At 62.4% G+C, this 56,212-nt stretch carries 50 protein-coding genes (1 of these 50 cut by a window edge); 19 read left to right on the top strand and 31 right to left on the bottom strand.

The window, feature by feature from the left end:
* The 3 genes from QWZ03_RS13785 to QWZ03_RS13775 all read left to right on the top strand — a co-directional run.
* Nucleotides 1-1,541, top strand: partial view of a S9 family peptidase gene (locus QWZ03_RS13785; RefSeq protein ID WP_290333246.1) — the 3' portion only. The gene continues 247 nt to the left of window position 1, outside the view; the window shows 1,541 of its 1,788 coding nt (coding positions 248-1,788); the start codon falls outside the window, past its left edge; the stop codon is at nt 1,539-1,541.
* A 350-nt stretch (nt 1,542-1,891) separates the two neighbouring features.
* A complete protein-coding gene (locus tag QWZ03_RS13780; RefSeq protein ID WP_290333245.1) occupies nt 1,892-4,687 on the top strand; it encodes a TonB-dependent receptor plug domain-containing protein in 2,796 nt (931 codons plus the stop codon).
* A gap of 317 nt (nt 4,688-5,004) precedes the next feature.
* The gene (locus tag QWZ03_RS13775) at nt 5,005-6,828 is read left to right on the top strand and encodes a phosphoenolpyruvate carboxykinase (GTP) (RefSeq protein ID WP_290333244.1); all 1,824 of its coding nucleotides are present in this window, start codon (nt 5,005-5,007) and stop codon (nt 6,826-6,828) included.
* Between the two features lie 95 nt (nt 6,829-6,923).
* On the opposite strand, the gene QWZ03_RS13770 is transcribed toward QWZ03_RS13775, so the two are convergent.
* From QWZ03_RS13770 to QWZ03_RS13720, 11 genes are all read right to left on the bottom strand, one after another.
* Entirely contained in the window at nt 6,924-7,703 is a 780-nt protein-coding gene (locus tag QWZ03_RS13770; RefSeq protein ID WP_290333243.1) for a flagellar brake protein, read from the bottom strand.
* An 88-nt stretch (nt 7,704-7,791) separates the two neighbouring features.
* Entirely contained in the window at nt 7,792-9,051 is a 1,260-nt protein-coding gene (locus QWZ03_RS13765) for a 6-phosphofructokinase (protein ID WP_284194863.1), read from the bottom strand.
* 126 nt (nt 9,052-9,177) lie between these two features.
* On the bottom strand, nt 9,178-9,768 hold the full coding sequence (locus tag QWZ03_RS13760) for an SRPBCC family protein (protein ID WP_290333242.1): 591 nt from the start codon (nt 9,766-9,768) through the stop codon (nt 9,178-9,180).
* Nucleotides 9,769-9,875: 107 nt separating this feature from the next.
* Entirely contained in the window at nt 9,876-10,496 is a 621-nt protein-coding gene (trhA, locus tag QWZ03_RS13755) for a PAQR family membrane homeostasis protein TrhA (protein ID WP_290333241.1), read from the bottom strand.
* Between the two features lie 9 nt (nt 10,497-10,505).
* Nucleotides 10,506-10,901, bottom strand: a complete 396-nt coding sequence (gene fos, locus QWZ03_RS13750) for a fosfomycin resistance glutathione transferase (protein WP_290333240.1) — start codon at nt 10,899-10,901, stop codon at nt 10,506-10,508.
* A gap of 64 nt (nt 10,902-10,965) precedes the next feature.
* A complete protein-coding gene (gene adk, locus QWZ03_RS13745) occupies nt 10,966-11,622 on the bottom strand; it encodes an adenylate kinase (RefSeq protein WP_284194859.1) in 657 nt (218 codons plus the stop codon).
* 20 nt (nt 11,623-11,642) lie between these two features.
* On the bottom strand, nt 11,643-12,416 hold the full coding sequence (kdsB, locus tag QWZ03_RS13740; protein WP_290333239.1) for a 3-deoxy-manno-octulosonate cytidylyltransferase: 774 nt from the start codon (nt 12,414-12,416) through the stop codon (nt 11,643-11,645).
* Nucleotides 12,413-12,598: a Trm112 family protein gene (locus QWZ03_RS13735; RefSeq protein ID WP_284194857.1), complete on the bottom strand. Its 186-nt coding sequence runs from the start codon at nt 12,596-12,598 to the stop codon at nt 12,413-12,415. The genes kdsB and QWZ03_RS13735 overlap by 4 nt, the downstream gene beginning before the upstream one ends.
* Entirely contained in the window at nt 12,579-13,613 is a 1,035-nt protein-coding gene (gene lpxK / locus QWZ03_RS13730) for a tetraacyldisaccharide 4'-kinase (protein ID WP_290333238.1), read from the bottom strand. Before lpxK ends, QWZ03_RS13735 begins: the two co-directional genes overlap by 20 nt.
* Before the next feature lie 119 nt (nt 13,614-13,732).
* On the bottom strand, nt 13,733-14,146 hold the full coding sequence (locus tag QWZ03_RS13725; protein WP_284194855.1) for an ExbD/TolR family protein: 414 nt from the start codon (nt 14,144-14,146) through the stop codon (nt 13,733-13,735).
* Nucleotides 14,147-14,149: 3 nt separating this feature from the next.
* A complete protein-coding gene (locus tag QWZ03_RS13720) occupies nt 14,150-14,755 on the bottom strand; it encodes a MotA/TolQ/ExbB proton channel family protein (protein ID WP_284194854.1) in 606 nt (201 codons plus the stop codon).
* A gap of 431 nt (nt 14,756-15,186) precedes the next feature.
* Here QWZ03_RS13720 and xseA point away from each other — a divergent pair, with 431 nt between their 5' ends.
* Nucleotides 15,187-16,542: an exodeoxyribonuclease VII large subunit gene (xseA, locus tag QWZ03_RS13715; protein ID WP_290333237.1), complete on the top strand. Its 1,356-nt coding sequence runs from the start codon at nt 15,187-15,189 to the stop codon at nt 16,540-16,542.
* A 91-nt stretch (nt 16,543-16,633) separates the two neighbouring features.
* On the opposite strand, the gene QWZ03_RS13710 is transcribed toward xseA, so the two are convergent.
* Both QWZ03_RS13710 and QWZ03_RS13705 read right to left on the bottom strand, forming a co-directional pair.
* On the bottom strand, nt 16,634-17,881 hold the full coding sequence (locus QWZ03_RS13710; RefSeq protein ID WP_290333236.1) for a peptidoglycan DD-metalloendopeptidase family protein: 1,248 nt from the start codon (nt 17,879-17,881) through the stop codon (nt 16,634-16,636).
* A gap of 473 nt (nt 17,882-18,354) precedes the next feature.
* Nucleotides 18,355-18,534, bottom strand: coding sequence for a hypothetical protein (locus QWZ03_RS13705; protein ID WP_290333235.1), 180 nt, complete (start codon nt 18,532-18,534; stop codon nt 18,355-18,357).
* 306 nt (nt 18,535-18,840) lie between these two features.
* Here QWZ03_RS13705 and QWZ03_RS13700 point away from each other — a divergent pair, with 306 nt between their 5' ends.
* Nucleotides 18,841-19,806 carry a YxiH-YxzG fusion protein gene (locus QWZ03_RS13700; RefSeq protein ID WP_290333234.1) on the top strand — a complete coding sequence of 322 codons (966 nt, stop codon included), beginning with the start codon at nt 18,841-18,843 and terminating at the stop codon, nt 19,804-19,806.
* Between the two features lie 369 nt (nt 19,807-20,175).
* On the opposite strand, the gene QWZ03_RS13695 is transcribed toward QWZ03_RS13700, so the two are convergent.
* The 6 genes from QWZ03_RS13695 to QWZ03_RS13670 form a co-directional block, all read right to left on the bottom strand.
* Nucleotides 20,176-20,490, bottom strand: coding sequence for an SMI1/KNR4 family protein (locus QWZ03_RS13695; RefSeq protein WP_290333233.1), 315 nt, complete (start codon nt 20,488-20,490; stop codon nt 20,176-20,178).
* A 299-nt stretch (nt 20,491-20,789) separates the two neighbouring features.
* Nucleotides 20,790-21,590 carry an NUDIX hydrolase gene (locus tag QWZ03_RS13690; RefSeq protein ID WP_290333232.1) on the bottom strand — a complete coding sequence of 267 codons (801 nt, stop codon included), beginning with the start codon at nt 21,588-21,590 and terminating at the stop codon, nt 20,790-20,792.
* Nucleotides 21,587-22,339, bottom strand: a complete 753-nt coding sequence (locus QWZ03_RS13685) for a substrate-binding periplasmic protein (RefSeq protein ID WP_290333231.1) — start codon at nt 22,337-22,339, stop codon at nt 21,587-21,589. The genes QWZ03_RS13690 and QWZ03_RS13685 overlap by 4 nt, the downstream gene beginning before the upstream one ends.
* Nucleotides 22,340-22,635: 296 nt before the next feature.
* Entirely contained in the window at nt 22,636-24,666 is a 2,031-nt protein-coding gene (gene recG / locus QWZ03_RS13680; protein WP_290333230.1) for an ATP-dependent DNA helicase RecG, read from the bottom strand.
* Nucleotides 24,663-25,358, bottom strand: coding sequence for a tRNA (N6-threonylcarbamoyladenosine(37)-N6)-methyltransferase TrmO (tsaA, locus tag QWZ03_RS13675; protein ID WP_290333229.1), 696 nt, complete (start codon nt 25,356-25,358; stop codon nt 24,663-24,665). The genes recG and tsaA overlap by 4 nt, the downstream gene beginning before the upstream one ends.
* Complete coding sequence (locus QWZ03_RS13670) at nt 25,355-26,221, bottom strand: Rossmann-like and DUF2520 domain-containing protein (protein ID WP_290333228.1); 867 nt, start codon at nt 26,219-26,221, stop codon at nt 25,355-25,357. Before QWZ03_RS13670 ends, tsaA begins: the two co-directional genes overlap by 4 nt.
* 376 nt (nt 26,222-26,597) lie before the next feature.
* Here QWZ03_RS13670 and QWZ03_RS13665 point away from each other — a divergent pair, with 376 nt between their 5' ends.
* The 3 genes from QWZ03_RS13665 (at nt 26,598) to QWZ03_RS13655 (ending at nt 28,628) form a co-directional block, all read left to right on the top strand.
* Nucleotides 26,598-27,095 (top strand): glutaredoxin family protein, encoded by a 498-nt coding sequence (locus QWZ03_RS13665; RefSeq protein WP_284194845.1) that lies wholly within the window; start codon nt 26,598-26,600, stop codon nt 27,093-27,095.
* A 66-nt stretch (nt 27,096-27,161) separates the two neighbouring features.
* The gene (gene xth / locus QWZ03_RS13660; protein WP_290333227.1) at nt 27,162-27,932 is read left to right on the top strand and encodes an exodeoxyribonuclease III; all 771 of its coding nucleotides are present in this window, start codon (nt 27,162-27,164) and stop codon (nt 27,930-27,932) included.
* Between the two features lie 6 nt (nt 27,933-27,938).
* Nucleotides 27,939-28,628 carry a phytanoyl-CoA dioxygenase family protein gene (locus QWZ03_RS13655; RefSeq protein WP_290333226.1) on the top strand — a complete coding sequence of 230 codons (690 nt, stop codon included), beginning with the start codon at nt 27,939-27,941 and terminating at the stop codon, nt 28,626-28,628.
* Nucleotides 28,629-28,725: 97 nt separating this feature from the next.
* Here QWZ03_RS13655 and QWZ03_RS13650 read toward each other — a convergent pair whose 3' ends face one another.
* Nucleotides 28,726-29,637, bottom strand: a complete 912-nt coding sequence (locus QWZ03_RS13650) for a DMT family transporter (protein WP_290333225.1) — start codon at nt 29,635-29,637, stop codon at nt 28,726-28,728.
* Between the two features lie 133 nt (nt 29,638-29,770).
* On the opposite strand from QWZ03_RS13650, the gene QWZ03_RS13645 reads away from it, so the two are divergent.
* From QWZ03_RS13645 to QWZ03_RS13635, 3 genes are all read left to right on the top strand, one after another.
* The gene (locus QWZ03_RS13645) at nt 29,771-30,682 is read left to right on the top strand and encodes a LysR substrate-binding domain-containing protein (protein ID WP_290333223.1); all 912 of its coding nucleotides are present in this window, start codon (nt 29,771-29,773) and stop codon (nt 30,680-30,682) included.
* Between the two features lie 78 nt (nt 30,683-30,760).
* Nucleotides 30,761-32,644: an alpha/beta hydrolase family protein gene (locus QWZ03_RS13640; RefSeq protein ID WP_308447568.1), complete on the top strand. Its 1,884-nt coding sequence runs from the start codon at nt 30,761-30,763 to the stop codon at nt 32,642-32,644.
* Between the two features lie 66 nt (nt 32,645-32,710).
* Complete coding sequence (locus tag QWZ03_RS13635) at nt 32,711-33,241, top strand: GNAT family N-acetyltransferase (RefSeq protein ID WP_290333222.1); 531 nt, start codon at nt 32,711-32,713, stop codon at nt 33,239-33,241.
* Here the strand turns inward: QWZ03_RS13635 and QWZ03_RS13630 are convergent.
* From QWZ03_RS13630 to QWZ03_RS13615, 4 genes are all read right to left on the bottom strand, one after another.
* Nucleotides 33,227-33,712, bottom strand: a complete 486-nt coding sequence (locus QWZ03_RS13630) for a tetratricopeptide repeat protein (RefSeq protein ID WP_290333221.1) — start codon at nt 33,710-33,712, stop codon at nt 33,227-33,229. The genes QWZ03_RS13635 and QWZ03_RS13630 overlap by 15 nt on opposite strands.
* Nucleotides 33,713-33,755: 43 nt before the next feature.
* Nucleotides 33,756-36,221 (bottom strand): ABC transporter permease, encoded by a 2,466-nt coding sequence (locus tag QWZ03_RS13625; RefSeq protein WP_290333220.1) that lies wholly within the window; start codon nt 36,219-36,221, stop codon nt 33,756-33,758.
* Nucleotides 36,218-36,793, bottom strand: a complete 576-nt coding sequence (locus QWZ03_RS13620; protein ID WP_290333219.1) for a hypothetical protein — start codon at nt 36,791-36,793, stop codon at nt 36,218-36,220. Before QWZ03_RS13620 ends, QWZ03_RS13625 begins: the two co-directional genes overlap by 4 nt.
* Before the next feature lie 62 nt (nt 36,794-36,855).
* On the bottom strand, nt 36,856-37,581 hold the full coding sequence (locus QWZ03_RS13615) for an ABC transporter ATP-binding protein (RefSeq protein WP_284194837.1): 726 nt from the start codon (nt 37,579-37,581) through the stop codon (nt 36,856-36,858).
* On the opposite strand from QWZ03_RS13615, the gene QWZ03_RS13610 reads away from it, so the two are divergent.
* The 5 genes from QWZ03_RS13610 (at nt 37,571) to QWZ03_RS13590 (ending at nt 42,426) form a co-directional block, all read left to right on the top strand.
* Nucleotides 37,571-38,179, top strand: a complete 609-nt coding sequence (locus tag QWZ03_RS13610; RefSeq protein WP_290333218.1) for an arylesterase — start codon at nt 37,571-37,573, stop codon at nt 38,177-38,179. The two genes, QWZ03_RS13615 and QWZ03_RS13610, sit on opposite strands and share 11 nt — an antisense overlap.
* A gap of 84 nt (nt 38,180-38,263) precedes the next feature.
* Nucleotides 38,264-38,827: a hypothetical protein gene (locus tag QWZ03_RS13605; RefSeq protein ID WP_290333217.1), complete on the top strand. Its 564-nt coding sequence runs from the start codon at nt 38,264-38,266 to the stop codon at nt 38,825-38,827.
* A gap of 110 nt (nt 38,828-38,937) precedes the next feature.
* Nucleotides 38,938-39,621 (top strand): GAF domain-containing protein, encoded by a 684-nt coding sequence (locus QWZ03_RS13600; protein WP_290333216.1) that lies wholly within the window; start codon nt 38,938-38,940, stop codon nt 39,619-39,621.
* A gap of 213 nt (nt 39,622-39,834) precedes the next feature.
* On the top strand, nt 39,835-40,524 hold the full coding sequence (locus tag QWZ03_RS13595) for a hypothetical protein (RefSeq protein ID WP_290333215.1): 690 nt from the start codon (nt 39,835-39,837) through the stop codon (nt 40,522-40,524).
* 246 nt (nt 40,525-40,770) lie between these two features.
* A complete protein-coding gene (locus tag QWZ03_RS13590; RefSeq protein ID WP_290333214.1) occupies nt 40,771-42,426 on the top strand; it encodes a methyl-accepting chemotaxis protein in 1,656 nt (551 codons plus the stop codon).
* 59 nt (nt 42,427-42,485) lie between these two features.
* Here QWZ03_RS13590 and QWZ03_RS13585 read toward each other — a convergent pair whose 3' ends face one another.
* From QWZ03_RS13585 to lgt, 3 genes are read right to left on the bottom strand one after another with little or no spacing between them, the layout of a single operon-like run.
* The gene (locus tag QWZ03_RS13585; RefSeq protein ID WP_290333213.1) at nt 42,486-42,914 is read right to left on the bottom strand and encodes a GNAT family N-acetyltransferase; all 429 of its coding nucleotides are present in this window, start codon (nt 42,912-42,914) and stop codon (nt 42,486-42,488) included.
* Between the two features lie 17 nt (nt 42,915-42,931).
* Nucleotides 42,932-43,450: a demethoxyubiquinone hydroxylase family protein gene (locus QWZ03_RS13580; RefSeq protein ID WP_290333212.1), complete on the bottom strand. Its 519-nt coding sequence runs from the start codon at nt 43,448-43,450 to the stop codon at nt 42,932-42,934.
* Nucleotides 43,450-44,298: a prolipoprotein diacylglyceryl transferase gene (gene lgt / locus QWZ03_RS13575; RefSeq protein WP_290333211.1), complete on the bottom strand. Its 849-nt coding sequence runs from the start codon at nt 44,296-44,298 to the stop codon at nt 43,450-43,452. Before lgt ends, QWZ03_RS13580 begins: the two co-directional genes overlap by 1 nt.
* A 475-nt stretch (nt 44,299-44,773) precedes the next feature.
* Between lgt and ilvD the strand changes: the two genes are divergently transcribed.
* From ilvD to QWZ03_RS13560, 3 genes are read left to right on the top strand one after another with little or no spacing between them, the layout of a single operon-like run.
* Nucleotides 44,774-46,630 carry a dihydroxy-acid dehydratase gene (gene ilvD / locus QWZ03_RS13570; RefSeq protein ID WP_290333210.1) on the top strand — a complete coding sequence of 619 codons (1,857 nt, stop codon included), beginning with the start codon at nt 44,774-44,776 and terminating at the stop codon, nt 46,628-46,630.
* Nucleotides 46,631-46,660: 30 nt separating this feature from the next.
* Entirely contained in the window at nt 46,661-46,990 is a 330-nt protein-coding gene (locus QWZ03_RS13565; RefSeq protein ID WP_290333209.1) for a DHCW motif cupin fold protein, read from the top strand.
* A gap of 8 nt (nt 46,991-46,998) precedes the next feature.
* The gene (locus QWZ03_RS13560; protein WP_290333208.1) at nt 46,999-47,313 is read left to right on the top strand and encodes an MGMT family protein; all 315 of its coding nucleotides are present in this window, start codon (nt 46,999-47,001) and stop codon (nt 47,311-47,313) included.
* A 28-nt stretch (nt 47,314-47,341) separates the two neighbouring features.
* On the opposite strand, the gene QWZ03_RS13555 is transcribed toward QWZ03_RS13560, so the two are convergent.
* The 4 genes from QWZ03_RS13555 to QWZ03_RS13540 all read right to left on the bottom strand — a co-directional run bounded on the left by QWZ03_RS13555 (nt 47,342) and on the right by QWZ03_RS13540 (nt 56,178).
* Nucleotides 47,342-50,920, bottom strand: a complete 3,579-nt coding sequence (locus tag QWZ03_RS13555; protein ID WP_290333207.1) for an EAL domain-containing protein — start codon at nt 50,918-50,920, stop codon at nt 47,342-47,344.
* Nucleotides 50,921-51,080: 160 nt separating this feature from the next.
* Nucleotides 51,081-52,130, bottom strand: a complete 1,050-nt coding sequence (locus QWZ03_RS13550) for a chemotaxis protein CheB (protein WP_290333206.1) — start codon at nt 52,128-52,130, stop codon at nt 51,081-51,083.
* 10 nt (nt 52,131-52,140) lie between these two features.
* Entirely contained in the window at nt 52,141-54,399 is a 2,259-nt protein-coding gene (locus tag QWZ03_RS13545; RefSeq protein WP_290333205.1) for a hybrid sensor histidine kinase/response regulator, read from the bottom strand.
* 12 nt (nt 54,400-54,411) lie between these two features.
* Entirely contained in the window at nt 54,412-56,178 is a 1,767-nt protein-coding gene (locus QWZ03_RS13540; protein WP_290333204.1) for a methyl-accepting chemotaxis protein, read from the bottom strand.
* Between the last annotated feature and the right edge of the window lie 34 nt (nt 56,179-56,212).

Raw genomic sequence — 56,212 nt, 5'->3', positions numbered from 1 at the left:
GCTTGGTAGGCGTGCTGAGCGATGGCTCGGACAATGTGCTGATGGTCAATAATGACCGTAGTAGCAAGGCGCTTGACCTCTACGTGGTCAACTCCAAGACAGAGAAGAGTACCCTGAAAACGTTCGACAATCCTGCTACTCCTGGCGTGATTGTTAGCTTCCTGCCGGATAGCAAAGGAGAAGCACGTTTGGCTTATCTGGTGGACGATAAGCGCACGTTGACCATGACCAAGATTTACCACCGGTCCTCCAGGGAGCAGGGTTGGAAGTTGATAAAGGAGTTTGAGGAGGGTCAGGAGGGGGAGTGGGATGTGTTGGGGCTGGACAGTGATGACAAAACAGCCTTTGTGGCTGTTCGTGGCGTAGATAGTAAGTTTGCCTTGCATACGCTGGACATGGAGACTCAGGTTCTAGGCGAAAAGTTGCTGGCCCATGATCTGGTCGACGTCGGTGGTGGCAATGCAGACTTGATACACGCTGCTTCGGGCAAGGTAATTGGTCTGGCGCTGGATGCGGAAAAGCCAGAGATCTACTGGTTTGACCGGGCTTGGGCCAAGCTCAGTGAGCAAGTGGATGCAACGCTAAAGGGCAGGATCAACTATCTCGCTGGTGATCTGGATGGACGGATTGCCATCTATTCGACAAGCGATGTGGATCAGGGTAGCTACTATTTGCTCGATACCAAGACACTCAAGATGGAGGAGGTGGCCCAGGCTGCTCCCTGGCTGGATGCTGACAAAACCTCGCCTATGCGGCCGGTGCAGTATAAAGCGCGGGATGGCATGACGATCCCCGCCTACTTGACTCTGCCTAAGGGTAAAGCCGAGAAGATGCTGCCCTTGGTAGTGAATATTCATGGCGGCCCATTCGGTGTGCGGGACTCCTGGGGCTGGAATCCGGAGGTGCAGTTTCTGGCCTCTCGTGGCTATGCCGTGTTGCAGCCCAACTATCGGGGCTCAGGCGGTTATGGCTGGAAGCATCTGCGTAGCGGCTGGAAGCAGTGGGGGTTGGCCATGCAGGACGACATTACCGATGGCGTGAACTGGTTGGTAAACAGTGGTGTGGTCGACAAGAACCGCATCTGTATCTACGGTGGCAGTTATGGCGGCTACGCGACCTTGATGGGATTGGTGAAGGACCCCGACCTTTACAGGTGTGGTGTCGACATCGTGGGTGTGTCTGACATTGAGATGAAGTTTGACGTGCAGTGGTCAGACTATGCGCGCAGCAATTATGTGAAGTATGGTGCCATGGCCGCTTTTGTGGGGGATCCAAAGACTGACCAAGCGCAGTTGAAGATGACTTCGCCGCTGCAGAATGCAGACAAGTTCAAGGCGCCTGTGTTCATTGCACATGGTGCGCTGGATCGACGTGTGCCACTGGTGCACGCTGAGCGTATGCGAGATGCGTTGAAGGCCCACGGCAAGGCTTATGAGTGGTTGGTGATAGATGACGAGGGGCATGGTTTTGGCAAGATGGAGAATATCAAGTTGTTCTATCCCGCCGTCGAAGCGTTCCTGAAGAAGTACATAGGCAGTTGAGTTGCACGTGTAACGAAAAAGCCCCGGTTTGTGACCGGGGCTTTCGCTTTTGCGGGCACCGCAGACTCTAGCTCCGAAGACAGTTGGTGATACGCCCAATCTTTAGTTGTCTAGGCTTGTCAGGGTGCTCGGCGCTGATATTAGCTTTTTCTGAAATTCGTTGCGTGGTAGCTACAAACTGTGAAATGTGTAACGAAAATGCTGCAAAAGCCAGTAGGGCTGAGGGTACTATGACTCATCAGGGAGATTGACGTCGCTGCTTGCTGGGCGAGGTCGCTTGGCTTTTTTGTGTGTTCGCTGCTGAGGGTTGTCGACCACTGGCAGTGGTTCCATTGGGAGAAATACAAGTTATGAAGCTGAATCAGATTACACGCGCGCTGCTACTTGTCGGTATCGCTGGCGGCGCAAGCCAGTTTGCCCTTGCTGAAGAGGCACCGGTCAAGGTCGAAAAGATCCAGGTGACGGGTTCCAATATCAAGCGTACTTCGACCGAATCGGCGTCTCCCATCCAGGTTATTGGCCGCGAAGAAATCCGTAAAACTGGAGTGACCACCACTTCAGAACTGTTGAAGCTGGTGCCGGCCATCAGCTCTGGCGGGCTGGATGACCTGGATTCCGGTACTGGCTTTGCGTCGGGCGTGGCTACATCTTCCCTACGTGGTTTGGGTTCGTCTTCCACGTTGGTGCTGGTAAACGGTCGTCGCATGGCACCTGCTGCGTATGCTGACCCGAACACCGGGCAATCCAGCCTCTACAACCTGAACAACATTCCCCTGTCGGCCATTGAGCGCGTGGAAGTGCTGAAGGATGGTGCTTCGGCTGTTTATGGTTCTGATGCCATTGCCGGCGTGATCAACTTCATCCTGCGCAAGGATTACCAAGGTGCTCAGGCTTCCTTGTCGGGCGGCGGCTCGCTCAATGGTGGTTTTGGCAATCAATCGGGCAACTTCACCGTAGGTTTCGGCGACCCTGTCAGCAACCGCTTCAATGTGATGGTGTCGGCCGAATACCGCCATCGCGAAGCTACCCCGCTGAGCAAGGCGCATGCTGTCAAGAAGGATACCTACTACCAGCTGGATGCTCGTCTTGATCCGTCGGCATCGTCGCTGGCGTACCCTGGGAACTACTATATTGAACGCACCCAAGGCAGTGGCGCGTTTACCGTGCTGGGTGTAGCGGATAACCGCTGCCCGACCTCGATGAAGGTCGGTACGACCTGCCGCTGGGACTTCTTCAAGGGCCTGGATGCTGTTTCCGAGTCTGACACCGGTGCGGTCTTCTCCCGTGCTTCCTTCTCCTTGGGTGAAAACCTGAATGCGTTTGCCGAGGTCGGCTACAACAGGGTTGAGGCTGAATATCGCTCCAACCCGCGTAGCGTAGCCCAGACCGGCAGCACCTGGTTTACCACGGATGGACAGCGCAAGTCGTTTACCTTTGTGCTGCCCGCCAATCACCCGGACAACCCTTACAACAACCCCACCTATACACAGTACACGCCTAACAATACCCGCCAGGTTGCGGTGCGCTACCGTTTTGGCGATATCCCGGCGTCTGATTCGGTGACGAACGAATCGACCCGTGTTGTGCTGGGCCTGGATGGTTCGCACTTTGGCTGGGACTGGAATGCGGGTGCGATGTACAGCAAGGCCGAGCGTAACGCGATTTCGCGTGGTCTGTTGCTGGCAAACGAGCTGCAGAGCGCAATCAATGATCTGAGCTACCGCCCATTTGGCAACAACAGCGCGGCGACAATTGCCAAGATCAGCCCTGATCAGCTCTACACTGGTGAGACCGAAGTCAGCATCGGCGACCTGAAGGGCAGCACCGAATTCGGTAACCTGCCTGGCGGTGCGATTGGCGTGGCTGTTGGTCTTGAAGCCCGTCGCGAATCCATCAAGGTGACGCCGGATGCACGCCTGGCGAATGCCGAATTCATTGGTCTGGGTTCGTCCGCTGCAGACGGTAGCCGTAATGTGCGTTCGGTGTTTGGCGAGTTCAATCTGCCACTGCTGAAGACGCTGGAAGCAGAAGCTGCCGTGCGTTATGACCGCTACAGTGACTATGGTTCGTCCACCACGCCTAAGCTTGGCCTGAAATGGACCCCAAATGGTGCCCTGGCCGTCCGTGGTTCGTATGCTGAAGGTTTCCGTGCGCCTGGCCTGACCCAGATTTCCAAGTCCAGCGTGCAATCCTTCAATACCATCATCGACCCGCTGCGTTGCGGTACCTCCAAGTTCCCGAACGTGCCTGGCAACACCATCGATCCTGCATCGCGCGATACCGGTGAGTGCACTACCGGCCGCAGCATTTCCTCGCGTATTGCTGCCAACCCTGATCTGGAACCCGAGAAGTCCAAGAGCTTTACCTTCGGCTTGGTGTTTGCCCCGTCGGCGAACTTCAACGGCACAGTTGATATCTACCAGATTCGTCGTAAGGATGAGATTGACCGTCTGAGCTCGCAGTACATCATGGATCAACTCCATGAAGGTGGTGAGTCGCGCTACGCCGACCAGATTTCGCGTAATCAGAATCCGGATACTTGGCTGCGTGATACCAACGGCAACATTATCCCGAACACCGGTCCTATCATCAGCACCGTACGTAAGTTCTTCAACCTTGGTGAATCCCGCGTCAAGGGTGTCGACCTGGATCTGAACCTGCGCAACAATCTGGGTGAGTTCGGCCGTCTGAGTAGCAACTTCAACGCCAGCTACCTGATCAGCTACAAGCAGGCCCAGTTTGCTGGTGATGAGTATGTGGAATACGCTGGTGCTTACGGCCCGGCTGGTGAACTGCCGCGCCTCAAGAGCACGCTGGCTACGACCTGGTCCAAGGGGCCGTACTCGGTGAACGGTCGTATCAACTATACCGATGGCTGGTACTACGGCGACGGTGTGAGCGGTTGTGGTGGTATCGCGGCGTATCAGGCACTGTTCCCTGATTGCAAGGTCCACTCCTGGACCACGTTTGACCTGGGCATGACCTACACTGGCGTGAAGAACCTGACCATCGGCGGTACCCTGCGTAATGTCTTTGATCGCGATGCGCCTTATGATCCTGACAACACCACGATCGGTTACAACCCTGGTTTCCACAACCCCTATGGTCGTTACCTGAGCCTGAGCGCTACCTACAAGTTCTTCTAAGCGCCCCTGCTGTTGCAATACCTTCGACCCCCGGCTTGCCGGGGGTTTTTCATTGCCGCCACAGATGCATGACCGGCTGAATGAGATTAATGTAGTGTAGTTTCAGCCGAGCAATCGCTTGGTTGGTGCCCTTCTCTGGCTTGAGGCGCTTGGATCAAGGCGGTGAGGTAATGGCTGATCTGAAAATGTAGTCAGATACCGTGTAACTACTTTTCTGGCGACTAATGGCGCTGAATTTGCGACAATTACGGGCCGATTTTTCGCTTTTGCCTGACTTTTGTTACAGGCATGCAAGATTCCATACCCGAGGTCACCCTATGCAGTTCACCCCCCCCGACTACATACAGCACGCCGCCCTGCTTGAATGGGTGTCCAAGGTTGCCGCACTGACCAAGCCCGATCGCATCCACTGGGTTGATGGTTCCGATGCCGAGAACGAAGCCTTGCTGGCGCAGATGGTGGCAGCGGGCACGCTGGTGAAGCTGAACCCGGAGAAGCGGGCGAACTCCTATGCTGCGTTCTCGGATCCTTCTGACGTGGCGCGGGTGGAAGACCGTACCTTTGTCTGTGCCGAGCAAGAGACTGATGCCGGCCCTAACAATAACTGGATGGCGCCTGCCCAGATGCGGCAGACGCTGGATGGCCTGTTCGATGGCTGCATGCGTGGCCGCACCCTGTATGTGATTCCGTTCAGCATGGGCCCGTTGGGCTCGCATATTGCCCACATCGGCATTGAGCTGACCGATTCACCCTATGTGGTGGCCTCCATGCGTGTGATGACCCGCATGGGGCGTGCGGTTTACGACGTGCTGGGCAAGGATGGTGCCTTTGTGCCGTGCGTGCATACCGTGGGTGCACCCCTGGCTGTTGGCCAGGCGGATGTGGCCTGGCCTTGCAACAAGGACACCAAGTACATCGTGCACTTCCCCGAGACCCGCGAGATCTGGTCTTATGGTTCGGGCTATGGTGGCAATGCCCTGCTGGGCAAGAAGTGCTTTGCCCTGCGTATTGCCTCTACCATGGGCCGTGACCAGGGCTGGCTGGCCGAGCACATGCTGATACTGGGCGTGGAAAGCCCTGCTGGCGAAAAATCCTATGTGGCAGCGGCCTTCCCCAGTGCCTGTGGCAAGACCAACTTTGCCATGCTGATCCCGCCCAAGGCCTACCAGGGCTGGAAGGTAACGACCGTGGGTGATGATATCGCCTGGATCAAGCCTGGCAGCGATGGCCGGCTGTATGCCATCAACCCCGAGAATGGCTACTTCGGTGTGGCGCCGGGGACCTCGGAGAAGTCCAACCCCAACGCCATGGCCATGCTCAAGCAGAATGTGATCTTCACCAATGTGGCGCTGACCGATGATGGCGACGTGTGGTGGGAGGGCATGAGCAAGGAGGCGCCAGCCCACCTGATCGACTGGCAGGGCAAGGACTGGACGCCGGAAATCGGCCGGGAAACCGGTCGCAAGGCTGCCCATCCCAATGCCCGCTTTACCGTGGCGGCCAGCCAGTGTCCTTCGCTGGACGCAGCTTGGGATGATGCGAATGGCGTGCCCATTTCGGCCTTTATCTTTGGCGGCCGTCGTTCTTCCACGGTGCCACTGGTGTCCGAAGCCGCTGGCTGGAGCGAGGGTGTCTACATGGCGGCGACCATGGGGTCCGAGACGACGGCAGCTGCCATGGGCGCCCAGGGCCAGACGCGGCGCGACCCGTTTGCCATGCTGCCCTTCTGCGGCTACCATATGGGCGATTACTTCGACCACTGGTTGAAGATGGGCGACAGGCTGGCGCACGCGCCCGGCATCTTCTGCGTCAACTGGTTCCGCGTGGGCGAGGATGGCAAGTTCCTGTGGCCGGGGTTTGGCGAGAACATGCGGGTGCTGGAGTGGATCGTCGGCCGGGTGCAAGGCAAGGCTCAGGCACGCGAGACTGTGCTGGGCTGGATGCCCTCGTATGCCGATCTGGACTGGACTGGCCTTGACGACATGACCACGGCGCAGTTTGATGCCCTGATGCAGGTGGACATCGAGGCCTGGCGGGCCGAGGTGGCAGCCCATGCCGAGTGGTTTGCCAAGCTGGCCGACAAGCTGCCCAAGCAGCTGGCCGACAAGCGCAGCCAGCTGAGTGAGGCGCTGGCAGGCTAAGGTGTACTGGTAACGACAAGTAAAGGCCGCTCCTGGAGCGGCCTTTTTTTTTGCGCCGGTCGTGCGTGCGGCGCGCTATGCAGCGGGGGCGGAGTTCAGTCCAGGCGCTGGGACTTGGCGATGCGCTCGCGCTCGACCTTGGTGATGTAGCGCTGTATCAGGGTCTGGTTGGCGCTGGAGAGATGGATGAACTGGGCGCCGGTGCGTATGGTGTGTATGCCGTTCTTGAGGGTGATATCAAAGCTGGAGCGCATTTCCACATCGGCCATGACGGTGCCGGTGTCGGGCAGCTCTATGCGTATTCCGTGGTACTGGCGGCCGGCATCCATGCGCAGGCCAGGCACGTAGCCAATGATGCCTATGCCTCCTACACTGATATCGGCCAGCGAGATCTCGAAGTCCTCGCCATGCCCCAGGGGGACATAGCAGGAGAGTGGCTGGGCCAGCGGTACGATCAGCCGGTAGAAGTCGCGCCGCTGCAGGCGCAGTGCCTCGGTGGGCTGGGTGACCGCCAGTGCCGGCTTGCCTTGCCACTCCACCAGCCTGGGGGAGCGGGCGGTGAACTGGACCTTGACGTGGCTGAGGGCCGAGGTGCAATACAGTTGCTCCACGGCCAGTATCTGATCCTTGAAGTGACCGTGGGGCAGGTCCAGGATCAGCCTGCCCTGATCGATAGCCAAGGCCATGGACAGGCCGAACTGGTCGCTGTCGTCCACATACAGGCTGACCAGTTCATGGTGCTCGCACAGCTGCAGCAGCAGGCGCTGGATTTCCCCTGGCGTAGTCAGCCGCAACTGATCGGCATCGGCCAGCTCGGCGGGCTCGATGCGCAGTGGCAACTCGTCGGTCATCAGGGGTGGCAAGGCTGTTTTCATGGTCTGATTGTAGACATCCGGCAACGGCGCATCCAGGCACATGGAACTATTACATGTGCCTGTACCTGTGCTTGGCTTAGAGTCTGTTTCAGAGTTTGAATTCCGCCAGCTTGCGTGCCACCGCCAGGTTTTTCAGGCGGACGTAGTCAGGCAGGCCGTTGCGGAAGGGGGGGTAGTCCTCGCCGGCGATCAGCGGCGACAGGTAGCGTCGGCAAGCCTCGGTGATATGGAAGCCGTCTTCGGTGATGAAGTCGCGCGGCATGAACTTCTCCACATTGGCGACTTGGGATAGCGGTGCCTCGGCGATATCCCACTGGTAGGGCGCGTCGCTCAGGCGACGGATGGCCGGCATGACCGAATTCTTGCCGGCCAGTGCCATTTCGACGGCGGCCTTGCCCAGGGCGTAGGCCTGTTCCACGTCGGTCTTGCTGGCGATGTGGCGGGCGGCGCGCTGCAGGTAATCGGCTACCGCCCAGTGATACTTGTAGCCGAGCTTGTCCTTGACCAACTGGGCGATGGTGGGGGCGACGCCACCCAGTTGAGCGTGGCCGAAAGCGTCTTTCAGGCCGGTTTCGGACAGGAACTGGCCCTGCTGGTTCTTGATACCCTCGGAGACACCGATGACGCAGTGGTCGTACTGCTCGACCGTGGCCTTGACCTTGGCGAGGAAGGCCGCCTCGTCGAACTCTACCTCGGGGAACAGCAGGATGTGGGGACCTTCGCCGGCTGCTTCGCTGGCCAGGCCGCAGGCGGCAGTGATCCAGCCTGCGTGGCGGCCCATGACTTCCAGGATGAAGACCTTGGTGGAGGTCTTGGCCATGGAGGCGACGTCGTAGCCGGCCTCGCGGATGCTGGTGGCCACATACTTGGCGACAGAGCCAAAGCCGGGGCAGCAGTCGGTGATGGGCAGGTCATTGTCCACGGTCTTGGGCACATGGATGGCCTGGATGGGGTAGCCCATCTTCTCGGACAGCTGCGCCACCTTGTAGCAGGTATCGGCCGAGTCGCCGCCGCCGTTATAGAAGAAGTAGCCGATATCGTGGGCTTTGAATACTTCGATCAGGCGTTCGTATTGCTCGCGATGGGTTTCCAGGCTCTTAAGCTTGTAGCGGCAGGAGCCGAAGGCGCCCGACGGGGTGTGCTTGAGGCGGGCGATATCCTCGGCGCTTTCCAGCGAGGTATCGATGAGGTCTTCGGTGAGTGCGCCTATGATGCCGTTACGGCCGGCGTAAACCTTGCCTATCCTGTCGCCATGCAGGCGGGCGGTCTCGATGACGCCAGCGGCGGAGGCGTTGATCACGGCGGTGACACCGCCCGACTGGGCATAGAAAGCGTTCTTCACGGTCATGCAGAAAACTCCGAAGAGAGGTTGCGGGGGCAGTGATAGCCCCGGGATGCGATGCACCGCCCGACATGTCCGCCCAGCGTGCCACGCTATCGCGTGGTCTGGTGGCCGATGCCCGGGCAGCAGCGATTAGGGTTGGGTCTTGCCGGCCTCGGCCTGCTTAGCTGCCTCGGCGGCCTGATAGCGCTGCAACTGGGCGCGCCACTCGGTCCAGTCATAGGGTTTGCCGGTCTCGAAGCGTTTTTGCAGGTTGGCCAGCACATTGGGCCAGGCCTTTTCGAAATAGGCACGGGCCTTGGGCCATTCGCCGTCGCTGCCCCAGCCCAGGTGGCTCAGGCTCAGGCGGGTGCCGTCCGCCTCGGCGGCAAAGCGCAGTATCACCACGGTGCGCTGTTGCCGGGCCTGGGGCAGATGCGGTGGGGCGTTCCAGGTAAAGGACAGTAGCTTTTGCGGCTCTACGGCCAGTACCCGCATGTCGTCGGCGCCTTTCAGGCCCGCCGCGGCATAGGGGTTCATGTATATCTCGAAGGGGCCGCCTGGCCTCGCTTCCACCCGCGCTTCCGGGGCAAAGAAGCCGCTAATGCCTTCGTTGGTCGTCCAGGCCTCCCAGACATCGGCCAGCGGGGCCTTGATCTGGGCTGTCAGTTCTATGCCGCTCTCGGCTGCTGTAGCAGCAAGGGGGGCAAGGCTTAGCAGGGCGGCAAGCAACAGGCGGCGCATAGTGGCTCCAGACCATGACGGGAACGGCCGCATTGTAGTCGGAATCAGCCTGTCCCGCCGCATGGGCTGACGGCCGTTTCGCGCTATGCCATGGCGGCGGCGAGGCGCTAGTTCACATAGAACAGGATGCTGACGTACTGGCAGAGGCTGCCGCCCAGTACAAACAGATGCCAGATGCCGTGATAGTGCGGTACCCGCTCATCGTTGAGGAAAAAGTAGATACCGGCGCTGTAGATCAGGCCGCCGCCAGCCAGCCAGGCCAGGCCGGCGGTGGGCAGGTTGGCGATCAGGGGCTTGATGCCGATGACGATCAGCCAGCCCATGACCACATAGAGGATCATGGACAGGATGCGGGTGCGGCGCCCCAGTGTCAGCTCCTGCACGATGCCGAATATGGCCAGGCCCCAGCTCAGGCCGAACAGGGTCCAGCCCCAGGGGCCGCGCAGGGTGACCAGGGTGAAGGGCGTGTAGGTGCCGGCAATCAGCAGGTAGATGGCGCAGTGGTCTATCTTCTGCAGCACGGCCTTGGCCTTGGGGCCCTTGATGCTGTGGTAGAGCGTGGAGCCCAGGTAGAGCACGATCAGCATGCTGCCATAGATGGCGGAGCTGACGATTTTCCAGGCATCGCCCTGCAGCGAGGCCAGCGTGATCAGCACGGCCGCACCGGCAATCGCCAGGGCAGAGCCAGTCAGGTGGGTGATGCTGTTGAAACGTTCACCGTGATACATCGTTTTGCCTCAGTCGAAGAACACCATGCCGGCATAGGGGTGGGTGCGACAGCTTGCCAGCCTGCTGGCCATGTCGCCATCGTGGATTTCCAGTTTGTGCCCGTCGGGGTCGAGAAAGTAGAGCGAGGCACCCTCGCTTAGGTTCACTTTCCACTCTGCTACGCCGGCCTGGCGCAGGGTCTGGACAGCTTGCGCGTAGTCAGCAACGGTGAAGGCGTAATGGGTGTAGCTGGCGCTAGGTGGTGCCTGATCCAGCGACAGGCATAGCCACAGCGATCCAATGCTCAGGTAAGCGCCTTGATCCCAGCGGGCATGTGGCTTGGCGCCCAGCAGATCGACATAGAAGCGGAAGGCGCGATCCAGATCGCTGACGGCCAGGGTAAGGTGGTTGAGTTGTGTCAGCATGGGGCTGCAAAACAAAACAGGCGGGATAGCCCGCCTGTTCGATGTGTGGTTTGTCTACCGGGCTTTACACGCCCAGCGACTTGAACACATTGTCGCGGATGGCATCAACGGCGCCGACACCGGCCACCTTGACGTACTTGGGTGCCTTGGCGTCGCCCGAACGGGCCAGTTCGCCGTAGTAGCTCACCAGCACTTCGGTCTGCTCGTGGTAGACCGCCAGGCGCTTCTTCACCACTTCTTCCTTGTCGTCGTCGCGCTGTACCAGCGCTTCGCCGGTTTCGTCATCCTGGTCGGCCGCCTTGGGCGGGGCGAACTTGACGTGGTAGACGCGGCCGGAGCCCGGGTGCACGCGGCGGCCGGTAATGCGCTCGAGGATCTCGCTATCGGGTACATCGATCTCGACAACGTAGTCGATATCCACGCCGGCGGCCTTCATGGCATCGGCCTGGGGGATGGTGCGGGGGAAACCGTCGAACAGGAAGCCATTGGCGCAATCGGGCTGGGCGATACGTTCCTTCACCAGACCGATGATGATGTCGTCGCGGACCAGGCCGCCAGCATCCATGATGGCCTTGGCTTCCAGACCCAGCGGGGTGCCGGCCTTGACGGCAGCACGCAGCATGTCGCCGGTCGAAATCTGCGGAATGCCGAATTTTTCCTTGATGAAGTTGGCTTGAGTGCCCTTACCAGCGCCGGGGGCACCTAACAGTATCAGTCGCATCGTGGGGTTCCAGGTTTTGGTTAATTCAGTTTGTTCAGCTCGGCCCAGCGCAGGCGGACGCGTTCCAGGTCGGCGGGGGTATCCACGCCCGCTTCGGGGGCATGCGAAACCTGGGTAACGCCGATGGAATGACCGTGCCAGAGCACGCGCAGTTGTTCCAGCGCTTCGAACTGCTCCAGGGCACAGGGTGCAAGCGTGCGGTAGCGGCGCAAAAAGCCGGCGCGGTAGCCATAGATGCCTATATGCCGATAGACGGGTAGGTCGGCCGGCAATACGTCGCGCGACTGGGTAAAGGCATCGCGGGCGTAGGGAATCGGTGCCCGGCTAAAGTAGAGGGCACGGCCGCTGTGGTCAAGCACCACCTTGACCACATTGGGGTTGAACATCTCGTCAGCCCCAGCAATGACGTGGCATGCGGTGGTCATCGGCAGGCTGTTGTCGCGCTGCAACATAAGTGCCACGGCGTCGATCAGGGCAGGGTCTATCAGGGGCTCGTCGCCCTGTACGTTGACCACGGCAGCATCATCGGCCAGGCCCAGGATATCGGCCACCTCGGCCAGCCGTTCGGTGCCGGAGCTGTGCTCCACCCGCGTCATCACCGCTGAATAGCCATGCTCGGCCACCACGGCGCGGATACGCTCGTCGTCGGTCGCCACGTGCACACTGTGCGCGCCGCTCTTGAGTGCCTGCTCGACCGTGCGTATCACCATGGGCTTGCCGCCGAGATCGGCCAGCGGCTTCTCGGGGAAGCGGCTGGAGGCCAGCCTCGCCGGAATCAGGGCGATAAAGCTCACTTGCCGACTTCCTCTTCGGCGGGCAGCTCACGCGCCTCGCTCTCGAGCATGACCGGAATGCCGTCCTTGACGGCAAAAGCCAGCCTGTCGCCGCGACAGATCAGCTCCTGGCGACCCTTGTCGTAGTAGAGGGGGCCTTTGCACACGGGGCAGACTAGGATTTCAAGCAGTTTGGCGTCCATCTTTACTCTTCAATGCGTTGAGCCGGCTGGTCAGCCAGTCGGCGAGGTCGGGCTCGATAGCGGCTTCGACCGGAACGACCCAAATATTACCACTGTGTGCCAGCCCTTCCTCAGACAAAAGGGCAATTAGCTTGACGGCATCCTTCTCGGTAACCAGCCGGATATCGGCCTGCACCTGGTTGAGATCAGCCACGCTGTAACGATGGTGGTCGGGAAACGGGTGGGGCTGTACCGTCAGGCCGGCGGCCCTGAGGGTGGTGAAGAAGCGCTCGGGATGGCCTATGCCGGCCAGGGCGGCTACCTGCCGGTTGGCAAAATTGCTCAGGGGCTGGCGCTGATCGGGTTGCGCCAATTGCCAGGCCGGGCCGGGCTGCAGCGCCATGTCGAAACGCTGGGGGTGCGCCGGCAGGCCGGGCGCGCCGCTACCGTTCACCAGCATGGCCTGGGCCTGGGCCAGCCGGCTGGCCGGCTCGCGCAGGGGGCCGGCGGGTAGCAGCCAGCCGTTCTGCAGGCCCCGATTGCCATCGACCACCACGATCTCGATATCACGCCCCAGGCGGTAGTGCTGCAGGCCATCGTCGCATAGCAGGACAGTGGTGGTGGGGTGGGCGGCCAGCAAGGCTTGGGCGGCCGCGATGCGGTCGCGGCCCACGAACACCGGGCAGCCGGTGCTGCGGGCCAGCAGCAAGGGCTCGTCGCCGTAGCGGCTGGCGTCGCCGTCGGCAGGCACTTCGGCTACGTCGGTTATCTGGCCGCCATAGCCACGGCTGATGATGCCGGGCTGCCAGCCCCGTGCGCGCAGCTGCCGGGCCAGGTAGTGCACAGTCGGCGTCTTGCCGGCGCCGCCGGCTGTGATGTTGCCGACCACGACCAGGAGACAGGGCAGGGTGTGGGTTTGCAGCAATCCCAGGCGATAAAGCTGACGGCGCAGGGCCGCCAGGCCGCCGAACAAGGCCGACACCGGCAGCAGCAATGCGGCAGGGAAGCGGGATTGCCAGTAGCGCGGGGTTTGCATTGCCTGCCTCCAAAAGCACATTCCCGCCGGGGCGGGAATGCAGGGGTGGGTGCCGATGGGCGGGCAGCGCGTCTAATGACGGCTGCCGCCTGTATCGTGGCCTGGGTGCTGGGTAGCGCCTACTGGGGCGTCTGGGTGGCGAAGGTGAGCTTGCCCAGGCCGGCCATGCGGGCGGCTTCCATGACGTTGACCACAGACTGGTGGCTGGCATTGCCATCGGCGTTGATGACCACCACGGTATCGTCGCTGCTGGCGTACTTGCGCAGATCGGCTGCCAGCTGCTCCACACCGGTAAAGCTGATGGCCTGCTTGTCTATGGCGTAACCACCGTTGCTGGAGACCGATATGACAATCTCGGCCGGCTTGCTGTCGGGCTTGTTGGCCTCTGCAGTCGGCAGGTTGATCTTCATCTCGGTGAACTTGGAGAAGGTGGTGGTCGCCATCAGAAAGATGAGTATCACCAGCATCACGTCCAGCAGGGGGATGAGGTTGATTTCCGGTTCCTCGCGGAGCCGGCCGCGACGGAAGTTCATGGCTTAGCTCCGCTCGCCGTGGACGACTTCGACCAGCTTGATGGCCTGCTGCTCCATCTCGACAACCAGGCTGTCGACGGTGGCGCGGAAATGGCGGTAGAAGACAAGGGCGATGACAGCGACAAAGATGCCGGCGGCGGTGTTGTAGAGGGCAATCTTGATGCCCTGTGCCATTTCACCAATATTGCCGGCGGCGCCCGACTGCGCGCTGAACATCTCGATCATGCCGATTACCGTGCCCAGCAGGCCCAGCAGCGGGGTGGCAGTGGCGATGGTGCCCAGGGTGGTCAGGAAACGGTCGAGATCGTGCGCTACGGCGCGGCCGGTTTCCTCGATGGATTCCTTCATGATCTCGCGCGAGCTCTTGACGTTCTTGAGGCCTGCGGCCAGCACGCGGCCCAGGGGCGAGTTCGATTGCAGGCGCGACAGCATGTCGGAGGTGACGCCGCTTTGTTTGAGCTCCTGAACGGTGACGGCCAGCAGGCCGTCGGGCAGGACTTGCGAGCGGCGCAGGGTGACCAGCCGCTCAATGATGATGGCGAGCGCGATAATGGACGCGAGTATGATCGAATAGATCGGCCAACCGGCAGCCTGGATGATGGCGAGCATGGGGTGATGTGTCCTACCGGAATTGGAAAAAACCGCGTAACTTTAGCCCCCCCTTGCCATCGCAGCAAGCATGCCGAGAGCATGAGACCTGCCGAGCGCCCATTCCAGCCTAGCTATAGACTATGACGATAGCGTCTGTGATTGCCTGAATAAACGGTTGTGCAGGGCTTGACTTATGGCAAACCCGCACGGCTGCAAGGCCTCTCCGGTTGTGCACAAGGGCTGTGGATAAGTTTGTGGGTAAGCTGCGGAAATCCACCTGAAATGCCCATGGCACAAGCGCAATACTAACTTGCTCAAAAAAGTGGCTACGATTTATTTCTGTTTAAAATCAATAATTTAAGTATTTGCTGTAACACTGCTGTCAAAAAGCGCATGTCGGTGTTGGGGCAGCGTCCCTAATGTGGATGAAAACGGATTCAAGAGACCAAATGAGCGACATGCTGTCAAGCCCGACCCCGGTTTGGTCGGTTAGTGAACTCAACCGCGCTGTCAAGGGTTTGCTCGAGCGCGAGCTGCCTTTGATGTGGGTTAGCGGCGAGATTTCCAACCTCACCATCGCCGCCAGCGGGCATTGTTATTTCTCGCTGAAGGACAGCGGCGCCCAGGTGCGCTGCGTGATGTTCCGTAACCGCGCCATGTTGTTGCCGTTCAAACCGCGCGAAGGCCTGAAGGTGGAGGCGCGTGCTGCGGTGACGCTGTATGAGGCAAGGGGCGACTACCAGCTCAATATCGAAGCCATGCGGCCTGCTGGCCTGGGGGCGCTGTACGAGGCCTATGAGAAGCTCAAGCTCAAGCTGGCCGCCGAAGGCTTGTTCGAGCCGGCACGCAAGCGCCCCCTGCCGGCGGCACCCAGGGCGATAGGCATCGTCACCTCTTTGCAGGCAGCCGCCTTGCGCGATGTGCTGACCACCTTGCGGCGGCGGGCGCCACAGCTGCCCGTGGTGCTCTACCCCAGCCCGGTGCAGGGCGAGGGCGCGGCCGACAAGCTGGCGGCCATGATCAGGATGGCCAACGCACGGGACGAGGTGGATGTGCTGATCGTCTGCCGTGGCGGCGGCAGCATAGAAGACCTGTGGTCATTCAATGAAGAAGTGGTGGCCAGGGCCATTGCGGAAAGTGCCTTGCCGGTGGTCAGTGGGGTAGGACACGAGACGGATTTCACCATTGCCGACTTTGTCGCCGACCTGCGGGCACCCACACCGACCGCCGCCGCCGAACTGGTGTCGCCCGACCGCAGCCTGCAGCTGGCGCAGTTGCAGGCCATGCAGACCGGGCTGCTGCGCAGCTACCAACGGATACTGGAAAACCGCATGCAGCGGCTGGACTATTTGGCACGGCGCCTGATACACCCTGGCGAGCGGGTGGTGCGGCAACGCCAGCGGCTGGCGCAAAGCAGCCGCAGCCTGGGTTTGAGCATGGCGCGGCTGATGGAAACGGCACGCTGGCGGCTGGCGCATGGGCAGCAGCGCTATCGCGGCATCAGGCCGGCCCCGGCGCAACTGGGGCAGGTGTTGGCTGGCTTGAAGCTGCGTTTGGCAAGGGCACAGCTGCGTGAGCAGGAACGCCGGCAGTCACGCCTGGGCAATCTGGCGGGGCGCCTGGAGGCATTGAACCCGCAAGCCGTACTGGCACGCGGCTATAGCTTGGTGGAAACCAGTACAGGCAGCCTGGTGCGGGATGCCCAGCAACTACGCCATGGCGAGCGCCTGCGCCTGCGCTTTGCCCAAGGCGAGGCCGCCGCCGTGGTGACCGAGGCACCAGTAGAGCAAGGTAGTTTGTTCTGACGTCAGCAGGCCGCAGCAGCGATTGATTAAAACAGGGCCCCACCCCTGGTGGAGTGAGGCCCTGCTGCGGGCAGCGCCGTTGCCGTGGCGCTTACTTGAGTGCGGTACAGGCCGGCACGACAGCTTGGTTGCTACCGGTATCGAGGAAGCCGTCGCTGATCCAGTGGCCGGTGTCCAGCCTGTTCCACAGCGAGGTGCGGCCCCAGGTGCCGTTCACCCAATCGCCATTGGCATGGCAGACAATCTGTACCCGGTCGCCATTGCGCACGGTGCGCACCACGGTGGACTGCAGATTGGGTGCCGTGCGTACGTTGATCAACAGGTTGGGATCGCTGGTCTTGACCGTTACCGTCTTGCCCGGCTGGGGCGGGACATCGCCCGAGCCGTAGTTGACCAGCGAACCGCCGGGGTTGACCCGCCGGCCATTGCGCAAGGCATAGCCTTGGTAGGCACTGGCACCTTCAAAGAACTGCCAGCCGCCGATGGTCTTGCCGTTCACCGCGACCGGTTGGCCATTCATGCTGATGGAGAAATGCACGTGTGGCCCGGTGGTGGAGCCGCCGCAAGGCAGGCCATTGCCGATCTGACCCAGGTAGGCGCCCTTGCGCACCAGGGTGCCGTCGGCCAGATTGGGCAGGTTGACCATATGGTAATAGCGCGAGGTGTAGCCGTTATCGTGCACCAGCTGCACGATGGCGCTGCTGTTGCGCACGCAGCTCTTGTAGATACGGCCATCACGTGGGGCCAGTACCTGGCCGTTGCCGCCATTGAAGTCGATGGAATCGAAAGGCCGGCTGTTACCACTGTTGCCGTGCGGGCCGCCACCCATATACCAGGCTACGCCTTCGGCCCAGGGCAGGCCCAGGCCGGTTTCGCCAGCCAGCAAGGTGGTGCCGGCCATGGGCTGGGCGGCATCCATCTGCTGCTTGAGCATGACGGTACGCTGGGCGCGGAAGGCATCACGCTCGGGCGCGCTCATCACGCTGGCCGGCACGTTGCCCAGCAGGGTGAAGAACGTGCTGCTACCCTCCATCCCCACCTGCCACTTGCCACCGCTTTGCCGGGCGATAAAGAGGCGCGAGACCGGGATATCGTCACGCCCCGAGAACAGCACCTGGGTGGCCGAACCCAGCACCCAAGCACCGCTGCGTTTGTGGATTTCCACGACGGTGTCGCCCGCAGGCGCCGCATCGGCGGCGATGGACTTGACCTTGTCGGCCAGCGCCGTGGTAGCCGCGCGGCGCAGCGCCTCATCGGGGGCGGGGCCGGCATGGGCCGGCAGGCTGAGATAAAGCCCTGCAAGCAGGGCGGCGAGTGGGGTGAAGGAACGTTTTTGCATCGTTGTGTTGCCTCTTTGGGTACGTGGGTGAGTGCGTAACCGGGCCTGCAGCCATGGTTGGCAGGCGGGGTGGACGCACCGTGTTTCCCGTCGTCGAGATAGCCTGGCTTGGGCGCAGGAATGCAGCGTTCTGCCTGCACGAATGGCCTGGCGGCTTTTTGTTGCCCGCCCACTATGGAGCTGGGGTGGTCAAAAAATCTTGTAAGACAACAACGCCTTAACAGAGATTTTTTACAATTCTCATTAAAAATAGCCGTTTAGCATATGCCAAATGCATGGCAATTTATGCCTTTGACATGCTTGTACGGTTGTGCAGGTGTGGGATTTGCCGCAAAGGCAGGCTGGGTGCGGGGGACGTCGCATCTGCTGCTTTCTAAGAAAGTGAGAACGTCCTCGCTATTAGCGAGGCGTAATCCTTCTGTAGCAGGAAGCTTGAAGGGAGTAGCCAGCAAATCCAGAGCGGGCGGGAGGCGCTAGGTGGCGAAACTGCTCAGACCCTCGCTGAACTCCAGGTATGAGAATTCCGCTTGGTTGAAGCTGTGCATCAGGCTTGGGCTGGCGAAGAGATACTCGTCGCCCAGGATCAGCAAGCGGTTGCCATCCAGGTCAAGGTCGTCGATCTGGTCTACCGAGAAGTAATGGCCGATGATCAAACGCTTATGCGTGTGATGTTCGACGTTTGCGCTTCTATGCCAGATCACGGCAGGTTCGAAACGGAGAAGGGGGACGCTAATTTGCATTAAGAAATCGGCCAACGCATGCTCGGCTAGGACGTAGCCTGGGCCCACCACTAGTGGCGCTATTGGCCCTGTTCGAATCAGCTGAAAGCGCCTATCCGACAGCTCGAACAGGTCAACTGATTCGACCTTACAGTGCATGTAGTAGGGACGAGCCATATTATTGGAAGCCTGTATGAGTTTGGCTGGGACTATCTAAAACCCTACAGTAAACTCACACACATGGAAAAGCTTCATCTGTCATCGACCTACTCATTGCAAGCAGTGGTCTCTGCCGAGGCGATGGTCGCCTTCAACATCGGTCCGGATGGTGTGGTCTATGCCGTGTACGCCTGCAGGCCCCTTGATGGGCGAACGACGGTGTCTGGCTGGGCCAGCTCCGCCAAGACTGTTCCGACTTCTACACAGGTTTACCGAGTCATAGGTGTGCTTGGGGAAGACCGGATACTAGATATTCTTATTGCCAATGAGCGGTTCAACATCCACCTCGTACAGCCGCTTGGGCAGGACATTTTGCTGGCATGCGCGCGCTCTTATTATCGAGGTCCGGACGACTATGAGCTTAACGGACGTCTATACGGGCGAGATGGTGCGTTGAAGCAGGAAATCCTGCTGGGTGACGGCATCGAAGACATGCAGACCACTAAGCATGGCGAGATATGGACGTCGTATTTCGACGAAGGCATTTTCGGCAACTATGGTTGGCACGATCCGATTGGCTCAAGCGGCTTGATCGCATGGGACGCATTGGGCCAAAAGCGTTACGAGTATGGACCGCCAGCGGGGCTAGACAGCATCTGCGACTGCTATGCCTTGAATGTCGGAAGCGATGACGATGTTTGGTGCTATTACTATACCAATTTTCCCCTGGTGCATTTGTATCAGAAGCGGATTGCGTCAGCATGGCATATCCCCGTTCGAGGAAGCCGTGCGTTCGCGATAGCGGGGGGGTATGCCTTGTTCGCGGGTAGCTACGATGCAACCGATACGCTGCATCTGTTGCAGCTCCTGCCTGAGGGCAAGGTCAAGCAAATGGGGCAGTTTGTTCCATATGACGAGGCCGGCAATGCACTCGAACTCTCCCATGTGGTCGGACGAGGAGATTCACTTTGGATGCTCGATACGCAAGGCTTGGGCTATAAGGTCAGGGTGAGTGAACTATTGCAGCTCACTCGCAGGCGTAAATGAGTTTATGCATCATGAAATAACTCACCCGGTATTTCCGTCGGTGAGGGCAGCAAGGGCCGGTTAGTGTTGCCGCTAACCCGTCAGTTGCTCATGCTGATGGTGCAGTCGACCGGCATCTGCATCACGACGGTCTCCTACGTAAGTAGCATCGTTCTCCCGTTCGGCACCACCCCTCAACACTCCCCATCCAGCCACCGCCCCAGATCGTAGGGCGCAATAAGCAAAGCGCATTGCGCCGTATGTTGTTATCGACACGTAGGCTGAGCGTGCCGATACATAACTGCTAGCCATCACCGTATTCGGTATCAAACATCATTTTGAGCCTCAACTCATACGGCGCAATGCGCTTTGCTTATTGCGCCCTACGGGCTAGAGCGCATTGCGGAGCATGCACTCAAATGACGCCCATGATGGAGCGACGGGAAATGCAGCTGCTGGCTCCAGGCCAATAAAAGGCAAACACACAACAGCGCCTGACGGAGAAAAAGCAAACATTTCTCCACCACCACTTGTGGCAAAGCCGAAATAACCCGGGGCGTAAAGCGGAACCTCGTATTCAACGTTGTACTTAGTCAGTTCTTCTTGAGGCCAGAACTCGCAAAGGTACGGATTGGCGTCGAGTTCACAGACAAGTGGCTTACCTGCAGCGTAGTAGGCGAGCAGTTCTTGAGAAGGGATTTCCATTTTTGTATTCTCTGAATCGCGCCGGGGTTCCGAGTAATCTCAAAAGCCACAAGTTGGGGTATTCAAGGGGCGCCCATGTGACTGGCTTCTGGAAGTCTTACGACCTGCCGCTCATGGCCGATAACAGAAGTGCTAGGTATTGGCCGGAGTGACCGCTTGGGCCAAGTAGCCGCCAGCCAAGTGTTTTCCTCTACTTGCTAGCGCAATCAAAATTGGCTCCAAGGATATCCTGCACAGGCATCCGCTTCATAGTGATATCGTCCACTGGCAGCAACTATTCAATGACCCGACCCCAACCCTCAACACTCCCCATCCAGCCACCGCCCCAGCCAAGCCACCGTGACTGCCGCTGCGTCCCAGGTCATGGCGCCCAACTGCTCGGCCACCTGGGGGGGCTGCATTAGCTGGAACTGGCTGACCTCGCCGTCGGTGTTGACCGGGGCGAAGTCGTCGGGCAGGGGTAGGTCGTAGCAGTAGAGCAGTTCGTCGTGCACGCCGTCGGGCTCGCGCCGCTGGCTGCGCAGTATGCCTACCGGGCGGGCGAAGCCGGCCAACCTAGCCGGTACGCCGGCTTCTTCGGCCAGTTCGCGTTGCAGTGTGTCTTCTGGCGATTCGCCGCTGGCGATGCCGCCGGCGGTGAGGTTGTCGAGCTTGCCGGGGTCGACGCTTTTGTGGGTGGCGCGGGTGCCCAGCCACAGGCCGCCGTCCTCGATATAGCCGTTGACGTGGATGGCCCGGCTGCACAGGCCCAAGGTGCGGAAGGCGCTGCGCTCCAGGCTGAAGCGCACGCGGCCCCAGTCGTCCATCCAGTCGTAGCGCTCATCGCGCCAGCCTTTGATCCAGCCTTCGTCGCGCAATTGTTCGGCCAGCTCCTGCAGGGCGCGGCTGCGCATCAGCGGGCCGCCCAGCCTGGGGTCCAGCGCCAGGCCTCGGCCTTCGGGCAGGAACAGCTCGCTCTGCAGCAGGCGGTCGGCCAGGGCGGGGCTGACCCAGCCGGCAGCCAGGCCTTCTACTGCCCATGGCAGCAGCCCGCTGGTGTCGAACCGGGGCTGGGTCTGGCGCCAGTAGGCGATGCGGTCCAGCATCTCGTCGGCACTCATGGGGTGGGCTCCATCGGGCTGCGGTGGCGTAAGGGTGAAACGACATAGCGCTTGAGTATGCGCTGCGGTTCTCCCTCGCTGTTCAGGGCGGCGGTGGCACGGCTGAGCTGCTGCAAGGTGGCGGCGGGCAGCTTGGGGTTGGCGTAGAGGAATACGTCGGTGGTCAGGAAAACAAAGGGCGGTGCCAGCAAAGGCTGCACGGCGGGTTCGGCATTCAGTGCGGGGCTCAGGCCGCCCAGCTCGCCGCACAGGCCATCCAGCCGGCCGGCCACCAGCATGCGCATGCCCTGGCGGTAGTCGCTGACTTCATACAGCCGGTGGCCTTTGCGTTGCAGCAGTGGGCAGGTACCGTTGAGGCGGCCTATCAGGTAGGGTTTGAATTCCTCCAGCTGGCGTGGCTTGAGCGGCAATTGCGCACGATAGAGGATGACGCCTTCGAGTTGTGAAATGGTGCCCAGCTTGATCAGCCCCATCTGTTCGTCGAGCTTGAGGCTGCTGATGGCCAGGTCGATCTGCCGCCGCTGCAGCATGGCATAGAGCCTGGCGGTGGGGTAGAGGGTGTTCTGGTAGGGCAGGCCGGCGCGTTCGGCCACCCGGTTGGTCAGCTGGTAGAAGGCGCCATCGGCCTGCTTGTCGGCGCCCAGATAGCCATAGGGTGTGACATCCAGCGTGCCTAGCCGCAGGCTGGCCGCCTGGGCACGAGCGGCTATCGTAAACAGCAGGCTGATGAGTAGCAGTCTGAAGAGCATGCGGTATGGCAGGGCCTGTTTATGGGCGATGCCGCCTGAGGGGCCGCCCTGGCCACTCGGCTTGGGCTCGGCGTTGGCAGGCGATGTTTGCTTTATAACGCAGTTGGGCCCTGTCCGTGCATAAGAGCTGCTAACAAAACCCTTCTGGCGTTGTTGTGCGAGCTTGCCGTACCCACGTACTGTCTGCGCACGCACGCCTAGCCAGAACCGCTACGCTGGGTTTTGTTAGCCGCTCTAAGAAACGGCTGATTTGCACGCCCGCCACATTCCGCCGCGAGGGTGGCGGCGATGCCTGGCTAGGTCTTCAGCAGCTCTTCACGCCCTGCCAGCCAGCGCGCCAGGTGGGCTTCGGCCACGGCGGGGGCGCGCTCCAGCAGCTGGCTGGCGACATCGCGGGCCTGCTCCAGCAGGTCGGTGTCGCGTTCCAGGTCGGCAAAGCGCAGCATGGGTACGCCGGATTGGCGGCTGCCCAGGAACTCGCCAGGCCCGCGTATGCGCAGGTCTTCGCGGGCGATGACAAAGCCGTCGGTGGTCTCGAAGATGACCTTGAGCCGTTGCTTGGCGACCTCGCCCAAGGGGCCGCTGTAGAGCAGCACGCAGCTGGATTCCAGCGCGCCCCGACCTACCCGTCCACGCAGCTGGTGCAACTGGGCCAGGCCCATGCGCTCGGCGTGTTCTATCACCATGAGTGTGGCATTGGGCACGTCCACGCCGACTTCGATGACCGTGGTGGCGACCAGCACCTGCAGCTCGTTGCGGGCGAAGGCCGCCATGACTTCGGCCTTCTCTGCCGCCTTGAGCCGGCCGTGCACCAGGCCGACCTGGTACTCGGGCAGGGCTTCGGCCAGGGCGATATGGGTGTCGATGGCGGTCTGCAGTTCCAGTGCTTCGGATTCCTCGATCAGGGGGCAGACCCAATAGGCCTGGCGGCCTTCGTGGGCTACCTTGCGGACGAACTCGATCATCTCTTCGCGGCGGGCATCGCTGACCAGCCGGGTCTTGATCGGGGTGCGGCCCGGTGGCAGTTCGTCGACCACGCTGACATCGAGGTCGGCATAGAAGCTCATGGCCAGGGTGCGGGGGATGGGGGTGGCCGACATCATCAGCTGATGGGGCGAGCCGCCCTTGCCGCGCAGGGCCAGCCGCTGGTGGACGCCAAAGCGGTGCTGCTCGTCGACGATGGCCAGGCCCAGTTGGGCGAAGGCGACCGACTCCTGGAACAGCGCATGGGTGCCGATGGCCAGCCGGGCCGCGCCGCTTTCGACTTGGGCAATGGCGGCGGCCTTGGCGCGCGGCTTGAGGGAGCCAGCCAGCCAGGCTACCTCTATGCCCAGCGGTGCCAGCCAGGCCGACAGCTTCTTGTAGTGCTGCTCGGCCAGGATCTCGGTGGGTGCCATCAGGGCGACCTGGTAGCCGGCTTCGATGGCGTCGAGCGCGGCCAGGGCTGCGACGATGGTCTTGCCGGCGCCGACATCGCCTTGCAGCAGGCGCTGCATGGGGTGGGGCGAGGCCAGGTCGTGGCGTATCTCGGCCAGCACTCTTTGCTGCGCGCCGGTCAGGCCAAAGGGCAGGGTGGCGATTAATTGCTGGGCGAGCGTGCCGGCGGCGCTGAGGATGGGTGCGGTCTGCTCGCGGCGGCGGCGGTAGGCCAACCGCATCGACAGTTGCTGGGCCAGCAGTTCGTCGAACTTGAGCCGCAGCCAGGCGGCGTGGGTGCGTTCTGACAATGCCCGCTGGGCGATATCCGGCGTGGGGTGGTGCAGCAGCTGCACGGCGGCGGCGAAGGGCATCAGCCCCAGGTCGTCCAGCAGCTTGGGGGGCAGGGTATCGCTCAGCTCGCACTGCTTCAGCGCCTGCGCGATCAGCTTGCGCAGGGCTGGCTGGGCCAGGCCGTTGACCGTGGGGTAGACGGGGGTCAGCGATTCGGCCAGGCCGGTCTGCTCACCCACGCTGCGTATCTTGGGGTGGACCATCTCCTCGCCAAAGAAACCGCGGCGTATCTCGCCCAGCAGCCGGACGCGCCGGCCCAGGGCCAGTTGCTGCTGCTGGTTGGGATAGAAATTGAGCAGCCGGACATACAGCTCGCCGGTGGCATCGGCCACCCTGGCCACCAGTTGGCGGCGTGGCCGGTAGGTCACTTCGGCATGCACCACCGTGCCTTCCACCAGGGCCGGTGCGCCGACCGGGGCATCGACGATGGGGTAGAGGTGGGTTTCATCCTCGTAGCGCAAGGGCAGGTGCAGTACCAGATCAAACGCCCGCTTGATGCCCAGTTTGGCCAGGCGGGCGGCGGCCGCCTTGGGCAGGGTGGAAATATCCAGGCTCATGCAGGCAGTATGCTGATGACCAGGGCGCCGGCAGCATCGCAGCACCACAGTATGTTGAGATCGTACAGGGCCATGCCGTAGCGCCGTGTGGGGTCGTCGGCATAGCCGGGGCGGGGGTCCTGCGCCAGTACTTCGGCGATCAGGCTGCGCAGGCGGGGATGCCGTGCCTGCAGGGCCAGCAGCTGGGCGTCCGCTTCGGCTGAAAAACGCACCGGCAGCGGTTGGCCGCCATCATCGGCATAGCCGTTGGAGGCATACGGCAGAGCATCGGCGTAAGCCAGGTAGGGCTTGATATCGAGTATGGGTGTGCCGTCGAGCAGGTCGGCACCGGCCAGGTGCAGGCGCACGCCGTTGTCGGTCTCTATGCGTTCCAGTCTGGCCACGGACAGGCCTATGGGGTTGGGCCTGAAGGTGGAGCGGGTGGCGAACACCCCTACGCGCTGGTTGCCGCCCAGCTTGGGGGGGCGCACGGTAGGGCGCCAGCCCTGGCCGGCTGTGGCGTGGAAGACAAACACCAGCCAGACATGGCTGAACTGCGCCAGCTCCCGCACGGCGTCGGGGGTGTCGTAAGGGGGCAGCAGGTGCAGGATGGCCTCGGCTGACGGCGTCAGGCCGGGCTGGCGGGGGATGGCGAATTTTTCCTTGTAGCAGCTTTCTATCCGGCCTATGGCCTGCATGTTCCAGTGGCTCATGGCTGTGCCTCCAGCAATGCTGCCAGGGCTTGGTGCTGGCCGGCATCGAGCTGTGCCAGCTGCAGTGCCAGCTGCCCCAGGCTGCGATAGGCCTGCGCCACGGCGGGGTCGAGCGCCTGGGTGGCGGCCAGTTGGCGGGCCACGGTGTGGTTGTCGCCCCGCGCAATGGGTCCGGTGAGGGCGGCTTGGGTGCCGAGCCGGTCCAGATTGGCCAGGGTGCCCTGTACCAGTGGGCGCAGGGCGGGCCAGGCCTGTTCGCGGGGCACGCCGGCGGCGGCCATGCAGCGCAAGGCGGCTTCCATCAGGGCGACCAGATCGTTGCAGGCCAGCACGGCACCTGCGTGGTATAGCGTCTTGTGCTGGGCGGCAATGTTAAAGCGGTGGGCGCCGAGTACATCGAACAGCGGTGCCAGCCGTGCCAGGGCGATGGCGTCGCCTTCGCAGCCGCACCAGGTGCCGGCGAAATCCTGTATGGCTTGCGCGGGCTGGGCAAACGATTTGAGCGGGTGCACGCTGGCAACCCATACGCCAGCCGAACGCAGGGGGGCCAGTACCTCGCTGCCCACGGCGCCGCTGGCATGCAGTACCACGCTGTCGGCCGCCAGTATGCCGGCCTGTAGTAGCTGCACGACCAGGTCGGGCAGGGCATCGTCGGGCGTGGCCAGCAGGGTAAAGGCCGCTGCCGGCAGGTCGGACAGGGCCATGGCCTGGCCGGCGCCGATAAACGCAATGGCTTCGTCCACCATGGCCGGGCGACGGCCTGCCACGCCCTGCAGGGTGAGGACGCCAGCATCGTGCCATAGCCGTGTCAGGCTACGTCCCAGGCGGCCGGGGCCGATCAGATTGAGGGTTGCAGGCGCCATGTGGCTCGTTCTGTGATTGGGGGCGGATAGGGCGCCAAGCCAGCACGGTGGCGGGCTGCAGGGCGCTCCCAGAGGCCTCGCTTTCGTCGCGATACGGCGTTGCTCGTGAACAATTTCTCCTTACCTATCAACCATAGGTTGCGTCGAAATTGCTCACTCACGCCTTGTCTCGCTTAGAAATCGAGGTCTCTGGAAGTCCCTTGCAGGCGGATACGGTGGGATTATCGCATGCCTGTGCCGCTTGGCTGCGCTCTGCGGCATTGCCTATTCTGTAGACAGATGTGCATTATTTGTTTACGAAAGGCGTCGCCGTAACACCTTGTGAACGCGTATAATTCCATCGTCATCATTGGCTGCGCAATCTGGAGTACCCCTCATGAAGCTTACCGCCCTCGTCACACTTGGCCTGCTGTTGGCACTGCCGGTCGCGCATGCTGCCAAGGTTTACCAGTGGAAGGACGCAAACGGCAACGTGGTGTTCTCAGACCAGCCGCCACCCGGCCAGAAGACCGAGCAGCGCGAGATCAAGAGTAATGTGATACAGACCAGCGGCGGCAACTTTGCCACCCGCGAGGCCATACGCAAGAATCCGGTCACGCTGTGGAGCAATAGCTGTGGCGATACCTGTGATTCGGCCCGTGCGCTGCTGACCAAGCGCGGCGTGCCTTACTCCATGCGCAACCCGCAAGCCAGCAATGGCGAGATGGAAGAGCTGAAGCGCATTGCCGGCGACACCGTGGTGCCGGTATTGCAGGTGGGCGGCAGCACGCTCAAGGGTTTTGAGGAAAACAGCTGGAGCAATGCGCTGGATGCGGCAGGCTATGGCAAGACGGCCGACCCTACGCTCAAGGACCAGGCAGCCAAGAAGCCTTGAGTGGCGAATACTGCTAACATCGAAACGGCGGCTCAGACCGCCGTTTTTTATTGCCGGATGAAAGCCATGCAAATCGCCACCTGGAATGTGAACTCCCTCAAAGTACGCCTGCCGCAGGTGCTGGAATGGCTGGCCGGCCGGCCCGAGCTGACGGTACTGGCACTGCAGGAAACCAAGCTGGAAGACCATGCGTTTCCCAAGGCCGAGATAGAAGCCGCCGGTTTTCATGTGGCCTATGTGGGGCAGAAGACCTACAACGGCGTGGCGTTGATTTCACGCGCGCCCCTGCTGGACGTGCAGTACAACCTGCCCAATTACGAAGACCCGCAAAAGCGGGTGATTGCCGCCACCGTGGATGGCGTGCGCGTCATCGGCGCCTATGTGGTCAATGGCCAGGCGCTGGATTCAGAGAAGTATCCCTACAAGCTGGCCTGGCTGGATGCCCTGATCGCCTGGGTGGGCGAGCAATTGCAGCAGCATGGCAAGCTGGCCCTGGTGGGCGATTTCAATATCGCCCCGGAAGACCGCGATGTGCATGATCCGGCCAAGTGGGCTGGCGACGTGCTGGTCAGCCCGCCGGAGCGCGAGCGCTTCCAGCAGTTGCTGGACCTGGGGCTGGTGGACAGTTTCAGACTGTTTGAGCAGGCCGAGAAATCGTTTACCTGGTGGGACTACCGCATGATGGGCTTCCGCCGTAATGCCGGCCTGCGCATAGATCATGTGTTGCTGTCGCGGCCACTGGCCGAGCGCTGCACGGCTTGCGAGGTGGATAAGGAGCCTCGCCGGGTGGAGCGACCCAGCGACCATGCGCCGGTGATTGCGACGCTGGCGGAGTGAGCCTGGGTGCTGCCAGCGCGCTACCAGCAGCAGGGCTACGCCATCAGCGACCCCCTGTTGACGGAGCAGGAGTGTGATGCACTGGCAGCACAGTTGTCTGCCCAGCATGGCTTGGCCGACGATCAGGCAGGTAATCGCCAGTTGCTGCAGTACGCCTGGTGCCGCGCTCTGGCGCAACGCCTGCAGCAGCATCCGGCACTGGCCTGCTTGCTGCCGCCGGGCCTGGTGGCCGTGCAATGCACCTTGTTCGAGAAGTCACTTGATCGCAACTGGCTGGTGGCACTCCATCAGGACTTGAGCATACCGCTGGGCGCCAGGGTGGATGCGCCTGAGTTGACGAGTTGGTCATTCAAACAGGGCGGCTGGTATGTGCAGCCGCCTTTGTCAGTGTTGCAGGGGCTGCTTGCCGTACGCCTGCATATAGATGCTTGCGGCCCCCATGACGGTGCCTTGCGGGTGATACCAGGGACGCATCGCCTGGGCATACTGGATCCTGCCGCCCGCCTGAGCTGCCAGGCGGTACAGGCCGCCGTGCTGTGTCCCGTCGCACGTGGTGCAGCGATGGTCATGCAACCTCTGCTGCTGCACGCCTCTTCCAAAGCCACTGGCAACAGCCGGCGGCGTGTGCTGCATTTCCTGTTTGGGCCGGTGCAATTACCGCTGGGCATGGCGTGGCCTGATTTCCCAATTGATTGAATCTGCCGCAGCCTGCACCGGCAAAAAAACCGGCCCTAAGGCCGGTTGTCAGTATCGACGGGCTAGGCATCCCGACGAGGAGTGGGGTTGGCGCCCTTCAGGCCGGATGCCGGCTGCGGGGGCGGAGACGCCGCACCAGGCTGCGCCAGTCGGGCTCGAACAGGGCGATCAGGATGCCGGCGGTCAGTAGTAGGGCGCCTATCCAGTAATAGCCACCCAGCAGTTCGCCAAACATCAGCCAGCCCAGCAGTGGTCCGACGATCAGGCCGCTGAAGCAGCCGGTCTCGGCCAGTGAAGCATCGGCGGCGCGGTAGCCGAGTACAAAACACTGCATGCAGGCGATGCTGATGCCACCCAGTAGCAGCAGGCCCAGCCATTGGGTGGCGAGCAGGGACGGGACGGCAAAGCCGGCGAACAGGCCGAAGGCCAGCAATTGGCCCAGATAGGTCCACCAGATGATGGCCAGGGTGGACTCGCTATTGGCCCCGCGCTTGAGCAGCACGCCCAGTGCGGCATCGGCCAAGGCGCCAGTCAATGCGGCCAGCAGGGCCCAATTCACGGCGCTGATTTCCGGTTGTGCCACAACCCATACACCCGCAAAACCGACTGCCACCCCCAGCCAGCGCATGGGGCGTACGGCTTCGTTGAGGAAGATCAGGCCCAGTGGTATCAGCCATATGGAGGTGGTCAGGGCGTAGACCGTGACCTCGCCCAGGCTGAGGTGGGCCAGGGCGTAGAGGGCACAGGCGGCCGAGAGGCTGGTGAAGACCATGCGGCCCAGATGCAGCCCGGGTTTGCGGGTGCGGATGGCGGCGGCGCGCTGGCGCAGTGCGAAAGGGGCGATCAGCAGCAGGATGCACAGGGCGCGCAGAAACATGACCGTGGCCATGGGCAACTCGCCGCCCAGATGCTTGAACAGGGCATTGATGAAGGTGAACAGCGTCATGCCCAGCACGATCCACAGCACGCCACGGGTATTGCCTGAAAGGGCTGAGAGGTTTGCATGCATGGCATGACTCCTTGGGCGGGTTGAGTGGCGTGGAATGGCGCCGAGAGCAAGCAATTTATGGCCTGTGGCAAAGCAGCACAAACGCCTTTTTGGCATGTAAGCTATGCGTTTTATGCATGGCTGGAGAAGGCTGATGAAACGCTTGCCGCCGTTGGATGCCTTGCATGTGTTCGCCATTGTGGCGCGCGAAGGCAATATGAGCCGGGCTGCCCAGGTCTTGCATGTGACCCAGAGTGCGGTGAGCCGGCAGGTGCGGCAGTTGGAGGAGTACCTCGGCGAGGTGCTGTTTGTGCGGCAGGCGCGGGGCATTGCCCTGACTGCCGTGGGGCGCCAGCTGCTGCCGGCGGTGGAGCAAGCCTTTGCCGGTTTGCTGCATGCGGTGGAGGGGCTATGCCAGCGGCCGGCCGACCTCAAGATCAAGCTGCCGCCTACCTTGGCCATACGCTGGTTCTTGCCACGGCTGCCGGCCTTCCAGGGGCTGCACCCTGGCATCGAGGTGCGGATGAGCACGGCCTCGTTCAGCCGTATCCATTTCGAGCGCGAGGACTTTGATGCGGCCATCGTGGCCGGCAATCAGGGGCCGGGCGAGGGCTATAGCGAGGCGCTGTTTGCCGAGACCCTGGTGCCGGTGTGTGCGCCGGCCATGGCCGAACGCTTGCGCCAGCCGGCTGATCTGGCCGGCGAGGCCTTGATACACCTGAGCCCGGACCACGCCGACTGGCGCCGCTGGTTGCGCCAGGTGGGCGTACAGCACCCGGCGCTGGAATCTGGCCCTAGTTTCGAGGTGATCGACATGGCGGTGAACGTGGCCAGCCAGGGCATGGGCGTGGCACTGGCCGACCCGGTGCTGATCGCCCACGATCTGCGTAGTGGCCGGTTGATTGCGCCTTTTCCGGCGCTGCGGATACAGACCGACTACCACTATTGGTTTGTCTGCCCACGAGGGCGGCAGCACGAGCCGGCACTGGCCGCGCTGCATGCCTGGCTCAAGGCCGAGATTGCCGATTCACTTGCTGCGTTAACGCCACAGCCTGCGCCACCTTAAGCGGTTTGATTGAGCATACTGGTCGGTATGGTTATATTGCTGCATTCACCTATCCGGTGACTTACAGGAGGAGATTGCATGAAACGCGTGATTGCCGCAGGCCTAGGCGGCCTGATGCTGGCCCTACCCGGTGCTGCCTTTGCCAATGTCGTGACTGCACCCAAGATACCGGTGCGGGATTTCTTCAAGAATCCGGAAAAGACCAATTTCCAGCTTTCGCCCAACGGCAAGTACATCTCCTTTACCCAGCCGGTCGAAAACCGCCTGAATATCCATGTCATGCCCAAGGGTGGTGAGGCCAAGCGGCTGACCACGGTGAAGGACAGGGATATCCGGCAGTATTTCTGGAAGGGCGACGACCATCTGCTGTTCCTCAAGGACAATGGCGGCGACGAGAACTTCCATCTCTATGCGGTGGACCGCGATGGCAAGGCCACGCGTGACCTGACTCCGTTCGACAAGGTGCGGGTGGAACTGATCGATGATCTGGAAGGCCATCCCACCGATGTATTGATCGGCCTGAACAAGCGCAAGGCTGAGGTGTTCGACGCCTACCGGCTGAATGTGAAGACCGGCGAGCTGAAGATGGTGGCCGAGAACCCCGGCAACATCACTGGCTGGGTTACTGACCACAAGGGCGCCATACGCGTGGCCCAGAGTACCGATGGGGTGACCTCATCGCTGCTCTACCGCGCCAATGAGAAATCGCCGTTCAAGACGGTACTGACCACCAATTTCAAGGATTCGGTGGCGCCGCTGTTCTTTACCTTCGACAACAAGCGCCTTTATGCCGCCTCCAACCTGGGTCGTGACAAGGTAGCCATCGTCGAGATGGACCCGGCTACCGGTAAGGAACTGAAGGTGGTCTACCAGCGCGACGATGTGGATGTTGACGGCCTGCGCTACTCCAAGAAGCGCAAGGTGCTGACGGCAGCCACCTATGAGACCGCCAAGATGGAGCGGCACTTCTTTGATGACACCACTGAAAAGCTGATCAAGGGCCTGCAGGGCAAGCTGCCGGGGTATGAGATCACCCTGCAGGGCAACAAGAATGAAGATGCCTGGATAGTCTCGGCCTGGAATGACCGTACCCGTGGCACCCGCTACTACTACGACGCCAAGGCTGACAAGCTGGAAAAGCTGGCTGAAGTCACCCCCTGGTTGAACGAGCAGCAGATGGCCAGTACCAAGCCTATCAGCTATACCAGCCGCGATGGCTTGACCATACACGGCTACCTGACCCTGCCCCTGGGCAGCGAGGGCAAGAACCTGCCGGTGATCGTCAACCCGCACGGCGGCCCTTGGGCGCGTGACAGCTGGGGCTTCAACCCGGAGGTGCAGTTCCTGGCCAATCGTGGCTATGCCGTGCTGCAGATGAACTTCCGTGGCTCTACCGGCTACGGCAAGGCGTTCTGGCAGGCTTCGTTCAAGCAGTGGGGCAAGACCATGCAGGATGACGTCAGCGATGGCGTCAACCACTTGGTGAAGCAAGGCGTGGCGGACAGCAAACGCGTCTGTATCTATGGTGGCAGCTATGGCGGCTATGCCACCCTGGCCGGCCTGACCTTCTCGCCTGATCTGTATGCCTGTGGCGTGGATTACGTGGGGGTGAGCAATCTGTTCACCTTCATGAAGACCATACCGCCCTACTGGAAGCCTTATCTGGACATGATGTACGAGATGGTGGGCAATCCGGAGAAGGACAAGGCACTGATGGAGTCGGCCTCGCCGGTCTTCCATGTGGATAAGATCAAGGCACCTCTGTTGGTGCTGCAGGGCGCCAAGGACCCGCGCGTGAATGTGGCCGAGTCTGACCAGATCGTGGCGGCGCTGAAAAAGCGTGGCGTGGATGTGGAGTACATCGTCAAGGAGAACGAAGGGCACGGTTTTGCCAACCAGGAAAACCGCTTCGAGGCCTATGAGGCGATGGAACGTTTCTTTGGCAAGCATCTGGGCAGCTAGGCCAGGCGTAATGGGCAAGTAAGACGGCCGGCGCAAGCCGGCCGTTTTTTGTGGGAAGGACTTACGATGTATTGGCTGGAGAGTGAGCGCCTGCTGTTGCGGCGCTGGGAGTCGGCGGACCTTGATGACTTTTGCCGGCTGACCGGCGATGCCGAGGTAATGCGCTGGGTGGGCGACGGCACCACGCTGGACAGGGCTGACACGGCAGTCTGGATTGAACGGGCGAATGCCAATGTGGCGCGCTGGGGATTTGGTACCCATGCGGTATTGAAACGCGACGACAGGTCGGTGATAGGCTGGGCAGGCCTGATACATAGCGAGCAGGCGAGTGCTGCCGATAGCGCCGAGATTATCTATGCCTTGCGGCCGGACTGCTGGGGGCGGGGCTACGCCACCGAACTGGCGGCGGCCCTGCTGGCATGGGCTTGGCAGCATAGCGATCTGGTGCGCATCATGGCCACCATAGACCCTGCCAACGCGGCGTCACTGGCGTTGATGACCAAGCTGGGTTTCAGCCATGAAGGGGACGGGCTGGATGAGGATGGCCTGCCCGAGTCCCGTTTCGCCATCCACCGCCCTGCATCACTGGCCGGCTGAGCTGGTGCTGCCAGTGCTGCCGCTAGCCTTGGCGGTATCGAGGGCGGCCTTGAGTTGGGCATATTCATTGCAGCCGGGGCCGCAGAGCTGAAACAGCGTTTGCAGTTCTGCCTCGGCGCGAGCCAGGTCGCCCAGTGCGATATAGGCTTCGCCTAGGTATTCATGGGCGCCACGGTGTTTTGGGTCCAGGCTCAGGGCCAATTGGTAGTGGCGCAGCGCGTCGGGCAGCTTGCCCAGCTTGCGATAGGCATAGGCCAGCTGGTTCTGGCCGTTGGCGTCCTTGGGGGCGCGTTCAAGGTATTCCTGCAGCAAGCCTACAGCACGCTCATGCTGGCCCAGCCGATTGGCCGCCAGCGCGTCGCTGTAGTCCGGGTCGGGCTTGGCGTCATTCTCGTTGGACCAGCCGGCAGCCAGGCTGGTGGTGGCATACAGGGCACAGGCGAGCAGGGCCAGGAGGAAGGTAGGGCGCATGGATGGGTTTCCGGTGGAGAAGGTGGCGCCGGGGCGCCACCGATTATCGCAATGCCCGCAAGGGCGGGGTCTTTAGCACCCTTGCCAGCAACGGTGCGGCAGCCAGTCGCGCAGCCAGGGCGCCGCTGATCAGGCCAAAGGGCAGGAGCCACCAGCTGATGCGGGCCGGCAGTTCGAACAACTGCTGCGAGGCCCCCGCGCCTATGCCCAGCGCCGCCGCAGCTGCCAGCAAGCCGGCCAGGCCGCCCACCAGCAGCAGTTCTGCGCTGGCAGCCTGCCGGACGGTCTTGCCTGAGGCGCCCAGGGTACGCAGGATGGCGGCCTCGCGCTTGCGCTCGTCATGGGTGGCCAGGGTGGCGGCGTACAGCACCACGATCCCGGCTGCCAGGCTGAAGGCGAATACCACCTCTACCGCCGACAGCACCCTGTCGAGTACGCCGCGTACTTCGCGCAGTATCACCGAGACATCGATGACGGTGATGTTGGGGAACTGGCGCGACAGCTCGGTCGAGAAAGTACGCTGGGCATCCGGCAGGTAGAAACTGCTGACAAAGCTGGCCGGCTGGCTCTCCAGCAGGGCGCGATTGCCCACCACGAAGAAGTTGACCCGGAAGGAATCCCAATCGACCCGCCGCAGGCTGGTGACCGGGGCCTTGAAGACCTGGCCGTCTATGGTAAAGGCCAGCTCGTCGCCCAGCTTGATGCCCAGGCGCTGGGCCAGGCCTTCTTCCAGCGACCAGGCGGGGGTGTTGTCGCTCAGGGGCACGCCCGCTACCAGCCGGTTGTCGTTGCGCAGGCTGCCACCCCAGCTGAGGTTGAACTCGCGCTCGGCCAGGCGGCGGGCGCGTTCGTCGGGGTATTTGTCGGCCACCACCGGCTTGCCGGCAATGCTGTGCAGGCGGGCACGTATCATGGGGCCGAACACTGGCTCGGGCAGGCCGGCGCGCTTGAACTCGGCCAGGATGCCGGCGCGTTGCTCAGGCTGGATATTGATGGCGAAGCGATTGGGTGCATCGACCGGGACGGACTTGTCCCAGGCACTGAGCAGGTCGTTGCGCACCACCGTCAGCAGCATCAGCGCCATCAGGCCCAGCGATAGCGAGACGATCTGCGCCACGCTGAGGCCGCGTCGCCGGGCAACATTGGCAAGGCCGAAGCGCCAGCCCAGCTGGCCGGGCAGGGGCAGCTTGGGGGTGATCCAGACCAGGCACCAGGCCGCCAGGGTGGCCAGGGCTACCGTGCCGGCGAGGCCGGCCAACGCCAGACCGGCCAGGGTGGTGTCACCTGCCTGCCAGTAGATCAACCCGGCCAGCGCGGCCAGGCCCAGGCCAAAGGCCAGGGGGGCGTTCCCCGCCGGGGTGGCATCGCGCCGTAGTACCCGCAGGGGTGATACGCCCTTGAGCCTGAGCAGCGGGGGCAGACAGAAGCCGAACAGCAGCACCAGGCCGACTGCTGCGCCGGATAGCGCCGGCAAGGGGCCGGCCGGCGGCAGGGTGGTTTCGAACATGCCGGCCAGCAGGTGGGCCAGGCCGAATTGGGTCAGCCAGCCCAGGCCGATACCGGCACTGATGGACAGCACGGCCATCAGGCTGTACTGGCGCAGGAACAGGCCGATGATATTGCCTTGGGTCAGACCCATGGTATGCAGCAGGGCGACGGCATCGAGGTGGCGCTCCACATAGCGGCGGGCTGCCAGTGCAATGGCTGCGGCTGCCATGAAGACGCTGATCAGTGCAGACAGGCGCAGGAAGCGTTCCGCCCGATTGAGCGAGGTATTGATTTCAGGCCGCGCCTCGCGCACATCCTCCAGCCTTTGGCCGCGCTGCAGTCGGGGCTTGAGCCACTCACGCATGGCGGTCACCTGGTCGCGATCACCTGCCAGCAACAGTCGGTAGCGCACCCGGCTGCCAGGCTGGATCAGCCCGGTGGCGGGCAAATCGGCATCGTTGAACATGGCGCGGGGGATGAAGTTGTACAGATCCATCGCACCATCGGGCTCACGCGCCAGGATGGGGCCCAGGGTAAAGGCTTTATCGCCCAGCTTCAGCGTGTCACCAGGCTTGAGCCCCAGCGAGCTGAACAGGCGCTGGTCGGCCCAGATGGTGCCGGGAGCGGGGCCGCCGCTTACCTTGGCCTCGCTGCCTTTCTGCAGCAACCGGATATCGCCGCGCAGCGGATAGCTGGTGGAAACGGCCTTGACCGTCACCAGCTGGGCGTTGTCGGCCGTCTGCGCCATGCTGGGGAAGGTGGCGGTGGCACCCCGCATCAGCCCGCGCCGGTCTGCTTCGGCCAGGAAATCGGCGGCGATGGGTTGGTCGGCATTCAGCACCAGATCGGCGGCCAGCAGCTGGTCGGCTTCGCTTTGCAGGGCACGGCCTACCCGGTCGGTAAAGAAGCCCACGCTGCTCATGGCGGCAATGGCCACCACCAGGGCGATGGCCATGATGGTCAGTTCGCCGGCAGTCAGATCGCGCTTGAGCCAGCGCCAGGCCAGGCCCCAGCCGTTCATGGCTTGGCACCCCAGGGGGCGGGCGGCAGGGCGACCGGCTTGGTCAGGTCGAAATCCACCCGGAAGCGCCGCTCACCCCTTTGCAATTGGTAGCTGTAGTGCTGGCCGGGCAGTATCTCCACCCGCCAGGTGTTTTCGGCTGCAGCTGGTATCAGCTTGGCCGTATGGGCATCGGCCGGGAAGGACTGCAGGCTGGCCGTGCCGGCCTCGGCGGTGTCGCCACCGTACTGGGTGATGCTGTCCTCGCTGCCATCGGCATGGCGATGATCATGCTTGAGTCGCAGCCCCTGGGCAGTACGGCTGATGACCCAGGTGCGGGAGTGGTCGTCGCCGACATGGAAGGGCACCCGTATGACCTCGGGGCTGCATTCGCGCACGTGCATGGTCAGCTTCTGTTCGCGGAAGCGGGTATCGCTGGGGTTGCCCTCTACCAGCCTGCCCTCGAAGGCCTTGCCGCAGAGGCTGCTCAACTGGCGGAAGAAGGCATCGGCTGGTTTTTCCTCGGCAGCATGGGCGGGCAGGGCCAGCGCGCCAGCCAACAGGAGGGGGAAAAGGTGCAGGGAATGGGTCATGTCTCGGTCTTGTTCTGTTGTTGGGGCTGGATTGAGCGCAGGTCTGGGGCGGCCGATGCCGCTCATACCCCGTCGCGTTCTATGACCTGGCCGCCGGCCAGCCGCAGGCGGGCGCCACAGCGTGCCGCCAGGCGTTCGTCATGGGTGACCAGCACCAGGGTGGTACCGGATTCGCTATTGAGGCTGAACAGCAGATCGATGATGCGCTCGCCGGTCTGGGTATCGAGGTTGCCTGTCGGTTCATCGGCAAACAACAGCTTGGGACGGGTGACAAAGGCGCGTGCCAGGGCCACGCGCTGCTGCTCGCCACCCGAGAGTTCCTTGGGGCGGTGCTGTACGCGGCTGCCCAGGCCCACCCGCTCCAGCAGCGCCTGTGCTTCGCGGCGAGCCTCCTTGTGGCCGTTCAGCTCCAGCGGTAGCGCCACGTTGTCCAGCGCGGTCAGGGCGGGCAGCAGCTGAAAGCTCTGGAACACGAAACCCACATGCTCGGCCCTCAGCCTCGCCCGGCCGTCTTCGTCCAACTGCCCCAGCGTGTGACCAGCCAGGGTGACGCTACCCTTGGTGGGGGAGTCCAGGCCGGCCAGCAGACCCAGCAGGGTGGACTTGCCCGAGCCGGATGCGCCGACGATGGCCAGGGTGCTACCGGGTGACAGGCTGAAACTCACGTCGTCCAGTATGGTCAGGGTCTCGTGGTCGAAACCTACTTGCTTGCTGAGACCCTGGGCCGCCAGAATGGGGCTACCTGTGGTTGATGATTCACTGTGAAGGAAATCTGGCGTGGCGCGCATTGTTCTGTTCTTGGGTTTGCTGATTAGTCTGTATACACCAACTGCCTGGGCGGATGGCCCCAAAACCTTGCTGGTGTACGGCGATAGCCTGTCGGCTGGTTACGGCATCCGGCTGGAAGCGGCCTGGCCCAGCCTGCTGCAAAAGAAGCTGGGGCCAGGCTGGCGGGTGATCAATGCCAGCCAGTCGGGAGAGACCACAGCAGGTGGCCTGACCCGTTTGCCGGCAGCCCTCAAGGCCCACAAGCCCGATGTGATCCTGCTGGAGCTGGGGGCCAACGACGGCCTGCGTGGCCTGCCGGTGGCGGCTGCCCGCGCCAACCTGGTCAGCATGATCGAGCAAAGCCGGGCCAGCGGCGCACGGGTGGGTTTGATCGCCGTGCGCTTGCCACCGAACTTTGGCGGTAGTTTCACGGCAAAGTTCGATGCCATGTTTGGCGATCTGGCCAAACAATACAAGCTACCCGCACCACCCTTCCTGCTGGACGGTATCGCAGACCAGCCGGCCCAGTTCCAGGCCGATCAACTGCACCCGATTGCGGCCGCCCAGCCCAGGCTGCTGGACAATGTCTGGCCCATGGTGAGCAAGCTGGTCAAGTAACAGTCCACCCTATCCATAGGTAGTCTCCAGCAAGCTCACCTTTGTTTAGTGAGCTTTCTGGACGCTACCGTTATGATGCAGGCCATGACGTTACCTTTGACAGCTGTCTCGGCTGCCCTGCTGGCGCTGGCCTTTGCTTGGGCGGTACGCCTATGCTGGCAAAGAAAGGACGTGGTTTGCGGCGTGGGCTTCTTGCTGGCCATGTTGACCGCCACCCTGGGTTCGCTCCGCTTTGGCGGGGTTGCGGCGGTTGTTCCCGTACATGGCTTTCTGGCGGAGCTGACCAACTGGGTACTGCCTACGCTGGTGGCTTTTTCTGCGGCCCCACCGCGCGCGGCCTTGCCGGTCATATCGCTGGGATTGCTGGCTACCGTGATGGGGTGGCCAGAGCTGTTGCGTCAGGTTGTCAATAGCCTGTCCTTGCTGGTCATCCTGCTCAATGCCAGCCGGGGTGGCTGGTTGAGCTGGTTGCCAGCGCTGGTCGGTATCACCGGCATGGCAATGGCGGGTTTTGGCATCGGCACCAAGGGCGCCTGGGCGGGGGTACCCCGTTTGTTTTTTTATCATCTGCTGCTGATGCTGGCGGTGCTGTGTCTCTCTTATGGCTTGCACAAGCAGGCGGAGCATGTCGAGCCAGTCAGGCCCTGAGGGATTTCTGGCAGTACATCAAAGCGCGCTAGAATGCGCCCGCACATCCCGCTGCAAGGCAGCGACACCACAGGGCGCTGGTTAGCAGAGCCTTGCCGAGGACCAATACGATGAATACCGCAGATTACCTCGCGCGCGCAGGACTGGCCGCAGCCCTGGATGCCGATGCAGTCAGCAACCATCTGGCCGCTTATGGCGAGATTGCCGAGAACAGCCAGGCACCGGCGGACGTCGCGTCGCTGTATGCCTACCGTGTGCCAGAACTGGGTGAGAACGGTGCCTGCTCCTTGCCCGATCAACTGGCTGAAGCCCCCTATGATCTGGCGGCAACGCTGGGCGGAGTGCGTGCGGACACTACCGTGCAACTGGCAGCGCTCAAGGAACTGGTAGACCGTATCGTGGCCGAGACCGCCTGTGGCTGGCTGGGCGTGTACCAGGCGCGCGAGGTGGCTGGCGGCCGGGCCTTGGTCAAGTTGGCCTATGCCGGCAAGCCCAGCCGGGCCGAATTCCCACTGACGGCTGAGTTTGCCTTGCACTCCAACAACAGCGCAGTGGGTTTGTCGGGGCAGGGGCGCATCATAGATAACGTAGCCAGCTATGTGGCCGAGGGCGGGGCGTATTACACCTGCGATGCCGAGGTGCAGAGTGAAGCCTGCCTGCCGCTGTTTGATGAAGCCGGCGTGATCGTGGGCATTGTTGACGCAGAAGACGCCCGCCGCGATTTTTTCCAGGGCGAGATACTGGCCAGGCTGGTGGCCCTATGCTTGCTGGCGCCAAACTGCCTGCCGGATTGACCCGGGGTAGTTTGACAGGGCGTTCGTAGCGCTGGCCGCCTAGGCTGCAGCCCGGGGCGGCCAAACCTACACCTTAGCCGAGCTGGCTGCTTGGCGGTACGCGAGCGCATTGGCGTTTTGGACGAACTTGGCTATACCGAGCTGACAACTAACCTTGCCTGCGGCGATGGAATTCGCCCGCAGTGCATGCCGTCAGCCAGGAGAGGAAAGGCCATGCCCACGCCACAAGAGATTACCCAGTCGTTGAACGCCCACCAGAACGATTTCTCTCAGGCGCAGTGGCAGGGCTTGCAGCAGGTGCGCAGCCTGTTTGCCTTTGGCGCTCGCCGCCATCGCAACCCCATGATGCGCAACGAAGATGTGCTGCATGGCGGCCATATGGTGGTACAGGACAACGGTGCGCTAAACCAGTCGCTGCAGCAGACCGAGGCAAATAGCGGCTGGACTGGCTCGCGCCGTCCGCGCGATTGGACCAGTCTGCCCAGCTCGCATTACCCCAATCACGATGCGGCACAGACCGAGTTGCAGATGCCGTTCAACCAACGGAATTTCGGCACCATACTGCACGGCACCACGCCGCAGGGCCATAGCTGGGTGCAGATGGAAGCGCACTCTGGTGTCACCTCGGTTAACGGCGGAAGGCTCAGAGCCCTGACTGACTACGCCTTGCACGCTACCGATTATCAGCAATACCGCCAGCACAACCAGAATATCGGCCCTATGGGCATGTCACGTTTCACCGAGGCCCGCCCGCTGACCATTACGGCAGGGCAGCTGGACATGCGTCGGCGCATACAGGCGTTTGAACCCCTTTTCGCCGGGCGCAACCAGCGGGTAGACGAGCTGGCGCGGATGCGGGGGCGGCGCGATAACCTCAACCAGGGCATACGGGCTCGTCTTTAGCCTGGCGGGGCGACGGCGCCAAACGCCCTGCGTTGTTCGGCGAATATCAGTCCTTGCCATGGAGAAGCCCGCGTATGCGGGCTTTTTCCTTTGTTAAATCAATGAATAGCAGAAAACCCTTATGTTTCTGTCGGGTGAATCCGCTGATACTGCGATCCGCGCCCGGCGCCATGGCTGGGTTTTTCGTCCGTCGCAAAGTCGGGTTTGAGCTGCCGCCGGGGCGAACTGCATGCCGCAGAACCGATCATGAGCCGCAGCGTCCGCCAGACGACAGGGGTAGTACTGATGAAGTTATCGTATCGCATGAGCGCCGTCATCGGCGCCGTTTGCAGTCTGCTGGTGGTGATCGGGGTGATCGCCGTGGTGGGCTTTCAGAACAACCAGGCGGGTCTGGTCCGATTTGTGGAGCGTGACCAGGCTGAACTGCAAACACTGACCCGGCTGTATGTGCTGGCGCAGGGCAGCAGTGTGTCCTTGCGCAGCCTGTATGCCGACCCCACTAATGAACAGGCTCTGGCCGAACTCAATGCGGCGCCCGAGCGGATAGCAGCCGTGGTGGCTTCGGCCAATACGCTGCTGGCCGGCGATGCCGATGACCTGAAGCGTCTGGCGCGCTTTGCCGAATTGCGCAAGCTGCAGCAGCAATACCAGTTCGAGGCGCGTGAGCTGGTGCTGGGCGGCGATCTCGATGCGGCGCGAGACAAGATCATTCAGTTCGAGAGCATGCTGGCGTGGGAGCCCATGCAGGCCTTGCTAGAAGACTGGCTCAAGGCGACCCATGGGCAGGTTCAGGCCGCCAAGGCCGAGGCTGCAGCGGCCAGCCAGCGCATCATAGGCGTGGTGGTTGGGGTGGCGCTGGGTGCGCTGGTGCTGGCGGTGCTGCTGGGGGTCTGGCTGGTGCGCTCGGTCATGCGCCAGATAGGCGGCGAGCCTGACATGGCACGGACGGTGATGCGGCGATTGGCGGAGGGGGACCTGGCCCAGGCCGTGGCCGTGCGGGCCGGTGACAGCGACAGCCTGCTGGCCAGCGTTGAAGCCATGCGGCAGGGTCTGGCCGGGAATGTGCAGGCATTGCGTGCCCTGGCCGAGCAGGTCAGCAGCGAAGCCAGCCAGGTGAGCGGGGGCACCCGGCGCATCTCTGGCAGCGCCCGCCAGCAAAGCGATTCGGCTGCTGCTATGGCGGCGGCCATCGAGCAGTTGAGCGTCAGTGTCAATCATCTGGCCGACAATGCCCGAGTGGCCCACAGCTTGACCGAGCAGGCAGGCCAGGGGGCAGAGACGGGTAGCGTCACCATACAAAAAGTGGGTGCCGAGATAGACCGGGTGGCGAAGTCGATTGCGCAGTCTGCAGGCACCATCAATGCCTTGGGTGCCGAAACCGAGCGCATATCCTCCATCGTTGCGGTGATACGCGACATTGCCGACCAGACCAATCTGTTGGCGCTGAATGCTGCCATCGAGGCTGCCCGCGCTGGCGATACCGGGCGGGGCTTTGCCGTGGTGGCAGACGAGGTGCGCAAGCTGGCCGAACGTACCAGCCAGGCCACTGCCCAGATAGGCGGCATGATAGCGGCCACCCAGGCATCGGCCGTTGAAGCCGTGCGCGACATGGAGGCGGCAGTAGGCCAGGTGGCGGTGGGGGTAAGCGGTGCACGCAGCGCCGATGCCGCCATGCGGGCGATACAGGCAGGTAGCCACGAATTGGTGGGGGTGACCAACGAGATATCGCTGGCACTGAAGGAACAATCGTCGGCCAGCCAGGAGATTGCCCAGAACGTGGAGCGCATCGTGCAGATGGCGGCCAGCACCACGGACGAAGCTGAGCAGGGCGCCGCTGCAGCGGGCCGCCTGGCCGAGGTGGCCCAGGCACTGCAGGCCAGCGTGGCGCACTTCCGCCTGTAAACTTGGTGGTCATGGGCCTGGGCGGCGCCGGATCGCTTCAGCCGGTATCGCCTACCGGCTCACGCTTGATGTTCGGTGGTGGCGAGGTCGTATAGCCTGTCCCTGTCAAACCTGGCCATGGCATCGCCGTGCTTGTCGAAGCCCAGGGTACGATAGAAGCCCTGCACGTCCTGGTCGGCAATCAGCATGACACGGTACACCGGCAGGCGGTCCAGCAGCGATTGCATCAGCCGCTGGCCCAGACCACGGCCCTGGTAGTCGGGATGGACGGCGACATCATAAATAAAGCCGTGGTATTCGCCGTCGGTAAGTGCTCGGCTGGCGCCAACCAGATGCCCGCCAGCATAGGCCAGGCAAACCAGCTGGCTGTTGAGAAATGCCCGCCGTATCTTGTCGCCCTTGCGCCCACCCAGGCCGGCGGCGGCAAACAGGGCCTCCAGCTCAGCAGTGCCGAGCTGGTCGCAGTGGTCGCGCAATTGGATATCCATTCAACCTTCCCTGGTGTTCAAAAGCGCATGCCCAGCCAGATGACGGCCGAGGTCGCGCCAGCGACCAACGGGTCCAGCAGACGGGGCCAGAACTGACCTGGCTTGAGCTGGGCTGCCGCATCATCGTGATGGGCTTGTTCGTCGGCCAGGATCGCTTCTATGGTCTCTGTGGCGGCGCTATCCCGCCCTTGCAGCGTCTGTAGCTGCTGTTGCAGATGCACCAGAACGACCCGCTCCACGGCTACCGTGGTGGCGGTAATAGCCTGCACGCCCAGCAAGCCAGTGCAGATGCCCAGGAAGTAGCCACCCATCGCGCATAGCCAGTAACTGCGGCAGCGAGGCACTGCGCGCCTGGCCAGCTCAGCCGCAAAAATGGCGCGATGCCGGGTTTCATGTGCCTGCTTGTCTGCCAGTCCGGCACAGGCTGCCGGCGCAGTAAAACGGGCCAGCAAACGCTGGCCCGCATAGATATGGACTGCACCGTGCTCGCCAGCGTGGTTGACCTTGAGTATCCGGTCACCCAGCGTCAAGCGCATCAGCGTTGCTTGCTGCTGGTGTACCACAGGGCGGCACCGGCCAATATCATGGGCAGGCTCAGCCACTGGCCCATGCTGAAACCGAAGGTAAGGATGCCCAGGAAGTCATCGGGTTCGCGGGCGAATTCGGCAACAAAGCGGCAGAGACCATAGCCCAGCAGGAAGACGGCCGACACCTGGCCGGTACGGCGTGGCTTGCCGGAGAAGACCCACAGCACGACGAACAGCAGCAAGCCTTCCAGCACAAACTGGTAGAGTTGGGAGGCGTGGCGGGGCAGTGCACCGTAGGCCTGCAGCATGGCATTGTAGGCCGGGTTGAATTGGGCAGCCTTGAGATCGGCCTGCTGGGCGGTGGGGAACAGCATGGCCCAAGGCGCATCAGGGCTGGTGACGCGGCCCCACAGCTCGCCATTGATGAAATTGCCCAGGCGGCCTGCGGCCAAGCCCAGCGGCACCAGCGGGGCGATGAAGTCAGTCACTTCAAAGAAGCTGCGGCCGGTCTTGCGGCCGAACAGCCACATGGCGACCAGCACGCCCAGGAAGCCGCCATGGAAGGCCATGCCGCCCTCCCATATCTTCAGCACATCGAGTGGGTTGGCCAGGTAGAAGGCGGGCTTGTAGAACAGCACATAACCGAGCCGACCACCCAGTATCACGCCCAGCACACCGTAGAACAGCAGGTCGTCCAGCTGTGTGGTGGTCCAGCCGCTATGTGGGTTGCGCTTGATGCGGCGGTGCCCCAGCCACAGGAAGAACACAAAACCAACCAGGTACATAAGCCCGTACCAGCGTATGGAAAGGGGGCCGAGATGAATGGCGACCGCGTCGATTTGCGGATGAGTCAGCATGGTGCGCTCAGTTATGCGGGAAAGGCCGGCATTATAGCCGGCATGTCTGCATGATACTTGCCAGCCCGCTTGGTTCCCTGCCACGGCTTGCCGGCAGGGGTTTTGCCTGGGCGGTAACCGTATGGCCTGGGCAGCGCTGCTTGGCCCCCAGTAGTGGCGGGCGCATTGCTGCTGCGGGGGGCTTGCGCGTGCGTAATTTCTTCTTGCATATCAGTCATATGCTGCACCGAGGCAATCCGCCGGCACCGTGCCGTGCCGGGTGCGCACGGCTGCTGCAGGCGCCCCTTTTACCCCTCTTTCAGGCTACAATCATCCGCCTGAGACCTGAAACGTAGCGCCCGCCATCGCCGGCGCAGGGTCGCGCCCTGCAGGCCCACCACCCGCTTCCCCGCGCCCCCGTTTCCACCCGTACCACCGGGCTGTCGATCCGTTCCCATTGATGAGGCGCGCCTGACCGTGCCAAGGATTTAGCAGCATGCCCACTTATCGTTCCCGTACCACCACTCACGGCCGCAACATGGCCGGCGCGCGCGCCCTGTGGCGAGCCACCGGCATGAAGGATGGCGATTTCGACAAGCCCATCATTGCCATTTCCAACAGCTTTACCCAGTTTGTACCCGGCCATGTGCACCTGCAGAACCTGGGGCAACTGGTAGCCCGCGAGATAGAGCGGGCAGGCGGGGTGGCCAAGGAGTTCAATACCATCGCCGTGGATGACGGCATCGCCATGGGCCACGGCGGCATGCTGTATTCCTTGCCCAGCCGCGAGCTAATCGCCGACTCGGTGGAGTACATGGTCAACGCACACTGTGCCGATGCGCTGGTGTGCATTTCCAACTGCGACAAGATCACGCCCGGCATGCTGATGGCCGCCTTGCGCCTGAATATTCCGGTGGTGTTCGTCTCGGGCGGGCCGATGGAGGCCGGCAAGGTCAACTGGCGTGGCAGTGAACGCAAGCTGGATCTGGTGGACGCCATGGTGGAAGCCGCCAATGACCAGGTCAGTGATGAGCAGGTTGATGCGGTTGAGCGTAGCGCCTGCCCTACCTGCGGCTCGTGTTCCGGCATGTTTACCGCCAATTCCATGAACTGCCTGACCGAGGCGCTGGGTTTGTCCTTGCCTGGCAATGGTTCCACCCTGGCGACCCACGCCGATCGCAAGGAGCTGTTCCTCAAGGCCGGCCGGCTGATCGTGGAACTGGCCAAGCGCTACTACGAAGGCGACGACGCCAGCGTGCTGCCGCGCAATATTGCCACCTACGCGGCGTTTGAGAATGCCATGAGCCTGGACGTGGCCATGGGCGGCTCCACCAATACCGTGCTGCATCTGCTGGCTGCCGCTAGCGAAGCCGGGGTGGACTTCAAGATGGCCGACATAGACCGGATTTCGCGCCGGGTGCCCTGTCTGGCCAAGGTGGCACCGGCTACCCAGAAATACCATATGGAAGATGTGCACCGTGCCGGTGGCGTGGTAGCCATCCTGGCCGAGCTGGATAGGGCCGGACTGATCAACCGCGAGGTGCCCACCGTGCATGCGCCCACCATGGCGGCTGCGCTGCAAGCCTGGGACGTAATGCAGCAGCCCGCCGATTCCGACGTGCACCGTTTCTACCGCGCAGCGCCCGGTGGCGTGCCGACCACCATCGCCTTCTCGCAATCGATGCGCTACCCGGAGCTGGACCTGGACCGTGAGGGCGGCTGCATACGCTCCCGCCAGCATGCCTATTCGCAGGATGGCGGCCTGGCCGTGCTGTACGGCAATATCGCCGAACGCGGCTGCATCGTGAAGACGGCCGGGGTAGACGACAGCATCCTCAAGTTTACCGGCAGGGTGCGTATCTTCGAGAGCCAGGATGCCGCCGTGGCGGCCATCCTGGCCGATAGCATCGTGGCGGGCGACCTGGTGCTGATACGTTACGAAGGCCCCAAGGGCGGCCCTGGCATGCAGGAGATGCTCTACCCCACCAGCTACCTGAAATCCAAGGGGCTGGGCAAGGACTGCGCGCTGCTGACCGATGGTCGCTTTTCGGGCGGCACATCGGGTCTGAGCATAGGCCATGTGTCTCCCGAAGCGGCCGAGGGTGGGGTGATAGGCCTTGCTGAGGAAGGCGATACCATAGAGATCGATATCCCCAATCGCCGCATCCATCTGGCGGTGGCTGACGAGGAGCTGGCGCGGCGCCGGGTGGCGATGGAGGCCCGCGGCGTACAGGCCTGGAAGCCGGTGAACCGCGACCGCCTGGTCAGTGCGGCACTGCGGGCCTATGCCGCCATGACCACCAGTGCCGATACCGGTGCAGTGCGTGATGTAAGCCAGATAGAACGCAGGTAGACCGCCCCCCGAACCGCCAAGGAGTTGACCATGCAGATTGCGAACCTGCCTTTTTGTACAACGGATTGGTCGCAGCTTGCCGTGACTGAACACCCTGGCGTGACCGGGATGGCTACCTGGCGTACCCAGCAGTTTGGCGAGGTGCGGCTGCGCATGGTGGAGTACAGCCCTGGCTACCTGGCCGACCATTGGTGCGAGAAGGGGCATTTCCTGCTCTGCCTGGAGGGCGCTCTGCATACCGAGCTGAAGGATGGCCGGCAGTTTCTGCTGCGTGCAGGGATGAGCTACCAGGTGGCCGATGGCGCGGAGCCCCACCGCTCCAGCACGCCTGTCGGGGCCAAGTTGTTTATCGTGGATTGATGGGCAGGATGGCAAACAATCCGCAGCATGCGGCTTTCTATGCGGTGATTGCCGGCATACCCGAGGGCTGGGTGATGAGCTATGGCGCGGTGGCCAAGCGTGCCGGCCTGCCACGCCATGCCCGCCATGTTGGCATGGCGCTCAAGCAGGTACCGGCTGGCTTGGACCTGCCCTGGTGGCGGGTGGTGAACGGTGAGGGCAGGATCAGCCCGCGTGGGCTGGATGGCTCGGACGACCTGCAGCGGGTGATGCTGCAGGGCGAGGGCGTTGCCTTTGCCGCAAACGGCCGGATAGACCTGAAACGTTTTGGCTGGGGCGGATAGCCCGGCCCCTTTGCCTGCCTGGCCCGCTTCAATCGAACTGGGCAACTTCGCCATACCGCCTTAACTCGTACTGCTTGAAGGCCTCGCGCAGCTGCTCCTTCAGCTCTTGTGGCTGCCAGGGCTTGGTGATGAAGCGGAAGATGGCGCCTTCGTTGATGGCCTTCAGGATGGAGTCCACGTCGGTGTAGCTGCTCATGGCGATGCGTACCGTATCGGGATGCAGGGTTTTCACCTGGCGCAGGAAATCGGCACCGCTGATGCCGGGTTGGCGCTGGTCGGCCAGCACCACGCCTACCTGGTTGATGGCCAGGATCTTGAAGGCATCGGCAGGGCAGTCCACGTTCAGTATGTGGTAGCCCTCGCGGTGCAGGTCGCGCAGCAGATAGGTGTGTATGGCGGGTGTGCTGTCCACCACCAGCAAGGTGCGCTGATTGCGTTTGATGCTGATGGCGGGCAGTGACAGCACACCGTCATCTGCCAGCAACTGCACGCAACTGCTGGCGGGCAAGGGGGGCGAATAATAGTAGCCCTGTATCTGGCTGCAGCCAGCCTGCAGCAGAAATCCCAGCTGCTCTGCCGTCTCGACGCCCTCGGCAATGACGGCGATGCCCAGCGAATGCGCCATGCTGATGATGGCGCGGGTGACGGAGGCGTTTTCCAGGTTGAGGTGGACATCCTCGACAAAGCTGCGATCTATCTTGAGCTGGTCGAATGGATACTTGCGCAGATAGCTGAGGGCCGAGTAACCGGTGCCGAAATCATCGATGGACCACTTGAGCCCCACCGCCTTGAGATCGTTCATGATGCGCTGCGCCGTGTCCACGTTCTTCATCAGCAGGCCTTCGGTGACCTCCAGCTTGAAGCGGGCGGCCGGTACCTGGTGGCGGTTGAGCGTGTCGCTGATGTAGGCGACGATATCGTGCTCCTGCAGGCTGTAGGTGGAGATGTTGATGGCCACCTCGCCAGGGTCGTAACCCGCTGCCAGCCAGGCGGCCACCTGCTGGAACACACAGTTGATCACATAGCGATCCACATCGCGTATCAGGCCGGACTCCTCGGCCACCGGGATGAAGTCCAGCGGAGAGATAATGCGGCCATCGGCCATGCGCCAGCGTATCAGCGCCTCGAAACCGCACAGTGCGCCAGCCCGCAGATCAAGCTGTGGCTGGTAGAACATCTCCAGTTCGCCATGGCTGATGGCATGGCGCAGATCACGCTCCAGTGCCACACGCTTCTGCACGGTGTCGTTCATGGTCAGCTCGAACCGGCTGATCTGGCTCTTGCCCTGTTCTTTGGCCTTGTACATGGCGGTATCGGCATTGCGCAGCAACTCGTCCACATCGCTGCCATCGGAGGGGTAGAAGCAATAGCCCATGCTGCTGGAGACATAGAGCTCCACCTCATTGGCCAGCTTGATGGGTAGGGCCAGTTGAGCGCTCATGCGCTTGAGGGTGACTTCCACCTCGTGATCGCTGCGGGTTTCGGGCAGCAGCAGCACGAACTCATCACCCCCCAGGCGGGCCACCGTATCGTACTCACGTACGCAGTCATTTATCCGTTTGGCGACTTCCACCAGCAACTGATCGCCTACTGAATGCCCCAGGCTGTCGTTGACGTACTTGAAGTTGTCCAGGTCCATGAAGGCCAGGGCGAAGCGCGCGTTGTGGCGGTTCGCCTGGACGATGGCCTGGCGTATGCGGTCCATCAGCAGGTTGCGGTTGGGCAGCGTGGTGAGGGTGTCGAAATTAGCCTGGTGCTCCAGCTCATCCTGGTAGCGTTTGGCATCGGTGACATCGTTGAGCACCCCCACGTAGTGGCTGATATTGCCCTGGCTATCGAAGGTGGGCGCCACCCGCAGCTCGTTCCAGAACATGGTGCCGTCCCTGCGGTAGTTGCGCAGCAGCGCCTTGCCCTCGGTACCTTGCAGTAGTGCCAGTCGTATGGCCGAGAGTGCCACCTGATCATTGTCCTCACCCTGCAGGAAACGACAGTTGCGGCCCATCACTGCCTCGCGCTTGTAACCGGTAATCCGCTCAAAGGCCTGGTTGACGTAGATGATGGGATTGTGAGCCTGCCGGTTGTCGGTAATGACGACCGCGTTGACGCTGGATTCAATGGCGCGGTCGCGTACCCGCAGCTCCAGGTCTATCACCTGCTGAGCGGTGATGTCCTGCTGCACCACGATGGCGCCCTGGATACGGTTACGTTCATCGGTCAGGGGCACTGCCGAATTGAGCAGGGTGCGCTTGACGCCATCCAGAGCCTGCACGTCTATGGGTTCGTTGAGCATCAGCTCACCGACAGCCAGCACCCGCGCCAGCGTCTGGCGTATGCGCTGCACGGCGGGGTCTTCGTTTTCGGGCGGCACTTGCGGTGCGTGGGAGAAGGGGGCGGCACCGCTCCAGATGCGTATGGCCTCGGGATTGTGCAAGAGCACGCTGCCTAGCCTGTCGGTGACCCAGACGCCAATGGGCAGGGTTTCCAGTACCTTGAGCATCAATGCTTCGCTGTGCCGCAGGGCGATCTCGGCCCGTTCGCGTTCGGCCATCTCTACCCGCAGTGCGCTGGTGCGCTCCTGCACCAGGCTTTCCAGCCGCTCGAACACCCGCGCTCGGGTCAGGGCGATGGCCAGTTGCTGGCCTACTGCCGTCAGGGTGTTGAGTTCGGGCTCCGGCCAGTCCTCACCGTCGTCGCGCACCACATTGAGTATGCCCACCAGTTCATGGCCCAGCATCAGCGGGGCGCAGGCATGCCGTCGGGCATGGGCCAACACACCGCAGTTACCCACATTGAAGGCCGTCAACTGGCCATCATGCTGCAGGGCATGCTGGCAGGGGCAATCCTGGCTGGCCGCAGCGTTGATGCGGTCTATGTCCACCGGGCCGCTGGCGCCGGCAAAGCGCAGCGTACCCTCCTGGTTATCTGCCAGCAGCAGCCAGGCACCCTGGCTATGCGGAAAACAGCTGACCGACAGCAGCGAGGCATCGATCAACTGTTGCTCGGTCTGTGGGGTGCTGAGGCCGGAGGAAAAGCGGAACAGGCTGTCCAGCAGGCTGTGCGACTCGGACAGCTCCACATGCTTGGCCTGCAACTGGCTGTTGAGCCTGACACCCTGCTCATAGGTCGAAATCAGCAGATCCAGTATCTGCTGGCGTGCCGCCGTGATGAAATGGCGCTCGCCCTCCAGTACTACTTCCACCCCCATGGATACCCTGTCCTGGCCGCGCAGCTCATTGTTGGCCAGCAGGTAGCGCAGGCGTGACACCAGGTATTTCTCGTCGTAAGGCTTGAGGATGAAATTGTCGGCCCCGCAGGCCAGGCCATGAACCACGTCACGTGGGTCGGACAGGGTGGTGACCAGAATGATGGGGATATGGCTGGTCTCGGGATTGGCCTTGAGGCGGCGACACAGCTCGTAGCCATCCATCATGGGCATGACCACGTCGCTGATGATGATGTCCGGTACCCGCTCGCTGACCTTGCCTAGCGCCTTTACACCATTGTTGGACACGCGAGGCATGCAACCGTGGCCCTCCAGCAGGGCGCACAACTGCTCGGCCTGGGTGGGGCTGTCCTCAACGATCAAGATATCGATTCCACGCAGCATGTTGGCTGCCCTCCTGTGATGTCGAGCTGCTGACAAAAAACGCCAGCAAGGTAGTGCAAACATGGCGTAGTGCCTGCACTGCCTGCTGTGTGCACCGCATGCACGCGCTGGTTGTGCTTGCCATCGCGCATGCGGTGCCGGGTTTTGTTGGCCGCTCTTATTAATTCGCTGTCTTGTGACAGTCGGTTTGTTGCATCAAGTGATTCAGTATGGCGGCCATGCCGCCGGGTGTTTCTACATAGCAGGCAGCATGCTGGTTGATGGCGGCCTTGGGCATGCCGTCGACTACCGCCGAGGTGGGGCTTTGTACTAGGGTCAGCGCACCCAATGCCTTGAGCCGGGATAGACCTTCCACGCCATCGCGGCCCATGCCAGACAGCAGCACGGCAATGGCGTGCCCCCGCATCTGACTGGCAGTGCTGTCGAACAGCTCGTCTATGGCCGGGCGGATAAAGGGTTGTCGTGCGCTCTGGTCGAGTGACAGCTGCAAGCAGGCATCCACCCGTAAATGCTGGTCGTCCGGTGCCACATAGATGTGGCCGGGCTGCGCCACCTGTCCATGGCTGGCCAATTGCACCGGCATGGTGGTCTGGCTTGCCAGCCATTCGCAGTAGTTGCCGGCAAAGCCTGGCGAGATGTGCTGCACCAGCAGGATGGGCCAGGGGCAGGCTGGGTTCAGCCGGTTTAGCAGGATCTTGATGGCCGGTGGACCGCCCGCCGAGGCGCCCAGGACCAGGACGCGAAAGGGCCGATGCAGCCAGTGCTGCAGGGAGAGCAGGGTCGAGGCCTGGGCTTCGGCGGAAGGGGAGGGTTGCCGCACCGCGGTATGGGCGAGATATTGCAGGCTGCTGCTCAGTACCTCGGCACGTTGCTGGAAGTGTGGGTCGGTAGGGCTGATGGGTTTTTCCAGCACCATGAGCGCGCCGGCCTCCAGTGCTTGCATGGCAGTCTGCGCACCGGGGAGGTTGATGCCACTGGTCACGATGACGATGGGCAGTGGATGTTGCTGCATGATGCGGCGGGTGGTTTCGAAGCCGTCCAGGCCCGGCATATGGACGTCCATGGTGATCAGGTCAGGTTGCAATGCTGACAACTGATCCAGCGCGGCCTGGCCATGCTCGGCTTCGCTGACGCGAAACCCGACCTGCTCCAGTATAGAGCGCAGCAGCAGTCGGCTTACACTGGAGTCGTCTACGAGCAGTACATGCATGTGAGGCTCCCTATAGCAGGCGGTTGACGGCAGCCAGCACGGTGTCGGTTTCCAGCCCACCCTTGACCAGATAGGCATTGGCACCCACTTCCAGCCCCCTGGCCTTGTCCTCTGCCGTGTGCAATGCCGTGACCAGCACCACGGGCAGCTTAGCCAGGTTGGGGTCGGCGCGCAGTCTGGCGGTCAAGGTGAAGCCATCCATCCGTGGCATCTCGATATCCGAGACCAGCAGGTCGAATGGGTGCTGCCGCAGGGTATTCCAGGCTTCCAGTCCATCGTTGGCGGTCTGTACGGCGTAACCTGCCGTCTCCAGCAAGGCCCGTAGCAGCCCCCGCGAGGTAAACGAATCATCGACCACCAGGATACGTGCCTGCCGCCGTGGTTGTTCCTCCCGGGGCCGTGCCTGCCAGGGGCCTTGTGCCTGTAGGCAACTACGGTATAGATCCTGCGGATGCAGCACAGGGACCAGACTGCCGTCGCCCAGCACCGTGGCGCCGAGCAGATTGCGGACTCGGCGCAATTGCCGTCCCAGTGGCTTTAGGGTGATTTCCTGGTCACCCAGGAGTTCGTCCACAAGTAGGGCGATCTGTTGCTCGGCGCTGCCCAGCAACAACAGGTTCAGCGTGACGGGTTCCCCGTCTGTAGCGGCCAGGGCCAGCACCTGGGCCAAGGGGCGCAGCGGCAGGCTGAGGCCGTCCAGTATCACGCTGTTGCCACTTTCCTGCCGGTGCAAGGCGGTCAGCGGCAGGCGCAAGGCGCGGCCAATGGCATGTGCCGGGATGGCAAAACGCTGCTCGCCTAGGCGTACCAACATGACTCGGAAGGTAGAGCGGCTCAAAGGCAGTTGCAGCACAAACCGGCAGCCCTGTCCTGGCGTACTGTCGACCGAAATGCTGCCGCCCAGTTGTTCCAGCGCCTCACGCACGATGGCCAGGCCTTCCCCCCGCCCCGACAGGGTGGTCAGCAATGGGCTGGTCGAAATGCCGGATTCGAACACCAGCGGCAGCAGTTGGGCGTCTGGCAGGGGCGGGCTGCCACTGGGCAGCAGGCCGGTTTCCTCGGCTTTCTGCTGTAGCTTGTGCCTGTCTATACCCTTGCCGTCATCGGTCAATGTCAGGCTGAAATGGCTGGCCGAGGTTTGGTGCAGCAGTATCTGCAGCCGACCGAGGGCAGGCTTGCCATTGGCCGTGCGTACAGCCGGGGGCTCTATGCCGTGGTCCAGTGCATTGCGCAGCAAGTGCATCAGAGGTGTGCGCAGGGCATCCAGGATGCGCTTGTCTACCTGCAGGCTGGTTTGGGGCAGCAGCAATTCGGCCTGCTTGCCGGTTTGTACTGCCAGCTCGCCCACCATCGCGGGAAGTTCGTCGAGCATGCTGCGGCAGGGTAGGAGCAGCAGTTCGTCCACGGTACGGGTATAGGCTTCACTCAGACTACCCACGTCACGATCCAGCGCCTGGCTGGACTGCCGCAGGCCATGGCTTTCCACCTGCATGGTCGCCAAGAGGTCCAGGCTCCAGTCCTGCCACTCCAGCAGGCTGCGCAAAGTCTCCAGGTCGGGCATCTGGCCTTGCGCCAGCAGGCTGCGCAAACGGCTTAGCAGGCCCTCGTGGCGCAGCCGCCGTTGCCACAGGCGCTGGAAGTCGGCCTGCAGGGCGTGGCTGCGTCTGTGCAGGTTATGCGCTGTCATCCGGTGCTGGCGCAGGGCCTCGCCGTAGTAGGCCAGTTGTTCACCCTGCTCGGCCCGTATCCGTAGTGTCTGCCCGCGCCAGGTGGCGGGCCGCTCTGCAGGTGTGGCCGCCGGCGCAGGGGGCGAGGGGGGCGTGGCTTCGACGGCAGCCACTGTTGGTGTCGCCACGCTGGGTGCGGTAGAGGCACGGTGCTGGGAGGCGGTTGTTTGCGCCAGCAGGTCCATCGCTTGCCTGAACTGTCCGGCCGTCAGTACCTCGCCGGCATGGCTGCGCTTGAGAAACTGCAGCGCCGCCAGAAAGGCGCCGGCCATGCTGGGCAGAAAGGCCCGCTTGCCCTGGCGTATCTCCTGCAATACGGCCTCCCAGGCATGGCAGATCTGTTCCGGTTCGTGCAGGCCTACTGCACGGGTGGCGCCCTTGAGACTGTGTACTTCACGGAATACCGCCTCCAGCGAATCGGGTTCGGGGGCATCGGCCTGCCAACGCAGCAGCTCGCTCTCCAGTATGGCAAGCCGTTCGGCAGCTTCTTCCTGGAAGCTGGCCATCAGCCTTTGCATCAGTGCTGCGCGGTCTATCGGCATGCGTTTGCGGGCTTAGCTAGTTTGCCGGGCAGGCAGCTTGAACTGGCCGGCCAGCAGCTTGAGCCTGCCGCCCAAGCCGTGCAGATCGCGGGCGGATTGGTCCACCTGCCGGGCACCAGCGGCATTGTCCTGGCTGGCCTGGCGCAGGCTGACCACGGCGGCCACCACCTGATCCATGCCGGCCAGTTGCTGCTGACTGGCGCTGGCTATCTGCTGCGCCATATCGCTGGACTGCTCTATGCTCTCAGCCAGGTTGCGCATGGCTTCGTCGCTGACACGGGTACGCTCGAAACCCTGGTCTACCGCCTTGCTGCCTTGCTCGGCGGCCATGGCGGTACGGGTCATGGCCCGTTGTATGTCACCCAGTATGGTGCGCACCTGTGCCGTGGCCTGTTTCGATTGCTCGGCCAGGGCCTTGACCTCCAGCGCCACCACAGCAAAGCCCTTGCCGGCATCACCGGCCTTGCCAGCCTCGATCGAGGCATTTACACCCAGCAGGTTGGACTGCTCGGCCAGCTCGTTGACGCTGGCGACGATCTCGCTGATGGCCTGGCTTTGCTCGCCCAGGCGCAAGATACCCTCGGCCATGGCGTGCATCTGGTCGCGGACCTGACCTATGCTGCTGAGGGTCTGCGCTACGGCCTCGCGGCCGGCCTGGGCAATCCGGCGATTGTGCTCGGCGGCCTGGTTGACCTCGGAGGCACGGCGATGGGCCAGGTGGGCAGTCTGCTTGACCTCTTCTATGGTGGTGGCGATCTCGGTGATGGAGGTGGCGCTCTCCTGCGCGCCCCCGGCAACCTGGCCGGCTGTGGCCAGTATCTCTTCGCTGGCGCTGGCGATGACGACGATGCCTTCGCGCATCTCCTCGGTCAAGCGGCTCAGGCTGTCCACCATGCGGACGAAGGAGCGCCCCAGTAGATCCTGTTCCGATTTCGGTACCAGGGTGGTGCTGAGGTCGCCCTGTGCCAGGCGTTCTGCCTGTTGGGTCAGTGATTTGAGATACTGGCCCATGTCGGCAAAGGCTTGGCTCAGTTCTCCGACTTCATCGCTGCGCCCGGTGTAATCCATTTCGTGCGGGATATCGCCCACGCTGATACGGCGGGCATAGCTGGTCAGCACCTGCAGGGGCCGCGCTATGCTCTGGCTGAGCGACAGGGTCAGCGCGATGACCAGCAGGATCAGCCCGCCGCCCAGCCAGATCACCCGCTCCAGCTGCTGGCTGATGAGATGATCGTTGGCTTGCTCAAGCTGGCGTACGCGCTGTGCGACCAGTTGATCCAGCTGCCCTGCCAGGTCGCGCAAGCGCAGCACCCTGGCGCGTTGCTCGCCGGTGGCGATCTGCCGAGCTTCCTCGTACTTACCTGCTGCCAGCAAGGGAACGATCTGCTGATCACGGGCGACGGTGAACTCTTGCCAGATATGCGTGACAGCGCTCACCAGCTGCGCCAGCTCAGCGTCGCCCATGGCATGGTTGCGCAACTGTTCTAGCGTGGCGGCCTCGTGCAAGGCGATGGCCTTGAACTTGCTGGCCAGCTCCCCGGCATGGGTGGCATCGCGGGTCAGCAGGGCATTGAGCACCTCGGAGCGGACATCGTGGATGTTGAAACGTATCTCCTTGAAACCTGCCAGATCACGATTGAGCTCGACGATGGACTGGTTGTTGCTGCGTATGGTCTGCAGACTGGTCTGTGCCAAGTAGAGCAGGCCCCCGGCGCCCAGCACGATCAGGGCGAAGGCCAGCGTCAGCTTGCTTCGGGTACGCAGGTTCAATAACCACATGGCGGTTCCTTGGGGCCTGTTCGCGAACTAACAC

This window comes from Chitinimonas viridis (assembly GCF_030409555.1).
GTDB lineage: Bacteria > Pseudomonadota > Gammaproteobacteria > Burkholderiales > Chitinimonadaceae > Chitinimonas > Chitinimonas viridis.
This window is presented reverse-complemented; position numbering and strand designations above follow the sequence as displayed.

What these genes read in the sequence shown, in the direction of transcription:
- QWZ03_RS13780 (WP_290333245.1), top strand. Translation starts at nt 1,892, where the DNA reads ATGAAGCTGAATCAGATTACACGCGCGCTGCTACTTGTCGGTATCGCT.
- QWZ03_RS13775 (WP_290333244.1), top strand. Translation starts at nt 5,005, where the DNA reads ATGCAGTTCACCCCCCCCGACTACATACAGCACGCCGCCCTGCTTGAA.
- QWZ03_RS13770 (WP_290333243.1), bottom strand. Translation starts at nt 7,703, where the DNA reads ATGAAAACAGCCTTGCCACCCCTGATGACCGACGAGTTGCCACTGCGC.
- QWZ03_RS13765 (WP_284194863.1), bottom strand. Translation starts at nt 9,051, where the DNA reads ATGACCGTGAAGAACGCTTTCTATGCCCAGTCGGGCGGTGTCACCGCC.
- QWZ03_RS13760 (WP_290333242.1), bottom strand. Translation starts at nt 9,768, where the DNA reads ATGCGCCGCCTGTTGCTTGCCGCCCTGCTAAGCCTTGCCCCCCTTGCT.
- trhA (WP_290333241.1), bottom strand. Translation starts at nt 10,496, where the DNA reads ATGTATCACGGTGAACGTTTCAACAGCATCACCCACCTGACTGGCTCT.
- fos (WP_290333240.1), bottom strand. Translation starts at nt 10,901, where the DNA reads ATGCTGACACAACTCAACCACCTTACCCTGGCCGTCAGCGATCTGGAT.
- adk (WP_284194859.1), bottom strand. Translation starts at nt 11,622, where the DNA reads ATGCGACTGATACTGTTAGGTGCCCCCGGCGCTGGTAAGGGCACTCAA.
- QWZ03_RS13735 (WP_284194857.1), bottom strand. Translation starts at nt 12,598, where the DNA reads ATGGACGCCAAACTGCTTGAAATCCTAGTCTGCCCCGTGTGCAAAGGC.
- lpxK (WP_290333238.1), bottom strand. Translation starts at nt 13,613, where the DNA reads ATGCAAACCCCGCGCTACTGGCAATCCCGCTTCCCTGCCGCATTGCTG.
- QWZ03_RS13725 (WP_284194855.1), bottom strand. Translation starts at nt 14,146, where the DNA reads ATGAACTTCCGTCGCGGCCGGCTCCGCGAGGAACCGGAAATCAACCTC.
- QWZ03_RS13720 (WP_284194854.1), bottom strand. Translation starts at nt 14,755, where the DNA reads ATGCTCGCCATCATCCAGGCTGCCGGTTGGCCGATCTATTCGATCATA.
- xseA (WP_290333237.1), top strand. Translation starts at nt 15,187, where the DNA reads ATGAGCGACATGCTGTCAAGCCCGACCCCGGTTTGGTCGGTTAGTGAA.
- QWZ03_RS13710 (WP_290333236.1), bottom strand. Translation starts at nt 17,881, where the DNA reads ATGCAAAAACGTTCCTTCACCCCACTCGCCGCCCTGCTTGCAGGGCTT.
- QWZ03_RS13700 (WP_290333234.1), top strand. Translation starts at nt 18,841, where the DNA reads ATGGAAAAGCTTCATCTGTCATCGACCTACTCATTGCAAGCAGTGGTC.
- QWZ03_RS13695 (WP_290333233.1), bottom strand. Translation starts at nt 20,490, where the DNA reads ATGGAAATCCCTTCTCAAGAACTGCTCGCCTACTACGCTGCAGGTAAG.
- QWZ03_RS13690 (WP_290333232.1), bottom strand. Translation starts at nt 21,590, where the DNA reads ATGAGTGCCGACGAGATGCTGGACCGCATCGCCTACTGGCGCCAGACC.
- QWZ03_RS13685 (WP_290333231.1), bottom strand. Translation starts at nt 22,339, where the DNA reads ATGCTCTTCAGACTGCTACTCATCAGCCTGCTGTTTACGATAGCCGCT.
- recG (WP_290333230.1), bottom strand. Translation starts at nt 24,666, where the DNA reads ATGAGCCTGGATATTTCCACCCTGCCCAAGGCGGCCGCCGCCCGCCTG.
- tsaA (WP_290333229.1), bottom strand. Translation starts at nt 25,358, where the DNA reads ATGAGCCACTGGAACATGCAGGCCATAGGCCGGATAGAAAGCTGCTAC.
- QWZ03_RS13670 (WP_290333228.1), bottom strand. Translation starts at nt 26,221, where the DNA reads ATGGCGCCTGCAACCCTCAATCTGATCGGCCCCGGCCGCCTGGGACGT.
- QWZ03_RS13665 (WP_284194845.1), top strand. Translation starts at nt 26,598, where the DNA reads ATGAAGCTTACCGCCCTCGTCACACTTGGCCTGCTGTTGGCACTGCCG.
- xth (WP_290333227.1), top strand. Translation starts at nt 27,162, where the DNA reads ATGCAAATCGCCACCTGGAATGTGAACTCCCTCAAAGTACGCCTGCCG.
- QWZ03_RS13650 (WP_290333225.1), bottom strand. Translation starts at nt 29,637, where the DNA reads ATGCATGCAAACCTCTCAGCCCTTTCAGGCAATACCCGTGGCGTGCTG.
- QWZ03_RS13645 (WP_290333223.1), top strand. Translation starts at nt 29,771, where the DNA reads ATGAAACGCTTGCCGCCGTTGGATGCCTTGCATGTGTTCGCCATTGTG.
- QWZ03_RS13640 (WP_308447568.1), top strand. Translation starts at nt 30,761, where the DNA reads ATGAAACGCGTGATTGCCGCAGGCCTAGGCGGCCTGATGCTGGCCCTA.
- QWZ03_RS13635 (WP_290333222.1), top strand. Translation starts at nt 32,711, where the DNA reads ATGTATTGGCTGGAGAGTGAGCGCCTGCTGTTGCGGCGCTGGGAGTCG.
- QWZ03_RS13630 (WP_290333221.1), bottom strand. Translation starts at nt 33,712, where the DNA reads ATGCGCCCTACCTTCCTCCTGGCCCTGCTCGCCTGTGCCCTGTATGCC.
- QWZ03_RS13625 (WP_290333220.1), bottom strand. Translation starts at nt 36,221, where the DNA reads ATGAACGGCTGGGGCCTGGCCTGGCGCTGGCTCAAGCGCGATCTGACT.
- QWZ03_RS13620 (WP_290333219.1), bottom strand. Translation starts at nt 36,793, where the DNA reads ATGACCCATTCCCTGCACCTTTTCCCCCTCCTGTTGGCTGGCGCGCTG.
- QWZ03_RS13615 (WP_284194837.1), bottom strand. Translation starts at nt 37,581, where the DNA reads ATGCGCGCCACGCCAGATTTCCTTCACAGTGAATCATCAACCACAGGT.
- QWZ03_RS13605 (WP_290333217.1), top strand. Translation starts at nt 38,264, where the DNA reads ATGACGTTACCTTTGACAGCTGTCTCGGCTGCCCTGCTGGCGCTGGCC.
- QWZ03_RS13600 (WP_290333216.1), top strand. Translation starts at nt 38,938, where the DNA reads ATGAATACCGCAGATTACCTCGCGCGCGCAGGACTGGCCGCAGCCCTG.
- QWZ03_RS13595 (WP_290333215.1), top strand. Translation starts at nt 39,835, where the DNA reads ATGCCCACGCCACAAGAGATTACCCAGTCGTTGAACGCCCACCAGAAC.
- QWZ03_RS13590 (WP_290333214.1), top strand. Translation starts at nt 40,771, where the DNA reads ATGAGCCGCAGCGTCCGCCAGACGACAGGGGTAGTACTGATGAAGTTA.
- QWZ03_RS13585 (WP_290333213.1), bottom strand. Translation starts at nt 42,914, where the DNA reads ATGGATATCCAATTGCGCGACCACTGCGACCAGCTCGGCACTGCTGAG.
- QWZ03_RS13580 (WP_290333212.1), bottom strand. Translation starts at nt 43,450, where the DNA reads ATGCGCTTGACGCTGGGTGACCGGATACTCAAGGTCAACCACGCTGGC.
- lgt (WP_290333211.1), bottom strand. Translation starts at nt 44,298, where the DNA reads ATGCTGACTCATCCGCAAATCGACGCGGTCGCCATTCATCTCGGCCCC.
- ilvD (WP_290333210.1), top strand. Translation starts at nt 44,774, where the DNA reads ATGCCCACTTATCGTTCCCGTACCACCACTCACGGCCGCAACATGGCC.
- QWZ03_RS13565 (WP_290333209.1), top strand. Translation starts at nt 46,661, where the DNA reads ATGCAGATTGCGAACCTGCCTTTTTGTACAACGGATTGGTCGCAGCTT.
- QWZ03_RS13560 (WP_290333208.1), top strand. Translation starts at nt 46,999, where the DNA reads ATGGCAAACAATCCGCAGCATGCGGCTTTCTATGCGGTGATTGCCGGC.
- QWZ03_RS13555 (WP_290333207.1), bottom strand. Translation starts at nt 50,920, where the DNA reads ATGCTGCGTGGAATCGATATCTTGATCGTTGAGGACAGCCCCACCCAG.
- QWZ03_RS13550 (WP_290333206.1), bottom strand. Translation starts at nt 52,130, where the DNA reads ATGCATGTACTGCTCGTAGACGACTCCAGTGTAAGCCGACTGCTGCTG.
- QWZ03_RS13545 (WP_290333205.1), bottom strand. Translation starts at nt 54,399, where the DNA reads ATGCCGATAGACCGCGCAGCACTGATGCAAAGGCTGATGGCCAGCTTC.
- QWZ03_RS13540 (WP_290333204.1), bottom strand. Translation starts at nt 56,178, where the DNA reads ATGTGGTTATTGAACCTGCGTACCCGAAGCAAGCTGACGCTGGCCTTC.